Consider the following 57,671-nt stretch of genomic DNA (forward strand, 5'->3'; position numbering starts at 1 on the left):
TTTTTGAAGCTTCTGGTGCGTTTAAGATTTCTGAACGACTCAGGCTCGCCGCCAAAAAAATGAACGAGGTTTTTATATTTTGTCGCTCTCGGCAGTTTACACTTTCTTGGGGTGTTATCTGTATTAAAAACCTGCAGATTAAACTGATAATTATAAAAATTCTGATAAAGCGTTGTGCAGAGTTTATTCGCGTTGATAGAGCCGATAACCTGTGGTGAAAAAATCTCGTCCACATCGGAAATTAAAATCAAATCATCATCTTTAGCACTTTTGAGGCCCTGCATGATGGCATTTCTCTGCGCGGCTTCATTCGCCCATGCATCCACCACCAGACCGTCCTGATGCTGATCGCCGCCGTCAGAGGCTTTCATGAGAGGTGTTTCATCATGCACAACATAAATAATTTTATCTTTAAAAGGACCGTATTTATTTATGTCAAAGTGAAGCTGCCGCTTTTTGCCGGTAAAGGTATGCGTTGACTCAACGATAACGAACCGATCAACAACGTCCGCTAGCGTATTTAGCCTGATATCAAGAAGCATATCTTCATCGTAATACAAGAAGCAGTCGTAAATCATCATTAAAGTCCTTAAATTTGCGTCTACACTGCGCTTTTCCAACGCATTCGCTATTTTCATTTCGCGCAATGCTAACTGAGCACCCCTGGCATATGCAAGAGTGCTCTGCTTTATCATTCCTTTCTCAAACCGAGTGCATTCTCTGTGCTGAGAGCGAAAACGCTTGTCGCGATTAGAAATGGGACTTAACGGACGCCTCAATTTCATCAAGCAGTTCAAAGCGACGACGGTATTCAGCGCGTTTTTTACTGGCTATCTCGTCGAGGGATTTGCGCTCCATCTGCAGCGGCAGCTGCCAGCAGAAGGTGGAAAGTTTTTTTCCACCCAAAGAATCCCAGAATTCGTCATAGCTGGCGTGGAAATGACGGCCTTTGCTGAGGCGATAGCGCAGCGCGCGGAAAACGTGTCCCTCATCGCTGACGGCAAAAATGGCCCGAACAGATGACTGCGCTGCCAGCTGGAAAAGTACCTCCATCAGCACGCGCTTGGGAAACAGGCCATGGCAGGCGCGAGTTGCCAGTTTAATGGCATCTCGTGACACGCAGCGACGGGGGCCCTGAAGTCCGCCAATGACCACAACGGGCTGGCCATTGCTGCGGGCGACGCTAAAGGTCAGGCTGGCAAGAAGCGTATCCTTGTTGTCGCGCAGCCAGAGCGTACTCTCACCTTCACGCTCGGCTTTGCCAGCTGAAGACGCATTAACCGTGTAGGTCACGCCGTCTTTGACGTGGAACTCCGCAATAGGTTGTTCCTGCGCGCCGGTCATAGCCTGGGCAAGACGGCTCTCCTTCAGGCGATCGATCCAGTAGTAATGGTTAACGATAGCGTCGGCGCGATCGTTAGCCGTTAAGCCGCGCATCAGGTACTGCCGATGGGTCTTGCTGGGCAACGTAATTTGCGATGTCAGCAGTTTGTCGAAATCGTCACGGCCAGAGAGGGCTTCCAGCATACGGTGGGTGGAAGACCAAAAGAGCAGGGAACGTAAAAGGAACTTCAGTCGGTAGTCGCGTTTCCGCCAGATTGGCCCCGGGACGCGTTTGCCGTTCACCAGCTCGGAAATAATATTCGTGCGATGCGGATAGAAAACATCGTTATGTAGCTGTGTATTAGACACGTGAAGACCTCTCGTTTTTATCTCCCCTTATTCTAAGGAGCCAGTAAAAAGGGATTAAGAGCGCGCGGATCTTTATTTCTCTTTGGTTTACCGTTTGTTTTACTTTGTAAGGGCTGCGCTGATCTTCTTGCGCTTTTGACGGCGGCTATACTGTTAAAGGGAGGCCTTATGTATCAGCGAATAGAAGGTGGAGAGTGGCGTCACGTATGGGTTGTCAGCGACATACACGGCTGTTACCAGAGGCTCATGGAGGAACTGAAACGCCGTCATTTCAATCCTTATGAGGATTTACTTATTTCCGTTGGCGATCTGATCGATCGTGGTCCGGACAGCGAGAAATCATTGCAGCTCATCAATGAGAAATGGTTTCGAGCAGTGCGGGGCAATCATGAGCAAATGGCAATAGATAGCCTGGATAATAATGATTTTGCGCTCTGGACAATGAATGGCGGAATGTGGTTTTCGCGGCTTAAGCATGAAGAGCAGCAGCGGGCGCGCTCGTTACTTAACGCATGCCGTGCGTTACCGCATATTATCGAAATTACCTGCGCGAACGGGTTGAACGTTATTGCTCATGCTGATTACCCGGCGGAGGAATACCGCTGGGAAAAACCGGTAAGCGCCCAGCGCGTGTTATGGGATCGCGACCGCCTGATGGGGTTTATGGTGGGCAAAGGGCAGGGAATTAGCGGGGCGGATCACTTCTGGTTCGGACATACGCCCGTCGACAGAAGGTATGATTTTGACAATCTGCACTACATTGATACGGGGGCCGTATTTGACGGTTACTTTACGCTGGCGCAGCTGCAGTAATAAATAACCCGCCTTCGGGCGGGTTCTCTTTAGGTCAGGCAAGACGCATGACCCAGGCATCGGTTTTACTATCGTAATGCTCACGGTAAAGGACAGAATGTTCGCCATCAAGTATTGCCGGGACGCTGGTGTCTGCATCCCATGCATCGAGCTGCATGCACAAATCCGGGTCGGATTTGCAGGGAATACTTAACGTTCGATCGCCTTGTGCTTCGCCGCGCAGCTCTGCGTCGTCGATCTCAAAAGCGCCAATACGCACGCTAGTTTTCGTCATAGTGCTCTCCGGGTCGGTTGTCAAAATCTGGTATGACCAGTATGGGCATCCATTTTTGATCGTAGACAAGGAGAGCAAAATCGCCAGTAAAAAAATGCGCTTTTTTCAGGCGGTGCGATCGTTACCGGTAAACAGTCGGCCATCCCGGACCAGTTCGCGTGGATAGCTGTTTTTAAGCCTTGAACCGACCTTTTTGGCCAGCCCCAGCGGGAATCCCTGATAGGTCACTACCACTTCATCTGCGGAGGGCGAGCTGTCAGGATAAACATCGCGGCCACGGTACCACTCTTCGGCTTCCTGGTGCGTCAGGGCAAAGGTATTCTCGCGTCCGGCAAGCGCGATGACGGCCTCATGCTGCCAGCGATAGCCTTTATTATGCACTTCCGCCAGGCGGATCCCGATTCGGGAAAAACGGACCTTTCCGATGAGCGGTGCGATCTCTGCCGGGAACAACCATACCTCTTTATCACGCACCCAGAGTCGCAGGCTCTCATCCCAGACCAGGCCAACCTTTTCGGCGGCGGCGACAAGCTGTGCTGCATCGCGCCCTTTGAGGGGCGCAAACGGGAAATTGCCGACCTTGAATTTGGGGGCGGGCAGGGGAGCAACCGCCTGCGTTTTACGCAGGCGCGCCACAAAGAACCCTTCGCAGTCGTAAATCTGCGGGAACACGTGGAGGAAACCTTCCGGCGTGACCGCCTCCTGTGCCGAGGAAAACAGATCGTTAAGCGGCAGGAGCTCGACCGCATCCGGATATTGCGCTTTCAGCCACAGGCAGACGTCTTCGTTTTCATCGCGGTTTAAGGTGCACGTTGAATAGACCAGCGTGCCGCCGGGGCGCAGGGCGTGGAACGCGCTGTCGATCAGCTCGCGCTGCGTGGCGGCGATCTCAAGATTGCTCTCCACGGACCAGTTCTTTAACGCATCGGGATCTTTACGCACTACCCCTTCACCGGAGCAGGGGGCGTCCAGCAGGATGGCATCAAACATTTCCGGCAGGGCGGCGCCAAAGACGCGACCGTCGAAGTGCGTAAGAGCGACATTGTGAATACCGCAGCGGCTGATATTGGCATGCAACACCTTCACGCGGCTGGCGGAAAATTCGTTGGCGAGGATTGCTCCGCGATTGCCCATGCGCGCGGCAATCTGCGTGGTTTTCGAGCCGGGCGCGGCGGCGACATCCATCACGCGTTCAGGCGCGTTACCGTCGGCGAACAGGGCGGCAACCGGTAACATCGAGCTCGCTTCCTGAATATAAAACAGACCGCTCAGATGTTCTGCGGTACTTCCCAGCGGCACCGCGTCTTCGTCATCGCGGTCGATCCAGAATCCCTCTTCACACCACGGAACCGGCGTAAGCTGCCAGCCGTACGGAGAAACCAGCGTCAGAAAATCCTCGACGCTGATTTTCAGGGTGTTGACGCGAATGCTGCGGCGTAACGGACGCTGACAGGCGGCGATAAAATCGTCCAGCGACAGATGAGAGGGAAGCGCCTCGCGCATCTGCGCCAGGAATTGATCGGGAAGAAATACGGAGTTTTGAGCCACGAGCACACCACAGGGAAAAGTTCAGGTGCGCAGTGTAACATAAAGGCTCCGGTGCGTTGACACCGGAGCCTGTCAGATTAACGCGGCAGGGCCGTTCCCCATTCGCGCCACTCTTTCGGTTCGCTTTCCAGCAGCAGGAAGTGTTTACCCGGCTGCGCTTTCGGCGCCAGCGGCGTTCCCGGCGGGGTGGCAAAGGCAATACCGCCGCGGATGAACTGGTTGAAGGTACCGGTTTTCACCACGCCACCCGTCAGGCCGAAGTCCAGCGAATAGCCGGATGCCAGCCAGAACACCGAGTTATTACGCACCAGATGCTGGTAACGCTCGCTGATGCGTAGCGCCACCATCACGCGGTCGGAGAGTGTGCCGAGCGTGAGGCCCGTTACCGTACCCACCTCAATGCCGCGGAACAGCACCGGCGTACCGATGCCAAGCGAGCCCGCTTCCGGCACTTCCACCACAATGCTCAGGCCGCCAAGGTAGCGCGAGTCGGTAATGGTAGCTTCCTGCAGCTCGAAATCACGACGGGCTTTGCCCTGACCGGGCTCGACGTTGATGTAAGGCTGCAGAATGGTGTCGAGATGCTCAACGCCCGCGGCCGAAATCTGTGGGGTCACCACCGAGAAGCGGGAACCCGAGCGGGCGAAGGTCTGCACATATTCCGGATAAAGCACGGCGGTGGCCTGCACCTCGTTGCGCGAGGTGATGAGCGTCAGCTTCTGGATCTGCCCGATATCAATGCCCAGGTAGCGAATTGGCATGCCTTCCGCCAGCTTGCCGGCATCGAACGCATGCAGGGTAATCTGCCCACCCACGGCACGCGCGGCGGTTTCGGATGGGAAGAGAATTCGCTTATCGCCTTTACGCAGGTTCGCGCCCGCGCCGCTGAGGTTATCAAAGCTGATCGCCCCGCGCAGCGCGCGCGAGAGCGGGGAGGCCTGCACGGTCAGGCCGTTGCCGTTAAGCTGCACCTTCGCGCCGCCCTCGGCCCAGAAGACGCTGTTTGGGGTCAGCAGCTTGCGGTACTCGGGCTTGATATGCAGTTCGATATCAAACGCGTCCGCACGCGGGCGAACGGCGATCACCTCCCCAACCTCAAATTTGCGGTAGAGCACCACGGAGCCCGCCTGAACGTCAGGCAGCGTCTCGGCGCTTAAGGTCAGGGTCGTGGTTGGCATATCGCTCAGGCTGTTTTCAATCGCTTTGTCCAGGTTGGCGTAGAGCGGGTAGCTGTCGCGAACGGGGCCTTTATTGCCCGGCAAAATGCGAATACCGCCGTTAACCCATTCGCTGGCGCTGGCGCCGAGGAACTCCACGCCGTCCAGACCCACCTTCACGTCGACGCGGCTGTTCACCACGAACTTACTGTCGCCATGGACGAGGTTGCTGTATTGCGGATCGATAGCTACCGAGAAGCTCACGCCATTTTCGGAGAGCGTTCGCTCCAGCACCTGACCCACCTGTACGCCGTGCAGAATCAGCGGCTGACCGGCCTCAATGCCGTAACTTTCAGGCGCATTGAGCGTAACCGTCACGACGCCTGGTTTTTGCAGCAGCGCTTTATCCGCCGGGGCAATGACGAAGCTATTGCTGGGCTGACCTTCACCGGGGATCAGTTCAAAGGTATTTCCGGTCAGCAGCGTGCTGAGGCTGGCATCGTTCAGAGAGAGTTTAGGGCTGCGCATCTCGATGCGCGTTTTCTCGCGCAGGAGATCGACCACGCTCGGATCGACCGTCATTTCGCCCGTGACCGAACCGCCAGGGTTGAGCGTCATTTTGGTGAGCTGGCCGACCTGCAGTCCCTGGTACATCAGCGGCGTTGACCCAGCTTTCAGCCCTTTGGCATCAGGCAGAACGAGCTTAACGATCACGCCACGCTGGCTGTGCGCCAGATCCGGGTATAAACCGAACGTGTCATCGGCCGTGGCAGGGCTTGAGTTTTCCGGGGAGTCAAAGGCAATGGCACCGTTAACCAGGGCGGCCAGACTCTCCAGCTTCACTTTTGCACCGCTCAGGCTGAGGTCGGCATCGACGCCGGACACGTTCCAGAAGCGGCTGCCTTTTTTCACCAGATTGGTGAAGCGACGCTCGATCAGCACATCAATGGTGACGCCCTGTTTATTCGGGTTGATGCTGTAATCATACACGCGGCCAACCGGAATCTTGCGGAAGTAGACCAGCGAGCCGCTGTTCAGCGAGCCCAAATCCGGTGCCTGAAGATGGATCATCAGATCGCCGTTATTGAGGCGGTATTTCGGCTGCGTATCCAGCGCGACAAAGTGATCTTGCGGTTCACCCTTGCCCGGCATCATGCCGATGTAGTTGCCGCCAACCAGCGCATCCAGCCCGGACACGCCGGCCAGGGAGGCTTTCGGCGTCACCAGCCAGAACTGCGTTTCGCTGCGAAGAGCATCCTGCATGTCAGATTTAATACTGACCCGCACCTGAATCTTGTTAAGCCCTTTTCCAAGGGAGATGTCCTGAACCGTACCGACTTCGACCCCCTGAAAACGAACGGGGGTTCGTCCGGCGACGATGCCGTCGGCGGTCTGAAAATCAATGGTGACGGTACTGCCGCGATCTTCATAGCTCGTCCAGATAAGCCAGCCTGCAATCATCAGGGCGATGACGGGCAGCAACCAGAATGGCGAAATGCGGCGTTTAGTTTTAATTCTCGCTTCAGTCGGCGAAGCGGGGGTTTCCTGACTCATGTGCATCCCAAAGTAAGCGGCTATCCAGCCATTCCACAGCAAGAATAGTCAATATCACCGCAGAGCCGAAATAAAAAGCCGCGGGTCCCATAGTAAAAGCAAGAAGCTGGTCGCGATTGATCAGCGACATCATCAGCGAAATCACAAACAGATCCAGCATTGACCAGCGGCCAATCCAGGTGACGAATCGCAGAAGCAGAATACGGGTACGTAAACCTTGTTCACACTTAAAGTGAATGCTGACGAGCAGGGTAAACATCACCACCACTTTGGTAAAGGGAACCAGGATACTGGCAATAAAGACGATGGCCGCCACCCCAACGTTACTGTGTGCAAGGGAGATAATACCGGAGAGGATAGTATCTTCCTGACGGCCACCGTTCACGTAAATAATGGATATCGGCAGCATATTGGCCGGGAACAGAAACACCAGGGAGGCAATCAGCGCCGCCCAGCATTTTTGCAGGCTGTTGTTGCGTCGTAACCTCAACGGTATGTGGCAGCGCGGGCAGCGTCCACGCTTGTCGGGCAACCCGGTGTAATGGCATCCCAGACAGACGCGGAGGTTTTCATCCGGGCGGGTGGCAGGGCGCTGCGGGTAAAAACGCTCCCAAAGCTGCTCAACGTTCAGGTGGATCAGTGTCAGGATGCTGAGCAATACCAGGCAGATAAAGGCAAAAAGCCCGACGCCCGGCTGCAGAAAGGCATAGTCCTGCACCTTGATTGATGCCACGCCCACGCCCACCAGATAGATATCCAGCATGACCCACTCTTTAAGCTTTTCCAGCATCAGCAATACCGGACGCAGGTTCATTCCCAGTATGTTACCAAACCACAGGTAGGCAATGGCTGCAACCAGCACCAGCGGCGCGCCGACCACGCAGAACAGTACCATGGCGGCGGTGAGAGGATCGCCCTGGCTCGTCATCTGCCAGATACCCTGCAGCACGTTGGCGTCAATGCGCACACCAAGCAGGTAAAGCTTCAGAAGCGGCTCGGTCCAGGCGAAGGGCATCAGCAGCAGCATGGTAACGGCCATAGCGGCAAGGCGGGTTAACGACCAGTCGCGGCCGTCACGAATTTTAGCGTCACAGCGGGGACAAAAGGCGCTTTGGTGCGATTTCATCTTCGGCAACATAAAAAGCGTATCGCACTGGGGGCAACGCTGATAATGTGCACGAGGCAAAGCGTCGCTTACCGTATGGACAGTTATCTTTTTTGTCGGCGTAATTTTGGTTGTTTTTAAGGCCATCAGCTGCGCGCAAATAAGTATTGTTGAACGTTATATTAACTCATGAACGGATTCATCTTGAGCATGAGCGCATTTATTGCTTATTTTAATAGGCTATGCGGTAATTTTGTAAGACAACTAAGTGATTGAATAATGAACAAAACAGAATTCTACGCGGATCTGAACCGCGATTTTAAGGCATTGATGGCAGGTGAAACCAGCTTCTTAGCCACTCTGGCAAATACTAGCGCATTGCTGTTCGAACGGCTATCCGATGTGAACTGGGCTGGTTTTTATCTCCTGGAAGGTGAAACGCTGGTGCTGGGTCCGTTTCAGGGCAAACTGGCCTGCGTGCGTATTCCGGTAGGGCGCGGCGTATGCGGTACCGCGGTGGCCGAGAATCAGGTTCAGCGCGTGGAAGATGTTCATGCGTTTGACGGGCATATCGCCTGCGATGCTGCCAGCAATTCAGAGATCGTTCTGCCGCTGGTGGTAAAAAATCAGATTATTGGCGTTCTGGATATCGACAGTACGGTCTTCAGTCGCTTTACAACCGAGGACGAACAGGGGCTGCGCGAGCTGGTGGCGAATCTGGAAAACGTCCTCGCTGCAACCGATTATCAAAAATTCTTTGCGAGCGTCGCAGGATAATCAACGGATAACGTAGCATTTACTGATAGCGTCATTATAATGACGCCTGTTCATGCCTGCGCTTGTTGGCAACGTCCGTTGTAATCAGGAAATTTCATGGAAAATCAACCTAAGTTGAATAGCAGTAAAGAAGTTATCGCATTTCTGGCCGAGCGTTTCCCGCAGTGCTTCAGCGCGGAAGGTGAAGCACGTCCCCTGAAAGTCGGTATTTTTCAGGATCTGGTAGCGCGTGTTGAAGGGGAAATGAACCTCAGCAAAACTCAGCTGCGTTCTGCCTTACGTCTTTATACTTCGAGCTGGCGTTACCTGTACGGTATCAAACCGGGCGCGACCCGCGTGGATCTCGACGGCAACCCTTGCGGCGAGCTGGACGAGCAGCACGTAGAACACGCGCGCAAGCAGCTGGAAGAAGCCAAAGCACGCGTTCAGGCACAACGTGCAGAACAGCAGGCGAAAAAACGCGAAGCCGCAGCGGCAAACGGCCAGGAAGAAGCGCCTCGTCGTGAGCGTAAACCACGTCCTGCGCCGCGTCGTCACGACAATAACGATCGCAAACCGCGTGCAGACAAACCAGCAGCGAAAGCCCCTCGTGCGCCTCGTGAAGAGCAGCGCCATACTCCGGTTTCTGACATTAACGCCCTAAGCGTGGGTCAGGCTCTGAAAGTAAAAGCGGGCAACAACGCAATGGACGCCACCGTACTGGAAATCACCAAAGATGGCGTTCGTGTACAGCTGACTTCTGGTATGTCAATGATTGTACGCGCAGAACACTTGTTGTTCTGAAACGGAGGCCAAGCCTGGCATGAACACTTTTTTTAAGCTCACCGCGCTGGCGGGCCTGTTTGCCATAACAGGTCACGCTTTCGCAGTGGACGATATCACGCGTGTTGATCAAATTCCGGTACTCAAGGAAGAGACGCAGCACGCGACGGTAAGCGAGCGTGTAACCTCTCGCTTTACCCGCTCGCACTATCGTCAGTTCGATCTCGATCAGGCCTTTTCGGCCAAAATCTTTGACCGCTATCTGAACTTGCTGGATTACAGCCATAACGTTTTGCTCGCCAGCGATGTCGAGCAGTTCGCTAAGCGCAAATCCGAGGTGGGTGATGAGCTGCGGTCAGGCAAGCTGGATCTGTTCTACGATCTCTACAACCTGTCGCAGAAGCGCCGCTTTGAACGCTATCAGTACGCGCTGAAAGTGCTGGAACGTCCAATGGACTTCACCGGCAACGACACCTTTAATCTCGATCGCAGCAAAGCGCCCTGGCCGAAAGACGAAGCCGAACTGAACGCGCTGTGGGATGGAAAGGTCAAATACGACGAGCTAAGCCTCAAGCTGACCGGCAAAGATGAAAAAGAGATCCGCGACACGCTGACGCGTCGTTACAAATTTGCCATTCGCCGTCTGGCGCAGACCAACAGTGAAGATGTTTTCTCGCTGGCGATGACCGCCTTTGCGCACGAAATCGATCCGCACACCAACTATCTCTCTCCACGCAATACCGAACAGTTCAATACTGAGATGAGCCTGTCTCTGGAAGGTATTGGCGCGGTACTGCAAATGGATGATGACTACACGGTGATCAACTCCATGGTCGCGGGCGGCCCGGCATCCAAAAGCAAAGCGATAAGCGTAGGCGATCGCATTGTGGGGGTAGGACAAACCGGTCAGAGCATGGTTGATGTCATTGGCTGGCGTCTGGACGATGTGGTTGCGCTGATCAAAGGTCCGAAAGGCAGCAAAGTTCGTCTGGAAATTCTGCCTGCCGGTAAAGGCACCAAAACCCGTATCGTGACCCTGACCCGCGAGCGTATCCGTCTGGAAGACCGCGCGGTGAAAATGTCGGTGAAAACCGTGGGTAAAGAGAAGGTGGGTGTCCTGGATATCCCTGGCTTCTACGTGGGGCTGACCGACGATGTAAAAGTTCAGCTGCAGAAACTTGAGAAGCAGAACGTGAGCAGCGTCATCATCGACCTGCGCACGAACGGTGGCGGTGCGCTGACCGAAGCAGTGTCGCTCTCAGGCCTGTTTATCCCGTCTGGCCCGGTTGTACAGGTGCGTGATAACAACGGTAAAGTTCGTGAAGATGCTGATAACGACGGTGTGGTCTATTACAAAGGCCCGCTGGTGGTTCTGGTTGACCGCTTCAGCGCGTCCGCATCTGAAATCTTTGCCGCTGCAATGCAGGACTATGGCCGCGCGCTAATCGTGGGTGAGCCCACCTTCGGCAAAGGTACTGTTCAGCAGTATCGCTCGCTGAACCGTATTTACGATCAGATGCTGCGTCCGGAATGGCCTGCGCTGGGCTCCGTTCAGTACACCATTCAGAAGTTCTACCGCGTTAACGGCGGCAGTACGCAGCGTAAAGGCGTAACGCCGGATATCATGATGCCGACCGGCACGGAAGAGACCGAAACCGGCGAGAAGTTTGAAGATAACGCGTTGCCGTGGGACAGCATCAATGCTGCGACATTCGTGAAGGCGGGTGATATGACGCAGTTTGGCCCTGAACTGCTGAAAGCGCATAATGAACGCATCGCGAAAGATCCGGAATTCCAGTACATCATGAAGGACATTGCGCGTTTCAATGCCCTGAAAGATAAGCGGAATATTGTTTCTCTGAACTACGCTCAGCGTGAAAAAGAGAACAATGAGGACGACGCAACGCGTCTGGCGCGTATCAACGATCGCTTCAAGCGAGAAGGTAAGCCTCTGCTCAAGAAACTGGACGATCTGCCAAAAGATTACCAGGAGCCGGATCCGTACCTGGACGAGACGGTGCATATCGCGCTCGACCTGGCGAATCTGGAAAAAGAGAAGCCTGCCGTACAGCCCGCTCCGGCAAAATAATCTCCCAACAGGCACAAGAAATTGTGCCTGTTTCTTTTTGTTCTGCATCCTTCCGTCAGGCTGATTTCCAATTGTGTAAAGTTGTGTCTTTCTGGTGACTTACGCCCACCGGATGCTTGAAAATAGCCGTAATACCCATACGATGTGGGTAATCGCATAGTGCGTTTTGTTAAACTGAGGTTAAAAGAAAATTATGATGCGAATCGCGCTCTTCCTGCTCACCAACCTGGCGGTGATGGTGGTTTTCGGGCTAGTGCTAAGCCTGACGGGAATTCAGTCGAGCAGCGTTCAGGGTCTGTTGATTATGGCGCTGCTGTTTGGTTTTGGTGGCTCTTTCATTTCCCTGCTGATGTCAAAGTGGATGGCGCTGAAATCCGTAGGCGGTGAGGTGATTGAACAGCCGCGTAACGACATGGAACAGTGGCTGATGAATACGGTGGCACAGCAGTCTAAGCAGGCAGGCATTGCGATGCCGCAGGTTGCTATTTACCATGCCCCGGATATTAACGCGTTTGCTACGGGTGCCCGTCGTGATGCCTCGCTGGTTGCCGTGAGCACCGGGTTGTTGCAGAACATGAGCCGTGACGAAGCCGAAGCGGTTATCGCGCACGAAATCAGCCATATCGCCAACGGTGACATGGTGACCATGACCCTGATTCAGGGTGTGGTGAACACCTTCGTTATCTTCATCTCCCGTATCCTGGCGCAGATTGCGGCTGGCTTCATGGGCGGCAACCGTGATGAAGGTGAAGAGAGCAACGGTAATCCGCTGATCTACTTCGCCGTATCGATGGTGCTGGAACTGGTGTTCGGTATTCTGGCCAGCATTATCACCATGTGGTTCTCCCGTCACCGTGAGTTCCATGCGGATGCCGGTTCAGCGAAGCTGGTAGGGCGTGAAAAGATGATTGCCGCCCTGCAGCGTCTGAAAACCAGCTACGAGCCGCAGGAAGCGAACAGCATGATGGCCTTCTGCATCAACGGCAAATCAAAGTCGCTGAGCGAGCTGTTTATGTCTCACCCGCCGCTGGATAAACGTATTGAAGCGCTGCGCAGTGGAGAATACCTGAAGTAACGCTAAGCGCTTAAATAAGCCGGGCAGGAGAAGACTCCGTCCGGCTTTTTTTATGCCTGAACGCCGGATTGGGTCACGCGCAACCCGCTGACGATGGCTGCAAGGGTGGCAAGCGCACCTGCGGTGAGAAGCGCAACGTGGTTACCGTTTTGCCCGGCAAGGTTAAACATCAGGGCAACCAGCGCCGCACCGGTGCTTTGCCCCAGCAGACGCGCGGTCCCCAGCATGCCGCTGGCCCCTCCGCTGCGGTGGCGCGGCGCAGAGGTAATAATGGTGTGGTTGTTGGGGGACTGAAACAGGCCAAACCCGGCTCCGCACAGGATCATGCGCCAGATTATGTCCAGATCCCCTGGCGATGATGGAAGCAGCGCCAGCGCGAAAAGACCTGTTGCCATCACGGCCAGCCCCACCGCGCCCAACAAACCGGCATGTACACGTTCTATTAAGTAACCTGCCAGCGGTGCCATCACCATCGTCGCCAGCGGCCAGGGGGTTAACAGCAGCCCGGTCTCCACTTCGGAACGTCCTATCACGCTTTGCAGGAAGAAGGGCAGAGAAACCAGAGCCAGCATCTGGGCGCAGAATGAGCAGACGGAGGTGCAGATGGAAAGCGAAAAGAGGGGAATACGCAGCAGATCGACCGGCAGTAAGGGCACCGGCAGGGAAAGCTGGCGGCGAACAAAGAAGAAGCCCGTCACCAGCAGGGCAACAAGCTCCACGGCGGTTAGCATCAGGGATTGACCCTGCGCAAAACCGCTCAGGGCGGTAATCAGCAGACCAAAGGTGAGCGCATTCATCACCGCGCTTGCTACGTCAAAGCGCGGCATGGTGCTTTTCGGGCCGTTAGCGGGGAGAAATCGCAGGGCAAAGAAGATGGCCACGATACCCAGCGGCACGTTTATGGCGAACAGCCACTGCCACGAGGCGACAGAAAGAATGGCCGCTGCAATCGTTGGCCCGGCGGCAGAAGAGACCGCGACAATAAACGAATTTATCCCCATGCCGCGGCCCAGATGGCGGTGCGGATAGATTAAGCGGATTAGCGCCGTATTGACGCTCATCAGCGCCGCGCCGCCAAAACCTTGCGCGATGCGCGCCAGCGTCAGCGTATGCAGAGAGTCCGAAAGGGCGCACAGCAGTGATGTAAAGGTAAATACCACCAGCCCGCACTGATATATCCGACGGTAGCCGAACATATCGCCCAGAAAAGAAAAGGAGAGCAGGGAAACCACAATCGCAATCTGATAGGCGTTAACAATCCATATCGAACTGGCCGGGGAAGCATGCAGATCGGTTGCAATGGTGGGAAGGGCAACGTTCGCAATCGTGCCGTCAAGAACGGCCATTGAGATACCAATAATAATCGTAGCGATAGCGCCATACCGCTGGGGCAAAGGCAGGCCATCGGAAAGGTTCTTTTCCATCGGGGATAAATAGCTCAGAGTGAAATTATTCTCAGGGTAACTATTTTAGCATCGTTAACACCGTTTTATGTCGCAGATTTGTAACGAAGTAAACGCGGATTGATTGCAGGTAACATGACGGGAATTTATAATAAAAACCGGTTCTGATTTTTATAAAACACTCTCTATGAGGTGGTAAATGGCAATTGCGGATTTGGATAAACAGCCAGATTCAGTTTCTTCCGTGCTGAAGGTGTTTGGCATCTTACAGGCGCTCGGGGAAGAGCGTGAAATTGGTATCACAGAGTTGTCACAGCGCGTGATGATGTCGAAAAGCACCGTTTACCGCTTTTTGCAAACCATGAAATCACTGGGTTACGTTGCACAGGAAGGCGAATCTGAAAAATATTCTCTGACGCTGAAACTGTTTGAACTGGGTGCCCGGGCATTGCAAAACGTGGATCTGATCCGTAGCGCGGATATTCAGATGCGCGAGATCTCCCGCCTGACCAAAGAGACTATCCACCTGGGCGCGCTGGATGAAGACAGTATTGTTTACATCCATAAAATAGACTCCATGTATAACCTGCGTATGTATTCGCGCATTGGTCGCCGCAACCCGCTTTACAGCACGGCAATCGGTAAGGTTCTGCTGGCGTGGCGCGATCGTGAAGAAGTTAAACAGATCCTCGATGGCGTGGAGTACAAACGCAGCACTGAACGCACCATTACTGACACCGATGAGTTATTAACGGTGCTCGACAAGGTGCGTGAGCAAGGGTACGGCGAAGATAACGAAGAGCAGGAAGAAGGGCTGCGCTGTATTGGCGTTCCGGTGTTTGACCGTTTTGGCGTCGTGATCGCGGGGTTGAGCATCTCTTTCCCAACGCTTCGCTTCTCGGAAGAGCGCCTGCACGAGTACGTGGCTATTCTGCATACCGCCGCGCGTAAGATTTCTGAACAGATGGGTTACCACGACTATCCGTTCTAACCCCGGTTAGCATAAAAAAACGCCGCATCTTTGCGGCGTTTTTTATTTGTCGTAAACGCTGTGGCTCAGCCATTATCAATCACGACGGAGGTCTTGCGCAGTACCGGGCAGTTGGTTAACCCAATGATCCCGCTATCCGAATGGAGATACTGCGCCGTGCTAACTCCCTGTGCTGTTAAATACTTACATTGAATGCCTAACCCTGCGGCGTTTTCGGTGCTTCCCACCAGCACGCCATAACCCGTTAAAAGAAGGCCAATCCAGAGTATCGCCAGTGCAACAATTGTACGAATAATTAAGCGCATTATTACCTCTTTATCATTGTTATCATGATGCTAGCCTAACCGGTTTACGTAATGAAACAAGTGCAGGATTCTGAAAAGAGCCTGATGGCGCTACAGTTAGTCCTTGTTTAAGATAACCGTGATAACCTGGTCATATCAGGTCTGTAAACGGAGTGTGGAGTGAAAAAAATACGCTGGGTGATTCTGATTATCGTGCTGATAGCGTGCGTGGTATTGTGGACGCAGACTATCAACGTGATGTGCGATCAGGATGTACAGTTTTTTAGCGGCGTTTGCGCAATCAATAAGTTTATTCCGTGGTAGCACGCATTTTTTCTTCAGGTGATTTCCTTCCTTCGCGCCAGTGGTAAAATAGACGTTTTTATTGAGGTGGTGAAATGGGTGAGTTACTGAATTCAGGGCTGCTAAATATGGCATCCCTGACGATCTCTTTGGTTGTTCTGCTGGTGGGGCTGGTCATTTGGTTTTTCGTAAACCGTGCCAGTTCACGTACCAATGAGCAGATCGAACTGCTGGAAGCGCTGCTTGAGCAGCAAAAACGGCAGAATGCACTGTTGCGTCGTCTGTGCGAGGCTAACGAGCCGGAAGAGAAAGAAGCACAAAAAGAAGCGGTCGTTGACGAGAACAACGATCAAGACGATTTTATCCGCCTGGTGGCTGAGCGTTAATCGTATTATTCCGGGAGGTGGCAGTGGTCTGGAAAAATCCCTGGTATGACCCCTCCCTGAAACATCACACCCCAAACGGTTTTCGTAATACCACTTCTGCAGGACACCAGCCTGGCGACCTTGACCGCTGGCGCAAAGAACGCAAAGCCGCTGGCTTACCGAAGCCGCCCGCGTTCGGCTACGATGACTTTATACGGCGGTGGTGGCAACCGGCCGATCTTCAGCAGCCGCAGCAGGATGGTGCGTGGTGGCTCGGACATGCGAGCATCCTGCTGCAGCTGGACGGCAATTTCCTTCTTACCGATCCCGTTTTTTCAAGGCGCGCTTCTCCACTTCCTTTCTTAGGGCCGCAGCGTAGAACGCCTCCGGCACTCTCTGTCGATCAACTGCACCAGCTTGACGCGGTCGTTATCTCGCATAACCATTACGATCATCTTGATGAACTCACTGTTCGCCACATTCTCAAACGCTTTCCGGACGTTAGCGTGTTTGTTCCTTTAGGCCTGGGCGGCTGGTTTCGCCGCCGGGGCGCAAAACAGGTGGTTGAGCTCGACTGGTGGCAGAGTTATACCTGGCAGGGGATAACATTATCCGCCGTACCGGCGCAGCACTGGAGTATGCGCACGCTCTGGAACCGCAATCGCTCATTGTGGTGCGGCTGGGTCTTTGAAGGGCGGCATCACCGGTTCTGGTTTAGTGGCGATACCGGCTATTCGCCTGAGCTGCTGATGATACCGGAACGTTTGGGGAAAATTGATGCTGCAGCATTGCCCGTTGGCGCCTATGCTCCACGATGGTTTATGGCCGTACACCATATGGATCCCCAGTCTGCCGTTGCGCTGTGGCAACAGTTAGGTTGCCCGCTGGCGTTCCCTGTTCACTGGGGCGTGTTTGAGCTGGCGGATGAAGCGCTGGATGACCCCATAAAAGAATTAACTGATGCGCTGGATAATGTAGCACCAGTTAATAATACTTTCAGGATACTGAAAGTTGGCGAGTATTTACCCTTATAAACGAAGCGATGAATTGTTGCGTATATTGTGTATGTATTCGTCGTCAGGAAAATTTTAATTTTATCGAAACGTTTTGCTTGCCTTGTTTTGATGCAGAGTCATAAAAATTTCATTATTTTGGTGCATAACACTGCTAATTACCTGATGGATTTTAATACAGAAGGGTGCGGATTATTAACATCGTTTTTGGCTGAAACAATACGGTCACGTTACAATGATTTAAGCATAAGTTTTCACAATTTGTTCTAACTCAATCAACGCCAAAGATTTCTTTTCCCGACTGCTGGACGCATTGTAATGATTGAGCTATGTTAAAAAAGTCTTAGATTACAGCGGTTGTGCAAGCAGCGTTGAGTCTGTGTAAGGGAGTATAGCCGTCTGTTTGAGAAGCGCATAATTGTGCAATTCCTTACAGACAGTGTTCGAATTTGTGCGGCGGATCGAGACATGTTTAAAAATGGCTTGCCATATTAAACATAGTGTGTGATAACACGTTTTGGGTCAAACGAGGTACAGTTCTGTTTATGTGTGGCATTTTCAGTAAAGAAGTCCTGAGTAAACACGTTGTCGTTGAATACCGCTTCTCTGCCGAACCTTATATTAGTGCCTCATGCAGTAATGTCTCAGTTTTATCTCAGTTAATGCCTGCGGGCTAAGAAAACACTCTAAGGAATTTTGCAAAATGGCAAAGATTAAAGGTCAAGTTAAGTGGTTCAACGAGTCTAAAGGTTTTGGTTTCATTACTCCTGCTGATGGCAGCAAAGACGTGTTCGTACACTTCTCTGCAATCCAGGGTAACGGCTTCAAAACTCTGGCCGAAGGCCAGAACGTTGAGTTCGAAATTCAGGACGGCCAGAAAGGCCCAGCTGCAGTTAACGTAACTGCTATCTGATCGAACCGCTGCTGACTGGGGCGCATAGCGCTTCACTCTCAGACATAAAGCCTCGCATCATGCGGGGCTTTTTTATTCCCTATCTTTCAAAATATTACTATCTACGGTCTTGTTAGCAACTTGTTGCAAAGCTGCGAGGTTAGTATCACAGTTTCGCCTCCCTAAGCGCATCTTTTCTCGTTAAATCAGAGCGTTGTTTAACAGCTCTGGGGTTCAGGTGAAGAAAAAATTGATATTAACCGCTGGCAATTTCACGCCGGCGCGTTTTGCGCTGCTCTGTTTCGCTATTTTCTGCAGTCTGGCCTTTTTACTTGGCCGCGTTGCCTGGCTACAAATCATCAAACCTGACAATCTGGTGAAGCAGGAAGATATGCGATCCCTCCGTCAGCTGGCGATTGATGCGCCGCGTGGGATGATTATGGATCGTGAAGGGCGACCGCTGGCGGTCAGCGTACCCGTCCGGGCCGTATGGGCCGATCCTAAAACGGTGCTGGCAAAAGGTGGCGTTGGGTTTGATGAACGCTGGCAGGCGCTGGCGAGCGCGCTGCACCTCTCGTTGAGCACCCTTTCATCACGAATTAACGCCAACCCCCAAGGCCGCTTCATCTACCTGGCGCGTCAGGTCGACCCTGCTCAGGCGAAGTGGATTGATAAGCTCAATTTACCCGGCATTAATTTGCGCGATGAATCCCGCCGCTTTTACCCGGCAGGCCACGTGGCGGCGAACCTGATTGGCTTCACCAATATTGACGGGCAGGGCATTGAAGGGGTGGAGAAAAGCTTCAATACTCAGCTGACCGGTAAAGCGGGTGTCCGACAGGTCCGGGAGGATCGCTACGGGCGCGTGGTTGAAAACCTGACGGAAGTGGCGCCCACGCCGGCACATAACATCCAGTTGAGTATTGACGAGCGGCTGCAAACCATTACCGAAGACGCGCTGGACAATGCCGTCGCCTGGAATAAGGCCGAGTCAGGGGCATCGGTGCTCATTAATATCCCCACCGGGGAAATACTCGCCATGGCGAGCTATCCGGATTTCAATCCCAATAACCGGGAAGGCGCGACGATAAACGATTTTCGCAACCGGGCAATCAGCGATACGTTCGAGCCCGGTTCGACCGTCAAGCCGCTGGTGTTGATGACGGCTCTGCAGCAGGGGCTGGTCCAGCCGGACAGCGTCATTGATACCCACCCGTATACCCTTGACGGGCATCGTATCCGCGACGTGGGTTATTATCCTGAGCTGACCATGACCGGGATCCTGCAAAAATCGAGCGACACCGGCGTATCCCGGCTCTCGCTGGCGATGCCTGTCCAGCATCTTATTGATACCTATCGAAACTTTGGGTTTGGCACCAACACGGGGCTGGGCTTAACGGGCGAAAGCGCCGGGCTGTTGCCACAGCGTAAATACTGGAGTCAGCTAGACCGCGCGACTTTTGCCTTTGGCTACGGCCTGATGGTCACACCGCTCCAGCTTGCCCACGTCTACGCGACGATTGGCGGCTTCGGGCTTGAGCGTCCACTCTCCATAACCCGCATCGATCCCCCGGTTATCGGCCACCGCGTCATGCCGGAGGAGATCGCGCATGAAGTGGAGCACATGATGGAAAGCGTCGCGCTGCCCGGCGGCGGGGGCGTTAAGGCCGCCGTTCGCGATTATCGCGTGGCGGTTAAGACCGGGACGGCGAAGAAAATTGATGATAGCGGCAAATATGTCGATAAATACGTCGCCTATACCGCAGGCGTTGCGCCTGCCAGCGACCCGCGTTTCGCCCTGGTGGTGGTGATTAACGATCCACAAAACGGGGCCTACTATGGCGGGGCGGTTTCCGCGCCGGTCTTCAGCGAAATCATGGGCAACGTGCTGCGCCTGGAGAATATCAAACCCGATGGGCTGCCGGCCGGTTCAGACCACCTTATCGTCATGCGGTAATCCAGCCGTTTTATAGCAGGGCGAATAGCGGTACACTTCGCCCTTTGGTTTATCTCCCGGAGTTTCCATGTCCTTCAGCTGTCCCCTTTGCCACGCGTCACTGACGCGCTCAGATAAAAGTTATGCCTGTCCGCAGGGACATCAGTTTGATATGGCGAAAGAAGGGTATGTGAATCTTCTTCCGGTGCAGCACAAGCGCTCCCGCGATCCGGGCGATAGCGCAGAGATGATGCAGGCGCGCAGGGCGTTTCTCGATGCCGGGCACTATCTGCCGCTGCGGGAGACGGTGGCGCAGATGCTGGGTGACTTACTGCCTGATTCGGCGTCCGCCATGCTTGATATCGGCTGCGGGGAAGGGTACTACACCGCACGGTTTGCGGATGTGGTACGGGAGAAGGGGGCCGTGACATTCGGTCTCGACGTGTCGAAAGTGGCGATCCGCGCGGCGGCTAAACGTTACGCTGGCGTGACGTTTTGCGTGGCATCCAGCCACCGGCTGCCGTTTGATAATGCCAGTATGGATGCCATTATCCGCATCTACGCGCCGTGTAAAGCAGACGAGCTGGCGCGCGTCGTGAAGCCCGGAGGCTGGGTGATAACCGTCACACCGGGTCCGCGTCACCTGATGGAGCTGAAGGGACTCATTTACGACGAGGTGCGTCTGCATGCCCCCCACTCTGAACAGCTGACAGGCTTTACGCTGAAGCAGGAGCATTCAGTGGCGTATGAAATGAATTTGAACGGGGAAGAAGCGGTAGCCCTGCTGCAGATGACGCCGTTCGCGTGGCGGGCAAAGCCGGAAGTATGGGATGCGTTAGCGGCTCGGACGACGTTTGGCTGCCAGACAGATTTCAGTATCCACGTCTGGCAGCGCGACGCTTAAGGCGCGAAGTGTGCCCAGAGGATCTGGGCACCAATGCCGATCAGCACGATACCGCCTAAGATCTCGGCGCGTTTACCCAGCAGCGGGCCGATAAACCGCCCGACCATCATGCCCAGCGTGGACATAATCAGCGTTGCACAGCCAATGGCCAGCGCGGTGGCGATAATATTGACCTGCAGGAATGCCAGACCCACCCCGACGGCCATGGCGTCCAGGCTGGTGGCAATTGCCGTGGTGACCAGCAGCCAGAAACCGTGGCGGTGCAGCGGTGCTTCATCTTCATCATCATTCCCGCGAAAACCTTCAATCATCATTCGGCCTCCGAGAAACACCAGCAGGACGAACGCAATCCAGTGGTTCCACTCCAGCACGAACTGGCTGGCGAGCATGCCCAAACCCCAGCCGATGAGCGGCGTCAGCGTTTCGATGGCACCAAAGATCAGACCGGTGCGCAGAGCTTCTGTGAATTTAGGTTTGTGGAGCGTGGCGCCTTTGCCGATGGAGGCGGCAAATGCATCCATGGACATGCCAAAAGCGAGAAGGATCGTAGCGGAGATGTTCATAAGAGCGTCCAGACCGGGGATATCCATATGACACATCACTGCCCCCAGTAAACAGCAGTTGATGTATCTATGGTCTCGCCTGATCTCTTTTGCACTGTAAGCGTGCTGAAAGCGATCCGTACGCGCCACGTTTTTCAACGAGTATGTTGACGCGTACATTTCCTGCGTGCAGGAAATCGGCTACTCCCCAACGACGGGCGCAACCTTAACATATTTTGAGAATATAAAACAACAACGAGCAAGGCTTAATTTATCTGCGTCTTTGATAACGATTTTCATTTAGGTTTATGCGTGAAAATATCGTTAATAAATATAAGTCAAAGACGAGAGAAGATATAGCAACGGCTATATTCTTTGCGAAAGAATATCACAATATATAGCCGAGGTTATAATGTTAACTTATTGAGTTTTAACGAGTAATGTGTAGATTTTCTCAAGGTCATCAATATTTTTGACCCGAATGAGCAGGCGGCGCTGTTCTAATTGCATCACTAACACGCCGTCTTCGGATAAATTCATCTCTTTAATGCGGTTATATTCTATCCATACGTTGGCGAAGAAGAATCCCTGTTTTTTAAAAATGAGTTTCGGCGAGCGGATCCAGAACAGGTAAATCGCCATTAATGCCAGCGCACATAATAACCATGTGGTTAATATTGCACCGTGGCTGGTCACGTTATTGTAAATCAGAATGACCACCAGGCCGGCGAAGATAAATGCATCAATGCGTCCACGGCGTAAGAGGGGAAGGGTCAGCAGCGTCTCGCCGTTACGGCGAGGCATAATGAATTCGTCATAGATCGCGTAAGCCAGAAGGGCAACAATAAACAACACCAGTACGATGTCCGTAACAGTCATTCATCCTCCAGATAAAAAGACCGGGGGCAAGCCCCCGGTCGAAAACGCAATGTTTTACAGGCCCAGCAGGCCGACTGCGTAGCCCGCGATACCGATGACGAAGAAGCCAACGATGATCCACAGCGGGTTCACTTTCTTACGCAGCAGCCACATACAGGCGAAGGTCAACAGCAGCGGCACCAGGCCAGGCATCAACTGGTCCAGAATCGTCTGCACGGTGGTGACGCGGGTTTGACCATCCTGACCGGTGATGGTCGAAACCACCAGCGGGATGTTCACGTGCGTCCACTTGTTAACCAGCGCCCCCATCACAAACAGGCCGAGAATAGAGGCCCCCTCGGTCAGTTTCTGCAGGAAGCCGCCGCCCATATCCTTAACGATGTCCACGCCCTTACGGTAGCCGTAGGCCACGCCGTAGTAACGGGTCAGAAGACGTACCGCGTTGAACAGGATAAAGAACAACAGAGGACCGAGCAGGCTGCCGCTCATCGCGATCCCGGCACCCAGCGCCGCGAAGACCGGACGAACAGTACCCCAGAAGATAGGGTCGCCCACGCCGGCCAGCGGACCCATCAGACCGACTTTGATACCGTTGATGGCACCATCGTCAATCTCCGCGCCGTTCGCACGCTGCTCTTCCATCGCCAGCGTCACGCCCAGAACCGGAGCCGCGACGTAAGGATGGGTGTTGAAGAATTCCAGGTGACGCTTAATCGCCTGACGGCGTGCTTCGTTGTTCTCAGGGTAGAGACGTTTTATCGCCGGCACCATTGAGAAGCAGAAGCCCAGCGCCTGCATACGTTCGAAGTTCCATGAACCCTGAAACAGGTTAGAACGGATGAACACGCCACGAATATCACCCGGAGTGAGTTTTTTCTCGGTGGTAGTTTTTGTCATATCAACCATTTCGCTCACCTGTTAGTCCAGTTCGTTATCGAGATCGTTGTTACCAGCAGCCTGCGCTGGGGCACCCGCAACACGGTTGTATTTGGGGCTGAGCTGGATGTAGAGAATCGCCATCACGGCACCAATCACGCCCAGCGCAACCAGGTTGAAGTTGGTGAATGCTGCGGTGACGAAGCCGAGGTAGAAGAACGGCATCAGGTAGCCCGCGCGCATCATGTTGATGACCATCGCGTAACCTACCACGACGATCATACCGCCCGCGATGTTCAGACCGCTGGTGACCACTTCAGGAATCGCGTTCAGCATGCCCTGAACTTCACTGGTGCCGACAGAGATCGCAACGATAACCGCCGGGATTGCGATACGCATCGCCTGCAGGAACAGGGACGACACGTGGATCCAGGAGAGTGCCGTGAGGTTGCCGTTCTCGGCCGCCTTATCCGCCGCGTGCTGGAAGGCCACGGTGATGGTACGAACGATGATGGTCAGCACCTGGCCTGCTGCGGCCAGAGGAATGGCAAGGGCAATACCAGCACCAATACTCTGATGACCGGCAATAACCAGAACGGTTGAGATGATAGAGGCCAGTGCGGCATCAGGCGCAACGGCGGCACCGATGTTCATCCAGCCCAGGGCGATCATTTCCAGCGTACCACCGATGATGATACCGGTTTTCATATCACCCAGAACGGCACCGATCAGCGTACAGGCCACCAGAGGGCGGTGGAACTGAAATTCATCAAGTACGGATTCCATACCCGCAATACACGCGACGATGAACACCAGCACAATCTGAAGAGTGGTAATCTCCATTGTACTTCTCCTATAACATAAGCTTTATGTGAAAAACCGGCGCGGGCTTATTTCCCAACTTTACCGATCAAATCCATCATTTTCAGTTTCTGGTCAGTGGAAACCTTACGGGCTTCCAGCTCAATACCGCGGGCATTCAGCTTGTTGAACGCCTCGATATCTTTCGCATCAACTGAAATCGCGTTGTTGACCTGCGTTTTGCCCTGACGGAAAGCCATACCGCCGATGTTCACGGAGGTGATTTTCACGCCGCCTTCAACAATGCGCTCGACGTCTGTCGGGTTAGTAAACAGGAGCATCACGCGTTCACCCGCATATTTCGGGTTGTTGTAAACGCGGATCATCTTGGCGACATCCACCACGTGCGCGGTAACGCCCGGTGGTGCAACCTGAGTCAGAAGGGTTTTACGGACAGTGTCGGCGGCCACTTCGTCACTGACCACGATGATACGCTGTACGTTGGTCTCTTTGGTCCAGCGAGTCGCAACCTGTCCGTGAATCAGACGGTCATCAATACGCGCCAGGCCGATGACCATGTAATCGTTCGGTCCCATCGGTTTTGCCGGTGCCGCTGCTTTCGGTGCCGCCGCAGCCGGGGCAGGGGCGGGTTTTTCAACCGGCTGAGCCTTCAGGGCTTTCACCCCTTCGCGGCCGGTTTCAACGGCCAGCGCGACCAGCTCATCGAAGCCTGGGTTGTCGTCGCGCGCCATAAAGGTTTCCACCAGCATGGGAATGTTTACCCCGGCGACGACTTCATAATGCTCTTTATCGACGACAATGCGGCTGGCAGCATTAAACGGACTGCCGCCCCATGTATCGACGAGAAACAGCACGCCTTTGCTGGTATCCAGCTTCGCGAGTTGAGCGTTGTACTTCTCAATCAGCGTCTCGGCATTTTCACCGGGAACGAAATCGATCCAGCCGACGTTTTCTTGCTCGCCCAACAGCATCTCTGCCGTTTTGAGTAGCTGCTCAGCAGCCCAACCATGTGTGCCTATGACAATAGCAATGGTCACTTGCTACCTCCTTTTATTATCATTAATACGCCTGCCGGGCAGACGTACTGAGAATCGTATTGGCGAACCGAATCGATTCAGATAAGGGTTAGAGTTCAAAAAACTAAGACTTCCGCGAATTATTTTAGATAGTGAAAAAATAATTTATGTGATGAAGATCCGTAATTTAGCCACGCGTTACAGAATTATCTGTAACGTATAGCCGCTGTGTTACAGAACTTTGCAAAGGAACGTAAATCTTTGCTAAAAACACAGTCTCTCTGATATGTTTAGCCTCCGTTTACTTGTTCAGGAGTATAGGGCTACAGCCCACTATATGGACCGTCACCGACGTCAGTCATCTACCAGGCCATTCCGCGCCTTTTTCACCGGCGAACCACGCCACGTATCAACTCTGTCTGCCTCTTATTTGCCCACGTTGAGTGGGGCACCGTTTTGTCATTCCTTTAGCAGGAGCTTGTCATGGAATTCTTAATGGACCCGTCAATCTGGGTGGGACTGCTCACGCTGGTGGTGCTGGAGATCGTTCTCGGCATCGATAACCTGGTGTTTATCGCCATCCTTGCGGATAAGCTGCCGCCAAAACAGCGTGATAAAGCGCGTCTGATTGGACTCTCGCTGGCGCTGGTCATGCGACTGGGGCTGCTCTCCGTGATCTCGTGGATGGTCACGCTGACCAAACCGCTGTTCTCCGTCATGGATTACACCTTCTCCGGCCGTGATTTGATCATGCTAATCGGGGGGATATTCCTGCTGTTCAAAGCGACAACAGAGCTGCATGAACGGCTGGAGAACCGGCAACATGATGATGGTCACGGTAAGGGCTACGCCAGCTTCTGGGTCGTGGTGCTGCAAATTGTGGTGCTGGATGCAGTCTTCTCGCTGGATGCGGTGATTACCGCGGTCGGTATGGTGAACCACCTGCCGGTGATGATGGCGGCCGTCGTGATTGCGATGGCGGTGATGCTGCTGGCCTCGAAACCGCTGACGCGCTTCGTCAATCAGCATCCGACGGTGGTCGTGCTCTGTCTGAGCTTCCTGCTGATGATTGGTTTGAGCCTGGTGGCGGAAGGTTTCGGCTTCCATATTCCGAAAGGCTACCTGTACGCCGCGATTGGCTTCTCGATCCTGATCGAACTGTTCAACCAGATTGCGCGCCGTAACTTTATTAAGCAGCAGTCAAATCAGCCGCTGCGTGCCCGTACAGCGGACGCCATTCTGCGCCTGATGGGCGGACGCCGTCAGGTGAACGTCCAGTCTGACCCTGAAAACCGTAACCCGGTGCCGGTTCCGGAAGGGGCGTTTGTGGAAGAAGAACGCTACATGATTAACGGCGTGCTCTCCCTGGCCTCCCGCTCGTTGCGCGGCATCATGACGCCGCGCGGGGAAATTAGCTGGGTCGATGCGAACCTGAGCGTTGATGAAATTCGTCAGCAATTGCTCTCATCTCCGCACAGCCTGTTCCCGGTATGCCGCGGTGAGCTGGATGAGATCATCGGCGTGGTTCGGGCGAAAGAGATGCTGGTGGCGCTGGAAGAGGGTGTCAACGTGGAGGCCATTGCAGCTTCGTCGCCGGCGATTGTCGTACCGGAAACGCTGGATCCGATCAACCTGCTGGGCGTATTGCGTCGCGCGCGCGGTAGCTTTGTTATCGTCACCAACGAGTTTGGTGTGGTACAGGGGCTGGTGACGCCGCTGGACGTGCTTGAAGCGATTGCCGGTGAATTCCCGGATGAAGACGAAACGCCTGAGATTGTGGCCGACGGCGAAGGCTGGCTGGTCAAAGGTGCGACCGACCTGCACGCGCTCTCGCATACGCTGGGGTTGGAAAACGTGGTTAACGATGAAGAAGACATCGCAACCGTGGCGGGGCTGGTTATCGCCGTAAACGGTCAGATCCCGCGTGTCGGGGATGTGATCGAGCTTCCTCCATTGCACATCACTATCGTTGAAGCTAACGACTACCGCGTCGATCTGGTCCGCATTGTTAAAGAACAGTCTGCACACGACGAAGACGAATAAGTCTGCTTAACGGGTACGATGTGCCCGTTACGATCTTCTGGCGGGGAAGATTTTCCCGCCAGCCATTGTGGCGTTACTACCGCGCCTGCTTCTCTCTCAACCCGTTCGCTATTTAGCCGCTGCCTGATGCCAGGCCGAGCGCGAGCAGCCGCGACCGTAAAAGTGTAGTGGGGAAAGAAGAAGGAGACGAGAATGAAGGGAGAAATTCGCCCATCCGTTGCGGATGGGCGAAAGAGAGGATTAGTCGCACTGCACCTTAATGGCCAGACCGCCGCGCGACGTTTCACGGTACTTCGCGTTCATGTCTTTGCCGGTTTCGTACATGGTTTCGATAACCTTATCCAGCGACACGCGTGGTTCGCTGGTACGGCGCATCGCCATGCGTGAGGCGTTAATCGCTTTGACGGAGGCAATCGCGTTACGCTCAATGCACGGTACCTGCACCTGGCCTGCGACCGGGTCACAGGTCAGACCGAGGTTATGCTCCATACCAATTTCCGCCGCCACGCAAACCTGTTCAGGGCTTGCGCCCAGCAGCTCGGCCAGACCGGCCGCCGCCATAGAGCAGGCCACGCCTACTTCACCCTGACAGCCCACTTCAGCGCCTGAAATGGACGCGTTCATCTTATACAGCGCACCGATAGCGCCTGCCGCGAGAAAATAACGGATATAAATATCCGGCGTCACAGGCTCGATAAAGTGATCGTAGTAGGCCAGCACCGCCGGAACGATCCCGCACGCGCCGTTGGTTGGCGCGGTCACCACGCGCCCCCCCGCGGCGTTCTCTTCGTTCACCGCCAGAGCAAACATGTTCACCCAGTCAACTACGTTCATCGGGTCGTTAGAGAATTTGTCCGTGGTCACCAGCATACGGCGCAGGGCAGAGGCACGACGCGGCACGCGCAGTGGCCCTGGCAGTACGCCTTCGGTGTTCATCCCGCGATCGATACAGGCGCGCATGGTTTGCCACACGTTGGCAAAATAGTCTTCGATCTCTTTTTTGCTGTGCAGCGCCAGCTCGTTCTGCATCACCATGCCGGACAGCGACAAACCGGTCTCTTTGCAGTAGCCCAGCATCTCGGTGGCCGATTTGAACGGATAGGGCACGTTCACGTCGCCCGCGCTCTCTTTACCGAAATGCTCTTCGTCAACGATGAAGCCACCGCCGATGGAGTAGTAGGTTTTGCTGTAGATCTCTTTTTCGCCGCTCCAGGCGTGGATAGTCATGCCGTTTTCATGCAGCGGCAGGTTGTCGCTGCGAAAACGCATGCCGTCATCCTGCGGGAAATCCACTTCGTGCTGACCGTTAGCCAGCAGCAGGCGACCGCGCGCTTCCACGTCGCGGATGAATGCCGGGATGGCATCAATATCAACAGTGTCCGGCATATTGCCCGCCAGACCCATAATAATGGCGATATCGGTGTGGTGGCCTTTACCCGTTAATGACAGTGAACCGTAAACGTCTACGGCGACACGGGTAACGCTTTCCAGTAATCCTTTTTCGACCAGATCATCGACGAACTGTTTACCGGCCTTCATCGGCCCTACAGTGTGGGAAGAAGAAGGACCAATCCCCACTTTGAACATGTCGAATATACTAATCACTTTCACACTCCTGACAGGGTTACCGGGGTTCCAGTAACGATGTTATAACTGCGCATAGTGTAAGAGGGAACACCAACCTCGGCTTAACTATTCACATGAATTAAACTAATGGTTAACGATGGGTTTTGCTAATAGCGCGACGCGGATCGCAAACCTGCAAAAAAGGCTGGAATGTAAAGTATAGTCAAGGCTTCAGGCCGATTTGTAGCGCCAGTTCACGAATGATGCCCGCCGTCATGCCCCAGACAAAATAATGCTGATACCAGGACAACCAGACCCGATGGTCATGCCCCCGGCGATGGATATCCAGCGGATGATAGCGGCTTAGCCGGAGCGCCTCTTCAAGCGGCATCTCAAACACCGCAGAAACTTCGTCGACGCTGGCGTGGTACTGAAGATTGGGGGGGATAATGCCGACGACCGGCGTGACCTGAAAGCCGGTCACGCTGTCGACGGGCGGCAGCACGCCGATGACTTCCACCGCGTCAGGCGGGATCGCCACCTCCTCCTGCGCTTCCCGCAGCGCGGCGGCAATCAGCGACGCATCGGTGCTGTCCACCGCGCCTCCCGGGAAGGCCACCTGACCGGCGTGTTTGCGCATATGCGGCGAACGCTGCGTAAGCAGCAGGCCCGGCTGTTCCCGGCGCACCACCGGGATCAGCACCGCCGCCTGACGCTGATTCAGCGTGGCGCGGTTGACCTGCGGCCGTAGCAGCTGAAAGCGCGACAGAAAATCATCCAGCGTCAGGTTCTCTTTCTCCACCGTTAGTTCTCCAGTTGCTTCAGGATGCGGTTCACCTTATCAAAGGTTTCCTGATATTCCGCCTCGACCTGGCTGTCCGCCACAATGCCGCCGCCCGCAGAACAGTACAGATTGCCGCCGCAGGCCGTCAGCGTGCGAATGGTAATGCTGGTATCCATGGTGCCGCACAGGCTGATATAGCCGATGCTGCCGCACCAGGCGTTGCGGCGGTGCGGTTCCAGTTCGTCGATGATTTCCATGGCGCGAATTTTTGGCGCACCGGTGATGGAGCCGCCCGGGAACGCGGCCCGGAGCAGATCGCAGGCGGTGCGAGAGGCGGGCAGACGCGCGGTGATGGTGCTGACCAGATGATGCACTGCCGGGAAAGGCTCGACGACGAACAGCTCCGGCACGCGCACGCTGCCTGGTTCGGCGACCCGGCCAATATCGTTACGCATCAGGTCGACAATCATCAGGTTTTCGGCGCGATCCTTCGGTGACCCGGCGAGTTTCTCCGCCTGCTGGCGATCGGCGTCCGGATCGGCAAGGCGCGGCAGCGTGCCTTTAATCGGGCGGGTCTGAATCGTCCCTTCCGCCAGATGGATAAAACGCTCCGGCGACAGGCTGAGGATGGCCCCCTGTTCCAGACGTACAAACGCGCTGAACGGAGCCCTGTTACTGGCATTGAGACGGGTAAACGCCTGCCACTCGTCCCCCTGGTATGCTGCCTGGAAACGCTGGGCAAGGTTAACCTGATAGCAGTCGCCGCTTTGCAGATAGGCCTGCACGCGGGAGAATTTTTCCGCGTATTCCAGCGCGGTCATGTTCGAGCGCCAGCCGGAGGTCAGGGTGAACGCTTCAGCTGGAGCAGGCTGTTGTGCCTCAAGCCAGGCCAGACGCGCCTGCACGTCATCATGGCTCAGCAGGGAGACCCTTTTTTTCTGGTGGTCCACAATCAACGCCCAGTCATATAGCCCCACGGCCATGTCCGGCAGGGCAATATCCGCCTGCGCATGCTCGGGCAGCATCTCGAAGCGGCGACCCAAATCGTAGCCAAACAGGCCCAGCGCGCCGCCCTGGAAGGGCAGGTCCAGGTTAGGGGTAGCGGATAAGCCCAGCGCGTTGATTTCCTGCTGAAGCTGCATCAGCGGATCGTCCGTCGTCGACAGATCGTCGGTCGTCAGCGTTTTCAGGGGATCGGCTACCATAATATCGAAGCGGCTGTACGGGTGATCCGCATGGCCGGAGTGCAGCAGCATGGCAAAAGGAAGATGGCTCAGACGGGCAAACCAGAACTCAGCGGCGTCAGCGCGCCAGGGTAAGGTAACAACAGTGGGGAAGCGCATGTTCATGTATGGCATACTACCGGGCAGCGTGAAATAATTAGCGCGAATAATTTAGCAGGAGTTGACGATGTTTGCAGGTTTACCTTCTCTGAGCCATGAACAGCAGCAGAAAGCGGTTGAGCGAATTCAGGAACTGATGTCCCAGGGGATGAGCAGCGGACAGGCGATTTCCCAGGTGGCGGAGGAGCTGCGCGCCACCCATACCGGCGAGCGGATCGTGGCGCGTTTTGAGGATGAAGATGAAGAGTAATCGGGCTTAAACAGCCGCGATAATCTTGATCTCAACCTTGTATTCCGGTTTCATCAGCGTGGCCTGTACGGTGCAGCGTACAGGCGCGTGACCCGCCACCACCCACGCATCCCAGGCTTTATTCATCGCCGCGAAATCGTCTTTATTTGCCAGGAAAATGGTCGCATCCAGAATGCGGGATTTATCGCTGCCCTGTTTTTCCAGCACGGCATCAATCTGCGCCAGGGTATTCGCCGTCTGTTCGAACGCATCCGCGTCCAGATTTGACGGTACACCGGTGTAATACAGCGTCTGGTTATGGATCACCACATCAGACCAGCGGGCTTCGGCATCAATGCGCACAATTGTCATAAACGTTTCCTCGTTATTTTTCGTCGTCAGGCGGCAAGACTGCCATATTGTTCTGCCGTCGTCACTATTTGGGGTGGCACAGGAGAAGATGGGCTGACATAATCCCTGTGCAAAAATACAGTGAGAGAGCAACGTGGCAGACGATTTTTCCCCTGAAGGTCAATTAGCGCAGGCGATCCCCGGCTTCAAGCCCCGTGAGCCTCAGCGACAGATGGCGCACGCCGTTGCCCGCGCCATTGATCAGGCCCAGCCGCTGGTGGTTGAAGCCGGAACCGGCACGGGTAAGACCTATGCTTACCTTGCGCCGGCGCTGCGGGCGAAAAAGAAGGTGATAATTTCCACCGGATCGAAAGCGCTGCAGGATCAGCTCTACAGCCGCGACTTGCCCACGGTGGCAAAGGCGCTGAAATATAAAGGCCGTCTGGCCCTGCTGAAGGGGCGCTCCAACTATCTCTGCCTGGAACGTCTTGAACAGCAGGCGCTGGCGGGCGGCGATCTGCCGGTACAAACCCTGAGCGACGTCATTATCCTGCGCGCCTGGGCGAACCAGACCGAAGAGGGCGATATCAGCACCTGCGCGAGCGTGCCGGAAGACTCCCCGGCCTGGCCGCTGGTGACCAGCACCAACGACAACTGCCTCGGCAGCGACTGCCCGCTGTATAAAGACTGTTTTGTGGTGAAAGCGCGCAAAACAGCGATGGACGCAGACGTGGTGGTGGTGAACCACCACCTGTTCCTCGCGGATATGGTGGTTAAGGACAGCGGTTTCGGCGAGCTTATCCCGGAGGCGGACGTGATGATCTTCGATGAAGCCCATCAGTTGCCGGATATCGCCAGCCAGTATTTCGGCCAGTCGCTCTCCAGCCGCCAGCTACAGGATCTGGCGAAAGATTTTACCATTGCCTACCGGACCGAACTCAAAGATACCCAGCAGCTGCAGAAGTGTGCCGACCGTCTGGCGCAAAGCGCGCAGGATTTCCGCTTACAGCTTGGCGAGCCGGGCTATCGCGGCAACCTGCGCGAACTGCTGGCGGACAAAAATATCCAGCGCGCGCTGCTGCTGCTCGATGATGCACTTGAGCTCTGCTACGACGTGGCGAAGCTGTCCCTCGGACGCTCCGCGCTGCTTGACGCCGCCTTCGAGCGCGCCACGCTCTATCGCGGGCGGCTGAAACGGCTAAAAGAGATCAACCAGCCGGGGTACAGCTACTGGTATGAATGCACCTCGCGCCACTTTACCCTGGCGCTCACGCCGCTGACGGTGGCCGATAAATTCAAAGAGGTGATGGCGCAGAAGCCGGGAAGCTGGATCTTCACTTCCGCAACCCTGTCTGTAAATGACGATCTGCACCACTTCACCGAGCGCCTCGGCATTGAGCAGGCGGAATCACTGCTGCTGCCCAGCCCGTTTGATTACGAAAAGCAGGCGCTGCTCTGCGTGCCACGCAATTTCCCACTACCGAACCAGCCGGGGGCGGCGCGGCATCTCGCGGCGATGCTCAAGCCGATGATTGAGGCCAACAACGGGCGCTGCTTTATGCTCTGCACCTCACACGCCATGATGCGCGATCTCGCCGAGCAGTTTCGCGCCACCATGACCCTCCCGGTGCTGCTGCAGGGGGAAACTAGTAAAGGCCAGCTGCTCCAGCAGTTTGTCAGCGCCGGTAACGCCCTGCTGGTGGCAACCAGCAGCTTCTGGGAAGGGGTGGACGTGCGCGGCGACACGCTCTCGCTGGTGATCATCGATAAGCTGCCGTTCACGTCGCCGGACGATCCGCTGCTCAAGGCGCGTATGGAAGACTGCCGCCTGCGCGGCGGCGATCCGTTCGACGACGTTCAACTACCGGACGCGGTCATCACGCTTAAGCAGGGGGTAGGGCGACTGATCCGTGACGTCACCGACCGCGGCGTGCTGGTGATCTGCGATAACCGCCTGGTGATGCGTCCTTACGGCGCAACGTTCCTCGCCAGCCTGCCGCCCGCCCCGCGTACGCGGGACATTAAACGCGCGGTGCGTTTCCTGGCAAACCCAACGGCGGAGTAATTCGCTCCGGAGTGTGCTAAGATGCGCGCCATTTTGTGACTGACCCTTGCGAGAGCGCGACGACTGATGCGAATTCTGGCTATTGATACCGCGACAGAGGCTTGCTCTGTTGCTCTGTTGAACGACGGTGCTGTTTCTGCTCATTTCGAAGAGTGCCCACGGGAACACACCCAGCGTATTCTGCCCCTGGTAAAAGCCATTTTAACCCAGGGCAACACCACCTTAACCGACCTCGACGCGCTGGCCTTTGGCCGCGGCCCCGGCAGCTTTACGGGCGTGCGCATTGGGATTGGCATCGCGCAGGGGCTGGCGCTGGGCGCTGACCTGCCGATGATCGGCGTCTCTACGCTTGCGACGATGGCGGAGGGTGCCTGGCGCATGACGGGCGCGACCCGCGTGCTCGCCGCTATTGACGCTCGCATGGGTGAAGTTTACTGGGCGGAATATACCCGCGATGAAAACGGCGTCTGGCACGGCGAAGAGACGGAAGCAGTGCTTAAGCCTGAAGCCGTTACTGAGCGCCTGAAGCAGCTGTCCGGCGAGTGGGCGACGGTCGGCACGGGCTGGCCGGCGTGGCCAGAGATGGCGAGCGGCACCGGCGTGACGCTGGTGGACGGCAACATGCTCCTGCCTGCGGCAGAAGATATGCTCCCGATTGCCCGTCAACTGCTTGCAGCAGGAAAAACCGTTGCCGTTGAGCATGCGGAGCCGGTTTATTTGCGAAACACCGTCGCGTGGAAGAAACTTCCGGGCCGCGAATGAATCTCAGTAACAGGAACTGAGAAAAAGGAGTCGCATCATGGCGGTTCAGACTAAAGTAGTACGCCTTTTTATGGCAGGCGCGGTTGCCATAGCACTGAGCGGTTGCGTAACCGTACCTGATGCGATCAAGGGCAGCAGCCCGACGCCACAGCAGGATCTGGTTCGGGTAATGAATGCGCCCGAGCTTTACGTCGGCCAGGAAGCCCGCTTCGGTGGGAAAGTGATCGACGTGCAGAACCAGCAGGGGAAAACCCGTCTGGAAATAGCCACGGTACCGCTCGACAGCGGCGCGCGTCCCGTACTCGGTGAAGCCTCTCGCGGGCGTATCTATGCCGACGTTAGTGGTTTCCTTGACCCGGTCGATTTTCGCGGACAGCTGGTAACCGTTGTCGGGCCGATTACCGGTTCGGTGCAGGGCAAAATCGGCAACACGCCGTATAAATTTATGACCATGCAGGTGAACGGCTATAAGCGCTGGCGTATCGCCCAGCAGGTGGTGATGCCGCCTCAGCCAATCGACCCATGGATGTGGGGTCCACATCCTTATCGTTACGGTTATCCGGGATGGGGCTGGTATAACCCGGGCCCTGCACAGGTGCAAACGATCGTAACTGAGTAACTTACTGTTATTGTTAAGAAAGAGACAGCGCCTCAGCCGCTGTCTCTGTTTTTTTACGGATAAAACGAAAAAAAAGAGTGACGCGCTTCGCAACCTGCAATCTGAACAATTAATAAACTGGTACGCTGAGTTAATATAATGTTAACAAACTGTTTATTATCGGGGCTGTGATGACGACGAACACTCATTTCAGAGGTGATGCATTGCAAAAGGTTTGGCTTAACCGTTATCCCGCAGATGTGCCTGCGGAGATCAATCCTGACCGTTATCAATCCCTGGTGGAATTATTTGAGCACTCGGTAAGACGTTACGCAGACCAGCCCGCGTTTGTGAATATGGGCGAGGTGATGACGTTCCGTAAGCTTGAGGAGCGTAGCCGGGCGTTTGCGGCTTATCTGCAGGAAGGACTTGGGCTGCAAAAAGGGGATCGCGTCGCGCTGATGATGCCGAACCTGCTGCAATACCCGGTGGCGCTGTTTGGCATCCTGCGTGCCGGGATGATTGTCGTCAACGTTAACCCGCTTTACACGCCGCGCGAGCTGGAACATCAGCTGAACGACAGCGGGGCGGTGGCGATTGTCATTGTTTCTAACTTTGCCCATACCCTGGAAAAAGTGGTCGACAAAACCCAGGTGAAGCACGTCATCCTGACGCGCATGGGCGATCAGCTTTCCACCGCCAAAGGGACGCTGGTCAACTTTGTCGTTAAATACGTCAAACGTCTGGTACCAAAATACCATCTGCCGGATGCTATCTCCTTCCGGCGCGCGCTGCATGCGGGCTATCGCATGCAGTACGTCAAGCCTGAAGTCGTCTCCGAAGACCTGGCCTTCCTGCAATACACGGGCGGCACCACCGGCGTGGCCAAAGGGGCGATGCTGACCCACCGCAACATGCTGGCGAACCTTGAGCAGGTTAATGCCACCTACGGGCCGCTGCTGCATCCGGGTAAAGAGCTGGTAATCACCGCGCTGCCGCTGTATCACATCTTCGCGCTGACCATGAACTGCCTGCTGTTTATCGAGTTGGGCGGGCAAAACGTATTGATCACCAACCCGCGCGATATACCGGGTCTGGTGAAAGAGCTGGCAAAATACCCGTTTACCGCCATGACCGGGGTGAACACCCTGTTTAACGCGCTGCTCAACAACAAAGAGTTCCAGCAGCTTGATTTCTCCACGCTGCATCTCTCCGCGGGCGGCGGCATGCCGGTTCAGCAGGCGGTGGCCGAGCGCTGGGTGAAGCTAACCGGGCAATATCTGCTGGAAGGCTACGGCCTGACGGAATGTGCCCCGCTGGTGAGCGTCAACCCGCACGATATCGACTACCACAGCGGCAGCATCGGCCTGCCGGTCCCCTCGACGGAAGCAAAGCTGGTGGATGATGAGGATAACGAAGTGCCTCACGGCGAACCGGGCGAGCTGTGCGTCAGAGGGCCGCAGGTAATGCTGGGTTACTGGCAGCGCCCTGATGCGACCGACGAAATCATTAAAGACGGCTGGCTTCACACCGGCGATATTGCGGTGATGGATGACGAAGGCTTCCTGCGCATCGTCGATCGCAAAAAAGATATGATCCTGGTCTCCGGCTTCAACGTCTATCCGAACGAAATCGAAGACGTGGTGATGCAGCACAGCGGCGTGCTGGAAGTGGCGGCGGTGGGCGTTCCTTCCGGCAGCAGCGGTGAAGCGGTGAAGATATTTGTGGTCAAGAAAGATCCTTCTCTTACCGAGGAAGCGCTGATAACGTTTTGTCGCCGTCAGCTGACGGGCTATAAAGTGCCGAAGCTGGTGGAATTCCGCGATGAGCTGCCGAAATCCAACGTCGGGAAGATATTACGACGAGAATTACGTGACGAAGCCCGTGCCAAAGTAGACAATAAGGCCTGAGCTTCACGTTAATCGCCCAGACGCCGGTTAAGCCGGCGTTTTTTATGGGCGCAAACAAAAGAGAATCCGATTTGAATTACCAGATGATCACGACCAACGACGAGCTGGCTTCGCTGTGCGAAGTGACGCGCGACTTTCCTGCCATCGCTCTGGATACCGAGTTTGTCCGTACTCGCACCTATTATCCACAGCTGGGTTTGATACAGATGTACGACGGTAAGCACGTCTCGCTGATCGACCCGCTCGGCATTACCGACTGGGCGCCGATGCGTGACCTGCTGCTGGATACTGCGGTAACGAAATATCTGCACGCGGGCAGTGAAGATCTGGAAGTCTTTCTTAACACCTTTGGTATCATGCCTCAGCCGCTGATTGATACGCAGATCCTCGCGGCGTTCAGCGGTCGTCCGCTGTCGTGGGGCTTTGCCGCCATGGTGGAGGAGTACACGGGCCTGACGCTGGATAAAAGTGAATCCCGTACCGACTGGCTGGCCCGTCCGCTTACCGAGCGTCAGCTGGAATATGCGGCGGCAGACGTGTTTTACCTGCTGCCGATTGCCGGACAGCTGATGAAAGAGGCGGAAGCCTCCGGCTGGCTCTCTGCCGCGCTGGACGAGTGCCGTATGACGCAGCAGCGTCGCCAGGAAGTGGTTGACCCGAAAGAGGCCTGGCGTGATATCACCAACGCCTGGCAGCTTCGCACGCGTCAGCTGGCCTGCCTGCAGCTGTTAGCGGACTGGCGTTTGCGTAAAGCGCGTGAGCGCGATTTGGCCGTGAATTTTGTGGTGCGTGAAGAGCATCTCTGGGCGGTCGCGCGCTATATGCCGGGCAGCCTGGGCGAGCTGGACAGCATTGGCCTTTCCGGCAGCGAGATCCGTTTCCATGGTAAAACCCTGCTGGCGCTGGTCGCCAAAGCGCAGGCGCTGCCGGAGGATGCACTGCCTGAGACGCTGCTGAATCTCATGGATATGCCGGGCTATCGTAAAGCATTTAAGGATATCAAAGCGCTGGTGCAGGATGTCGCAACGGAAAGCAAGCTGAGCGCTGAACTGCTGGCGTCACGCAGACAGATTAACCAGCTGCTGAACTGGCACTGGAAGCTGAAACCGCAGAATGGCGTGCCGGAACTGATGGCTGGCTGGCGCGGGGTATTGATGGCCGATCGCCTGAATACCTTGCTGGAAGGTTATCCGCGATAAAAATATGCCGGGCGATATACCCGGCATATTCTCCCCGGTGGCGCTGCGCTTACCGGGGCTACGACACCAGGAATCTACGGACGCGACTCTTCCGCTTCCGGAAGCGTTACGTTCAGCTCCAGAATCGAAATATCCCCGTCTTTTTGCTCCAGCTGTACGGTGACCATCTCCGGGTCAATCTGCACATACTTACAGATCACTTCCAGGATGTCCTTGCGCAGCTGCGGCAGGTAGTGAGGCTCGGCGTCGCTACGACGACGCTCCGCAACGATAATTTGCAGGCGTTCTTTTGCGATGTTGGCGGTGCTTTTTTTCCGCGAGAGAAAAAAGTCCAGTAATGCCATAACTTATCCTCCGAACAGGCGTTTGAGGAAACCTTTCTTCTCTTCTTCAATGAAGCGGAAAGGACGTTCTTCTCCCAGCAGACGGTCAACGGTATCGGCGTAAGCTTTACCTGCATCTGCCGTTGTATCAAGGATCACGGGCTCGCCCTGGTTAGAGGCGCGTAATACGGACTGGTCTTCCGGGATAACGCCAACCAGTTTAATGCGCAGGATCTCCAGCACGTCTTCCATGCTCAGCATGTCACCTTTGTTTACGCGACCCGGGTTATAGCGGGTCAGCAGCAGGTGCTCTTTAATCGGATCCTGGCCATTTTCCGCACGGCGGGATTTGGAGGCCAGAATACCGAGAATACGGTCGGAGTCACGCACGGAGGAGACTTCCGGGTTGGTGGTGATGATCGCTTCATCAGCAAAGTAGAGCGCCATCAGGGCACCGGTTTCAATGCCGGCAGGGGAGTCACAGACGATGAAGTCGAACTCCATTTTTTTCAGCTCGTCGAGCACCTTTTCCACGCCTTCACGGGTCAGGGCATCTTTATCACGCGTCTGAGAAGCCGGAAGAATGAAGAGGTTCTCGGTGCGCTTGTCTTTAATTAGCGCCTGGTTCAGCGTGGCATCGCCCTGAATGACGTTCACGAAGTCATATACGACGCGACGCTCACATCCCATGATGAGGTCGAGGTTACGCAGACCGATATCGAAGTCGATAACGACGGTTTTCTTTCCCTTCTGGGCCAAACCAGTAGCGATGGCCGCGCTGGAGGTGGTCTTGCCAACGCCTCCTTTACCCGAAGTAACAACAATAATGCGTGCCATAGAAATTCCTTGTTAAAAAGGGATTAATTCAACGGTTGAACGGTCAACGCGTCGTCTGCCAGAAGCAGGCGAGCCGCTTTGCCATAAAATTCGGCTGGGATCTTGTCGCTCAGCCAATATTCACCTGCGATGGACACCAGTTCCGCCGTCAGGTGAGTACAAAATATTTGCGCGTCCCGATCGCCACTTGCGCCCGCGAGCGCACGTCCACGCATCATACCGTAAACGTGAATATTGCCATCTGCAATAAGCTCTGCGCCAGCACTGACGTGGCTTGTAACAATTAGATCACAGTTTGGCGCATAAATGCGCTGACCGGAACGAACCGGCACATCAATCATTCGCGTTTTTGTGAGAGCGGTAACGTTTTGCGCCGCAGGAGGGGGCGTTTGTACGGCAGCGGGTGCTGCACGTGGGGTTTTTTCTTTGCCTTCATTAAGAAGAGGCAGCCCCGCACGGTCGATTTCCGCTTTCAGCTCGGGATCTTTGCAGCCGCTGATGCCGACAATACGCAGCCCGGTAGAGGAGACCGCCTGCTGGAGACGTGTCCAGTTAACCGGCGCCTCAAGACCGCTGACGTTGATGACGACGGGGGCGTGCTTCAGAAAGGCGGGAGCCTGGGCGATTTTGTCTTCTAACGCCTGACGAATAACCTCGGGTTTTGCATCATGCAAATGAACCACTGATAAGGTGAAGCTACTGCCTTTAAGCTCGATGGGCGTGTTTGACATCCTGGCCTTACTCAATTTGCTATTAACCGCAACCATTCGCTGCGATATTCCGAAGAGTATCAGGCATGTTATAGTCAGGAGTATATTGAGGCAAGCAACCACCCATTAATTCAGAGTAAAAACATGTTTTGTGTGATCTACAGAAGTACAAGCCGTGACCAGACCTATCTTTATGTCGAAAAGAAAGACGATTTTTCACGCGTGCCGGAAGAATTAATGAAGAACTTTGGCCGACCACAGCTGGCGATGCTGCTGCCGCTGGACGGCCGTAAGAAACTGGTGAATGCCGATCTGGAAAAAGTGAAAACGGCATTAGCCGAGCAGGGCTATTATTTACAGCTTCCACCGCCGCCTGAGAATTTATTAAAACAGCACCTCGAGGCGTCCGGGAAAAAATAGCCTCAGCTGTTTTCGGGCATAACACATCAACCGATTAGGGGTCGAGCATGTATCAACATCATAACTGGCAAGGTGCATTACTGGATTATCCCGTCAGCAAAGTGGTCTGCGTGGGCAGCAACTATGCGAAGCATATTCAGGAGATGGGCAGCGCAACCCCAGAAGAGCCGGTCCTGTTTATTAAGCCCGAGACGGCGCTATGCGACATCCGCCAGCCGCTGGCGCTGCCGCAGGGGCTGGGGTCGGTACATCACGAAGTAGAGCTTGCCGTGCTGATCGGCGCCACGCTGCGCCAGGCTTCCGAAGAGCATGTCGAGAAAGCGATTGCTGGCTACGGCGTGGCGCTGGATCTGACCCTGCGCGACGTGCAGGGCAAAATGAAGAAGGCAGGGCAGCCGTGGGAAAAAGCCAAAGGCTTTGATAACGCATGTCCGATTTCAGGGTTTGTTCCGGTGAATGAATTTACCAACGATCCGCAGGATACTCCGCTCAGCCTGAAGGTTAACGGCGAGATCCGCCAGCAGGGCACCACGGCAGATATGATCCACAAGATTGTGCCGCTGATCGCCTACATGAGCCGTTTCTTCACCCTGAAGCCGGGCGATGTGATCCTCACCGGCACGCCAGAAGGCGTGGGCCCGCTCGCCAGCGGCGATGAGCTTGAGGTCGGTTTTAACGGCCTGTCGCTAAAAACCCGCGTGCTGTAACCGCATCTTGCCGCCTGCAAAGGGCGGCAAAACTTGCAACCACGTGCCAGACTCGTTATAAGGTGCGCTTTCTTTTGACGTGTGGACATCCTGATGAACGACATTCCTTTCTGGCAAAGCAAAACTCTTGACCAAATGACCGACGCGGAGTGGGAATCGTTGTGCGACGGCTGCGGGCAGTGCTGCCTGCACAAGCTGATGGATGAAGACTCCGATGAGATCTATTTCACCAACGTCGCCTGCAGGCAGCTGAACATTAAAACCTGCCAGTGCCGCAACTACGAACGCCGCTTCGAGTTCGAGCCGGACTGCATCAAGCTCACCCGTGAAAATCTGCCGACTTTTGAGTGGCTGCCGCACACCTGCGCGTATCGCCTGCTGGCGGAAGGGAAAGATCTACCGGCCTGGCATCCTCTGCTGACCGGTTCAAAAGCGGCGATGCACGGCAAGCGTATCTCGGTACGCCACATTGCGGTGAAGGAGTCCGAGGTACGGGACTGGGAAGATCACATCATGAATCACCCTAATCGGTGATAATAAAAAACCCGCCGTGGCGGGTTTTTGCTTTTACCTTCCAAACAAATCGCGTTTCTTCGGTTTGAACGGCTGAGCAATCAGCACCAGCAGCGCCACGACGAAGTAGGCCACAAAAATGCCCACCAGCCACTGCGGCATCTCCAGCGTCAGGAATTCCCACTGACGTACGGAGCAGTCACCGGATGCGACAAACACCTGCGGAAGCCACTTATCCAGCGGCAGCCAGCTCGGGAAGCGGGCGGCGAAATCACAGGTCATAAACGGTGACGGATGCAGCTGCATCATGGTGTGCTGCCAGGAAAGCTCAATCCCTTTCCAGGCGCTGTACAGCCAGATGGCAATACCGACGTAGCGCAACGGCGTTTTTGGGGCAATTGCGCCCACCAGGCCTGCACCCATAATGCCGAACAGCGCGCAGCGCTCGTAGATGCACAGCACGCAGGGCTTGAGTCCCATCACGTGCTGGAACCACAGCGCAACCATTTCCAGCGCAAAGGCGGTCAGGGCCATCAACAACCACGCTCCGCGACCGCGGGAGCACTGGTTTAAAAATCTCAACATAATCATTTCCCTGGAACATGCTTAGAAAGCGCAGTGTAAACGAATTTTAATGCGCCGCAAGTATACCCGCTTGTAGCAGCCATTGCGTACAGGGAACGAGAGTAATTTTGATGCACAGCAAACCAACAACGGTGAGCACCAGCGTGTACGGCAGCGCCATCCAGACCATTCTCCCATAAGAAAGTCGTATGAGCGGCGCCAGCGCCGAGGTCAGCAGGAAGAGAAATGCCGCCTGGCCGTTCGGTGTTGCAACGGAGGGCAGGTTTGTTCCGGTGTTGATGGCTACCGCCAGCAGGTCGAACTGCCCGGTGCTGACGATCCCTTGCTCCATTGCCGCTTTGGCCTCATTGATATACACCGTCCCGACAAAGACGTTATCGGAAATAGAGGACAACAGACCGTTAAATAGATAGAACAGCGTAAGCTGCGAGTCCGGCGAGGCCTGAAGCACAAACGCGATAATCGGTGCGAAAAGGTGTTGGTCAATAATCACCGCCACGACCGCAAAAAAGACCGCCAGCAGCGCGGTAAACGGCAGGGCTTCGGTAAAGGCTTTACCAATAGCATGTTCGTCCGTTACCCCGCTAAAGGTGGTGGCAAGAATAATGACGGAGAGGCCAATCAACCCGACTTCGGCAAGATGCAACGCCAGCGCGGCGATAAGCCAGATGCCGATGATCCCCTGCGCAATCAGACGCAGCGTCTCCTGGCGCGTACGCTGTTTGCGGCTCTGCTCGTCAAATTTATGCAGTTCTTTGCGGACCGGTTCAGGCAGCTGTGCGCCGTAGCCGAACAGCCTGAATTTTTCGACCAGAATGCAGGTCGCTAACCCGCAGACCAGCACAGGCACGCTGACGGGGGCCATGCGCAGGAAAAACTCGCCAAAATGCCATTCAGCCGCTTTCGCGATGATCAGGTTTTGCGGCTCGCCCACCATGGTCATCACGCCGCCCAGCGCCGTACCGACCCCTGCGTGCATCATCAGGCTGCGCAGAAACGCGCGGAACTGTTCCAGCACGTCGCGGTTATGCGCCTCGACGTGGCTATCGTCCTGTAAATCCTCACTTGGGCGAGAGGAGGCCACGCGGTGATAAATGCCGTAAAATCCGACGGCGACGCTTATCACCACCGCGACAACGGTGAGCGCATCCAGGAAGGCCGACAGAAAGGCGGCGGCAAGGCAAAACGCCAGCGAGAGGATCGTTTTCGACGTAATGCTCAGCAGCAGGCGGGTAAAGATAAACAGCAGCAGCTGTTTCATAAAGTAGATACCGGCCACCATAAAAATGAGCAGCAGGAGCACTTCCAGATTGGAGGCCAGCTCTGCTTTTACATGTTCTGCGGACGTCATGCCGATGACAACGGCTTCAAACGCCAGCAAACCGCCGGGCAGCAGGGGATAACACTTAAGCGCCATGGCCAGGGTGAAGATAAATTCCGCCACCAGCAGCCACCCGGCGATAAACGGATCCACGCTAAAAATGATGGGATTAACGACCAGGAAAACCAGCAGTATCAGTTTGTACCAGTCAGGAGAATGACCTAAAAAATTGCGCCACAGCGCGCGCCCAAAAGAAATTTCCACAACAGACGTCCTTCCCGTTAAGTAATACAAAACATCAGTATACGCAAAAATCGCGGCCCGGAGGCGGATAAGACCGCATTGTAAATTTCACAAAAATGAAACGGCGATCCCTCTTTTCTCACTTTGCCGCGCTACCTGCCGTTGCACGCCTCTGGTATGATGAGTCCAATTTGCAAAAAGCTGTGTAATGGAAATCTCACTATGGTCATTAAGGCGCAGAGCCCGGCGGGTTTCGCGGAAGAGTACATCATTGAAAGCATCTGGAATAATCGTTTCCCTGCGGGGTCCATTCTTCCGGCTGAACGCGAACTCTCTGAACTGATTGGCGTCACTCGCACCACGCTGCGTGAAGTGCTTCAGCGACTGGCGCGTGATGGATGGTTGACGATCCAGCACGGCAAGCCAACAAAGGTAAACAACTTCTGGGAAACCTCGGGGCTAAACATTCTTGAAACGCTGGCGCGCCTCGACCATGAAAGCGTGCCGCAGCTGATAGATAATCTGCTCTCCGTGCGCACCAACATCGCGACTATTTTTATTCGTACCGCTTTCCGTCAGCATCCTGAAGATGCGCTTGCGGTGCTGGCCAGCGCGAATGAAGTTGAAGATCACGCCGACGCCTTTGCCACCCTCGATTACAACGTGTTTCGCGGCCTGGCGTTTGCCTCCGGCAACCCGGTTTACGGCCTGATCCTCAACGGTATGAAAGGGCTCTATACCCGCATTGGTCGTCACTACTTCGCTAACCCTGAAGCCCGCAGTCTGGCGCTGGGCTTCTACCATAAGCTGAGCAAGCTGTGCACCGAAGGCCTGCACGATCAGGTTTATGAAACCGTACGCCGCTACGGCCACGACTCCGGTGAAATCTGGCACCGTATGCAGAAAACGCTGCCGGGCGATTTGGCGATTCAGAGCCGCTGAAATAAAAAACCTCTCAATCGAGAGGTTTTTTTTCGCCCGGTGGCGCTACAGCGTATTCAACCGCGCCGGGCAGCGTTCCAGCAGCTCCACGCTGCCGTCCTCATTCTGCTGCTCCAGCTGTACGTCAAAGCCCCACAGGCGGTGCACGTGCTTCAGCACCTCTTTACGCCCTTTGTCCAGCGGCGCGCGGTTATGCGGGATATAGCGCAGCGTCAGGGAGCGGTCGCCGCGCAGGTCCACGTTCCACACCTGAATATTGGGTTCAAGGTTGCTCAGGTTGTACTGAGAGGAGAGGCGGGAGCGGATCTCCCGGTATCCTTCCTCGTTGTGGATCGCGGAGATCTCCAGATAGTTGTTGCGGTCATCGTCCAGCACGGTGAAGAAGCGGAAATCGCGCATGATCTTCGGCGACATGAACTGGCTGATAAAGCTCTCATCCTTAAAGTCGCGCATCGCAAAATGCAGCGTTTCCAGCCAGTCAGAACCGGCGATATCCGGGAACCAGTACTTGTCCTCTTCCGTTGGCGACTGGCAGATGCGCTTAATATCCTGGAACATCGCAAAGCCCAGCGCATACGGGTTAATCCCGCTGTACCACGGGCTGTTGTAGGGCGGCTGGAACACCACGTTAGTATGGCTGTGGAGAAATTCCATCATGAACCGCTCGGTGACTTTCCCCTCGTCATACAGATGGTTAAGAATGGTGTAGTGCCAGAATGTTGCCCAGCCTTCGTTCATCACCTGAGTCTGTTTCTGCGGATAGAAATACTGGCTCACCTTACGCACGATACGCAAAATCTCGCGCTGCCACGGCTCCAGCAGCGGGGCGTTCTTCTCCATAAAATAGAGCAGGTTTTCCTGCGGCTCGGACGGGTAACGACGCGCTTCGGCAATCGTTTTTTCCTCCTCACGCTTCGGCAGGGTGCGCCACAGCATGTTCACCTGGCTCTGCAGATACTCCTCGCGACTTTTCTGCCGGGCTTTCTCCTCCTGCAGAGAGATTTTCTGCGGGCGTTTATAGCGGTCCACGCCGTAGTTCATCAGCGCGTGGCAGGAGTCGAGCAGCTTCTCTACCTCGTCCACGCCGTAGCGCTCTTCGCAGTCGGTAATGTATTTACGCGCGAAGATCAGGTAATCGACGATGGAGCTGGCGTCCGTCCAGCTACGGAACAGATAGTTATTTTTAAAGAAGGAGTTATGGCCGTAGCAGGCGTGCGCCATCACCAGCGCCTGCATGGTAATGGTGTTCTCTTCCATCAGATAGGCGATACACGGGTTGGAGTTAATGACGATCTCATACGCCAGCCCCTGCTGGCCGTGCTTGTACAGCCGCTCCGTTTCAATGAATTTTTTACCAAACGACCAGTGCGGATAGTTGATCGGCATCCCGACGCTGGAGTAAGCGTCCATCATCTGTTCGGAGGTAATCACCTCAATCTGATGGGGATAGGTATCCAGGCGATACAGTTTTGCCACCCGGTCGATTTCGGCGAGGTAGACATCCAGCAGCTCGAAGGTCCAGTCGGGTCCATCGCTCAGACGTGTGTTGTCCTTGTTCAGGGAATCAATAGTAGCCATTAGCGCGCCCTCGTTGTGGGTGCTCTCTCTGTCTGGAGAGCCTCCTTTCAAGCATAGATCAACGTGTTAAAAAGCGTGCTGGCGCAGAAATTTTTTCTTTGCGATTTCCCGTTTTTGATACGGCAAAAAAAGCGAACTCATCAGAATTTTATGCTGGTTAAAAATAAAGCTCAGCAGGAGATCCCAAATTATCCCTGTCCCCTGATGTTGGGGGATGTGTGAGGTAAGTCACCATAAAAAAGTCGTATGTTGAATAATATTTTCAACTAGGTTATCAATCTGTAATTAGATGATTGTTCTTTTGCTCATAATGGAGTGGCTATGCGTGTTGTCATACTGGGAAGTGGTGTCGTTGGCGTAACCAGCGCCTGGTATTTAAGTCAGGCGGGACATGAGGTTACCGTTATCGATCGTGAATCCGGCCCGGCGCTTGAAACCAGTGCGGCAAATGCCGGTCAAATCTCTCCTGGCTATGCGGCCCCGTGGGCGGCGCCCGGCGTGCCGCTGAAGGCAATCAAATGGATGTTCCAGCGCCACGCGCCGCTGGCCATCAGCCTTGACGGCACGCAGTTCCAGCTGAAGTGGATGTGGCAGATGCTGCGCAACTGCGACACCCGGCACTACATGGAAAATAAAGGCCGCATGGTGCGTCTGGCGGAATACAGCCGTGACTGCCTCAAAGCCCTGCGCGCGTCGACGGGGATTGAGTACGAAGGCCGTCAGGGCGGCACGCTGCAGCTGTTCCGCACCGAGCAACAGTATGAAAACGCCACCCGCGATATCGCCGTGCTGGAAGATGCCGGTGTACCGTATCAGTTGCTGGAAGCCAGCCAGCTGGGGCAGGTGGAACCCGCGCTGGCCGAAGTGGCCCACAAGCTGACCGGCGGTCTGCGTCTGCCGAATGACGAAACCGGCGACTGTCAGCTCTTTACCCAGCGTCTGGCACAGATGTGCGAGCAGGCAGGGGTAAAATTCCGCTTTAATACCTCCGTCGACAAGCTGCTGTCGGAAGGCGAAAAAATTTACGGCGTGAAGTGCGGCGACGAGGTGATAAAGGCGGATGCCTACGTGATGGCGTTTGGTTCCTACTCCACCGCCATGCTGAAAGGCATCCTCGATATTCCGGTCTACCCGCTCAAGGGCTACTCATTGACTATCCCGGTGAAAGAGGAGAGCGGGGCGCCCGTATCAACCATCCTGGATGAAACCTACAAAATCGCCATTACCCGCTTCGATAACCGTATTCGCGTCGGCGGCATGGCGGAGATTGTCGGCTTCAACACCGAGCTGCTGCAGCCGCGTCGTGAAACGCTGGAGATGGTGGTGGGCGATCTCTTCCCGCGCGGCGGGTTTGTGGAACAGGCGACGTTCTGGACCGGTCTGCGTCCGATGACCCCGGACGGCACGCCAATCGTGGGCCGCACGCCATACAAAAACCTGTGGACCAATACCGGACACGGCACGCTCGGCTGGACGATGGCCTGCGGCTCGGGCCAGCTGCTGAGCGACCTGATTTCCGGGCGCACGCCGGCAATTCCGTTTGACGATTTAAGTGCTGCGCGCTATCAATCAGGATTTACGCCATCGCGTCCTCAGCACCTGCACGGCGCGCATAATTAAGGAGTTGTCATGTCCCGTCCTGTTCTGGCTCAGCTGGATCTGCAGGCCCTGAAGGAAAACCTGCAAATTGTTCGCCGGGCAGCACCTGGTTCGCGCGTCTGGTCAGTCGTCAAGGCAAACGCCTACGGCCACGGTATTGACCGTATATGGAGCGCGCTCGGCGCGACCGACGGTTTTGCGTTACTCAATCTCGAAGAGGCCATCCTGCTGCGCGAGCGCGGCTGGAAAGGGCCTATTCTGCTGCTGGAGGGGTTCTTCCACGCGGACGATCTGCCGCTGCTGGATAAGTATCGCCTGACCACCAGCGTTCACAGCAACTGGCAGATTAAAGCCATTCAGGATGCGAAGCTCCACGCTCCGCTGGATATTTATCTCAAGGTGAACAGCGGCATGAACCGCCTGGGCTTCCAGCCCGAGCGGGTGCATACGGTCTGGCAGCAGCTGCGTGGCCTGAAAAACGTCGGCGAAATGACGCTGATGGCGCACTTTGCCGATGCGGAAAAACCGGACGGCATTGCTGATGCTATGGTCCGCATTGAGCAGGCGGCTGAAGGGCTCGATTGTCCGCGCTCCCTGTCGAACTCGGCGGCGACGCTGTGGCATCCTGAAGCCCACTATGACTGGGTGCGTCCGGGGATCGTTCTGTACGGTGCATCACCCTCAGGCCAGTGGCAGGATATTGCCAACAGCGGCCTGAGGCCGGTCATGACCCTGCGCAGCGAGATCATCGGCGTGCAGACGCTGAAGGCGGGCGACACGGTAGGCTACGGCAGCCGCTTCCGGGCGAAGGGCGAGCAGCGGATTGGCATCGTCGCGGGCGGTTATGCCGACGGCTATCCGCGTATCGCGCCGACCGGCACGCCGGTCTGGGTGGATGGGGTGCGCACGGGCACGGTGGGGACCGTCTCAATGGATATGCTGGCCGTTGACCTGACGCCATGCCCGCAGGCGGGCATCGGTTCACCGGTCGAGCTGTGGGGCAACGAAATCAAAATTGATGACGTGGCGGCCGCGGCGGGAACGGTAGGGTATGAACTGATGTGTGCCCTGGCACCAAGAGTGCCAGTTGTGACGGTGTAACTTGTATCTTTGCCGGGTGACGCGAAGCCGCCACCCGGCAAAAAACTACTCCGCGTCCTCTTCCATCGGCCTCAAACCGACCTTCCGCACCGCGTTATCTTCTTTTTCGGCCACCGTCCAGATCATCCCGGCAAACTCCACCTGGTCACCCACAACCGGCGCAGCGCCAAGCCGCTGCTGAATGATTTCGCCCAGCGTTTGCGGGTTATCACCGTCTTCTGCACCTTCATCCAGGCCATAAATGAGCGCCACATCCGCAAACTTGGCGCTGGCTTCCAGAATAAAATCGCCGAAGAAACGCTGGTCCAGCGCCACGGGAGGCGACTGGCTGAACAGCTTGCCCAGCGCGGGCAGGTCGCGCTCGCGGCCAATGACGCACAGAATATCTCCTTCGCGCAGGCGGGTGCTGCCAGTCGGGTGCAGCAGGACATTATCGCGGAACAGGGCGGCAATGCGCGTTTCAGTCGGCATGTGCAAATCGCGCAGCGAGGCCCCCACGCACCATTTGTCGGCGCTCAGCTGATAGACGAACTGCTCCCACGGGTTTTCCGGGTGAATGTCCAGCCCCACGCGGGAGACCGGCCAGCCTACGGGCGGCACCACCACTTTGGCCTTTTTAGCCGCCCACCCGAGCGACGTGCCCTGGAACAGCAGGGAAATCAGCACCACGAAGAACGCCACGTTGAAGAACAGCCGCGCGTTGTCGAGACCGGCCATCATCGGGAACACCGCAAGGATAATCGGCACCGCGCCGCGCAGGCCGACCCAGCTGATAAAGACGCGCTCGCGCAGGTTAAAGCCGCGAAACGGCAGCAGGCCTGCAAATACGGAGAGCGGACGGGCGAAGAAGATCATCCACGCCGACAGCAGCAGCGCCGGAACGGCGATCGGCAGCAGGTCCGACGGGGTCACCAGCAGGCCCAGCACCAGGAACATGCCGATTTGCGCCAGCCACGCCAGGCCGTCAAAGTTCTGCAAAATAGCATGACGGTTGCGAATAGGGCGGTTGCCCATCAGGAACCCGCAGAGGTAGACGGCGAGAATACCGCTGCCGTCCAGCGCGGTGGTAACGGCAAAAATGAGAATGCCGCCGCTCAGCGCCAGCAGAGGGTAAAGCCCCGAGGGCAGAGAAATGCGGTTGATCGTCTGCTGTAACAGGTATCCCCCCGCCAGGCCGATGACAATCCCCAGCCCGAACTGCTGCAGAATATGCAGGGCAAACATCCAGCTCAGGCCCGTCTCGTGCTGCTGGATCATCTCTATCAGCGTGATGGTCAGGAACACCGCCATCGGATCGTTACTGCCGGATTCAATCTCAAGCGTTGAGCCAACGCGTTCGTTAAGCCCTTTACCCCCAAGCAGGGAAAAGACCGCCGCCGCATCGGTAGAGCCAACGATTGCGCCAATCAGCAAGCCTTCCATGAGATTGAGATTGAAAAGCCAGGCGGCCATCATCCCGGTGAGGCCGGAGGTGATCAACACGCCGACGGTCGCCAGCGACAGCGCAGGCCCTAAGGCCACGCGGAAGGAGCTCGCCTGAGTGCGCATCCCGCCGTCGAGCAGGATCACCGCCAGCGCGAGGTTACTCACCATGTAGGCGAAGGGATAGTTATCGAAGGGGATACCGCCGATGCCGTCAACGCCGGCCAGCATGCCGATGGCAAGGAAAATAACAAGAATGGGTATGCCAAGACGCGATGAAAATGAACTTAATAAAATACTGCTGGTTACAAGTACAGAACCCAAAATGAAAAGGCTGATTATCGCTGCGGCATCCAATGTTCTCTTTCTCCCACCTCAATGTTAACGCTGTTACTAAAACCCTAACATATTAACAACGGCAACAGCGTTTTATTAAGGGGGTTTTTTATGCTTTTATGACCGGATGACCACCGATCGTTAACCGACTGCCCGAAACATCATGTGTAAGCGTCGCCTGCGCGCCCAGCGCAAGGGTAACGGTCTGCTGCTCATGGCCGAAATCCAGACCGGTGATAACCGGAATATCCAGCCGCGAGCGGATGAAATCGACCATGGTTTCCAGGGAGTAGCCCGCATCATAGTCATTCGGGGCAGAGCCGCTGAAGCTGCCCAGCACGATCGCGGACTGGCTATCGAGAATACCTGCATGATAAAGCTGCAATAACATGCGCTCGACGCGGAACGGATGTTCGTTAATATCCTCCAGCACCAGAATGCCGTCCTTGATTTGCGGCATCCACGGCGTGCCGATGAGCGAGACCAGCATCGCCAGGTTACCTCCCCAGAGCTGGCCCTCACATTCCCAGTGCGGTCCATTGCCTTGCCATTCCACGCTGTAGGTGGGATTGCGCAGCGCGCGCCAGAAATGCTCCACGGTGAACGCGTCCAGTTCCGGCGCGCCGAAGTTACCGGCCAGCATCGGGCCGCTAAACGTGATGACGTTATGCAGCGCCAGAAGACCAAGCTGGATGGCGGTGAAATCGCTGTGGCCGCATATCAGCAGCGGATCCTGCTGCTGGCGCTGCGCCAGGCCCTGCCAGTCAATGCTCTCAAGCAGCCTGCTCGCACCATAGCCGCCGCGCACCGCAAGGACTATTCGGTTTTCGCCCTTCAGGTTCACCAGGCTATTGATATCATTTAGCCTCTGCGCTTCTGTTCCGGCAAAACGCTGCTGGCGGCGGGGGATAATTGTCTGATTTTCTACCTGATGGCCGGATTCCAGTAAGCGCTGAACGCCCCGCTGCGCCGCGTCCTGGTTAATACAGTAGCCCGACGGCGCGATGAGATGAAACTGAGACATGGCAATTCCTTGCTGAATGAGAAACTAATTGTCTATATCATGCCGCGTATACGCCGCCTGCTTCAAGGGCGGCGCACCGCGATGACCGGCTATAAGGATAGATGACGTGAAATTGAGATGGTTTGCTTTTTTGATTGTTTTGCTGGCTGGCTGTAGTTCAAAACATGATTATCAAAACCCGCCCTGGAATCCGGAAGTACCGGTGAAACGGGCCATGCAGTGGATGCCGATCAGTGAAAAAGCCGGGAAGGCATGGGGCGTCAGCCCGCGGCTGATCACCGCCATTATTGCGGTGGAGTCCGGCGGCAATCCTACGCTTGTCAGCAAATCCAACGCGGTGGGGCTGATGCAGCTGAAAGCCTCTACGGCGGGGAGAGAGGTCTACCGCTATATGGGCTGGAGCGGCCAGCCGTCGACCAGCGAGCTGAAGAACCCGGAACGCAATATTTCTATGGGGACCGCTTACCTGAGCATTCTGGAACACGGCGTGCTGAAGGGCATTGAGGATCCGGAAGTGATGCAATACGCGCTGGTGGTCTCGTACGTGAACGGCGCCGGGGCGCTGCTCAGAACTTTCTCCTCTGACCGCAAAGAGGCGATTGAGGAGATCAACGACATGGACAAAGATGAGTTCGTCGAGCATGTGGCGAAAAATCATCCGGCACCGCAGGCGCCTCGCTATATCTGGAAAGTACAGAAAGCGATGGATGCCATGTAATGCCGCAAACGGGCGGCGCTCGCTGCCCGACTTTTCCTACAGAACCTTATTCGCACGTTCCCGTGCTTCCCGTTCCAGCGAATAGATAATGCGCTGCAGCTCGCGCTCCGCGCCGGGCCCGACGTTCAGAAAACGGAAGCTCAGACGCGGCGTGGTAATCGTTTCATTTTTGCTGTCCACCACCGTGCGCTCGCTGATGGCAATCAGCTGTGCATCGAAATAAAAACGGCCCCAGCCCGCCATATCCAGTTCTATTTGCGTGAACCGCATGCCTTCTACCAGACCCTCCGGCTTCGGGGTATCCATCAGTGCGCCCATTCCGCCCAGCGACAGGTCAAAGAGACGGAAGCGGATCTCTTTTTTGTCCGGCATTTTGGCCTTACAAAAATAGGCAGGATGAAGGGGGGCGCTGATGCGGAAATATTCACGGCGCTGGACAAACCAGAGATTGCCAGGAAGGAGGGTAACAAAAGCCGGAAGTCCCTGGTATTCGCTCAGTTCCAGTCGCGGCAGGACAAATTCCACTTTGGCCCCATGGGTTTCGGCCATGACCACGATATTCTCTGCTTTCAGCGCCGCGCGGTTTTCATACTCCAGGCTGCCCAGGTCAATAACCAGCCTCTCCTGCGAGACGTCAAGGATCTTGCTGATAAACTGATTATTCGACCAACTGATGCGCAGCGGCACTTCGCCTTTTTGCAGGTCGCGTAATACCCCTAATACAGCCAGCGGATTTTGCTTGAGGAACTGCTCACTGTAATGACTCACGCCGGATGGCTCCTTGATTGATGACAGACTGTCTTAGTGTTATCGGCAATCCACCCTCAAACTTAATACAAACCGGTGAGATTTTTTTACCGTTGTCCGCAGGATAAGTCGGTGAGACGAAACTGGTTTTCCGGTGATGACCTATACTTAAGTTAGCTGTGCAGAAGGTTTTCTGTACATGCGTTTAATCTGCAAGAGGGCATTGCTATGGGTATCATCGCCTGGATTATCTTTGGCCTTATTGCCGGCGCTATCGCAAAACTGATCATGCCGGGAAACGATGGCGGCGGCTTTATTTTGACCTGCGTACTCGGGGTCGTTGGTGCGGTTGTAGGCGGCTGGCTGGCGACGATGTTTGGTTTTGGTGGTGACATCAGTGGTTTCGACATGCACAGTTTCCTGGTCGCTGTCGTGGGAGCCATTGTCGTGCTGGGCATATTCAGATTACTGCGACGAGCATAAAATGACAGAACGGCTCTCTGCGGAGGGCCGTTTTTTTTGTCGCTATATTGATTTGCTAATCTAAATGATAATAATTGTCGTTCCGTATTGCATGTAATAACAAGACGACATTATGAACTCCTCACGTTTTACGTTATGCACCCTGGCGGGTGCCGTCACGCTGGCATTGCAGGTCCAGGCTTTCGCCGAAGAATCAACCATTGTCGTCACCGGCTCAGAGCAGGGCAGCGCGCTGCCGGCCTGGACCAACAGCGCCACCAAATCGGCCGTTGCCGAAAGTAAAACGCCGCAGGTTATCAACACGCTCTCTGCGCCGGAGATCGAAAAGCGTCACGCGAACTCCGTGAATGAAATCCTGCGCTATGCCCCAGGCGTCTCAACCGAGGTGCGGGGGAATACCTCCTACATGAGCGAATACAAAATTCGTGGCTTTACCGTTGATCAGGAGTTTTACAACGGACTGCAGCTACCCTATAACGTCACCGGCAACACCAAGGCGCGCATCGATCCGCTGTTAATAGAGAGCGTCGATATCCTGAAAGGGCCTTCATCGGTGCTTTACGGCGGCGGTTCGCCGGGCGGGCTGGTAAATATTCAAAGCAAAAAGCCGCAGCGGGAAGCCCGAACCGAGGTCGGTTTTAACACCGGGAACCGTAATCTGAAAGAAGGCTACCTCGATTCGACCGGACAAATTGCCGACAGCGACTGGAATTACCGCCTGCTGGGTAAGGCGACGGAGAATGACGATCAGCCGCACACCAGCCGCTATGAAAATTATCTGGTCGCCCCGTCCGTTACATGGCAACCCGACGGTAAAACCCGCCTCACCCTGGATGCGCTGGCGCAAAACTCCCCGAGCCTGACGCCGTCTAACCCGCTGCCGCTCGCTTATCTGCGGTCCAAATATGCCGATCGCCGGGATTACGCCGGAGATGAGTGGAGCGGGTTTAAGCAGCGGCAGTGGATGCTGGGCTACAGTTTCGAACACGAGTTTGACAGCGGCTGGGGCTTTAATCAGAAAGCGCGCTATTTCGACGTCGATACCCACCAGAACAGCGTCTACGCGACGGGAACGGGAAGTGAGGTCTATCAGCTTAACCGCTTTGCCTATACCACCGATGAAGATCTTAAGAGCTTCAACATCGACAACCAGGTGACTAAAACCGTTGCGCTGGGCGACTGGAAACACCATCTGCTGGCCGGGTTTGACTATCAGAGGCTGAACTCCCATTTCCACTACCGCTACGCGTCGACTACGACGGGCATGGATATGCATAATCCGGACTATTCGCAAATCCACGAAAGCGCGCTGGGGCTCTACACCGCCCAGAAAAACCGCCTCAGCTACCAGCAGAACGGGTACTACCTGCAGGATCAGGTGGAATTTGGCGGCTTAAGTCTGTTGGGCAGCCTGCGCTACGACGATTACCGCTCCGTCACCACCGATTACCTGCAAAACGGCGATAAGGCCTGGGTATCGCAGGATCGCGTTACCAAACGCCTGGGGGCGCTTTACGCCTTCGATAACGGTATTTCGCCGTTTATCAGCTATTCAGAAGGTTTTGCACCGGTCTCGCCGCAGGGGACGCTCACGGCGAAAGACGTCAAGCCAACCACCAGCAAGCAGGTGGAAGGAGGGGTTAAATATCTGCTGGCCGAGTACGCCACGACGTTTACCGCCTCGGTGTTTAACATCCGGCAGAAAAACGTCGTCACCTCCGACCCGGGCTTCCTGAACTACCGTCAGACTGGTGAAGTGGAATCCAAAGGCGCGGAGCTCTCCGCCATCAGCCGCCCGACGGACAACCTGACGCTGATTGCCAACTATGCCTACACCCACGTAATTAATACCGAAGATGATAAATACCAGGGCAAGCGTCCTACTCAGGTGCCGGAAAATGCGTTCAACCTGTGGGGGGATTACACCTTCGAGAGCACGCCGTTGAAGGGGCTGATGCTGGGCGCCGGGGCGCGCTATACCGGGCCGATGGAGATTTCACCGTCTAACGATGCGGGTAAGCTGGGGGGCACCACGCAGTACGATCTGGCGGCGTCGTACCGGATGGGCGAAATTCTGCCTTCGCTGGCGGGGCTGACGCTTAAGGCAAGTATGCAGAACATCACCAATAAAGAGACGCTGACCTGCTACGATGCGACTAACTGCTGGATTGGGCGTGACAGGACGTATCAGCTAGGGGCGAGTTACAGCTTCTAAATCCCTGTGAGTTCAAAATGTAGGCCGGGTAAGGCGTAGCCATCACCCGGCAATACTCCCTTACTGCGCCGCAGCTTTCACCGGCGCAGCCTCATCGTTCGCCGCAGGCTGATTTTCCGGCACGCTGTCGCACGGTTTCTCTTTCGGACAAACCAGATCCAGCATTTTCAGCGTCACGCCGTTGCTCCAGCCGAACCCATCCTGGAGCGGATATTCACCGCCGCCACCGCCGGTACCGGTAGAAGAGACATCATATTTCTCCACCAGCTTCTTCTCGCGGTCATAAGTGTGCTGAACGTTCTTCAGGAAGCGCCAGGTCACGTCCATTGCAACCTTATCCTGCCCATAGTTCTGCAACCCTTCCGTTGCCACCCACTGCAGCGGTGCCCAGCCGTTTGGCGCATCCCACTGCTGGCCGCTGTTGATGGTGGTGGTGGTAATACCGCCCGGCTTCAACAGGCGTGCGGAGGTGGCCGCGGCCACTTTATCGGCGCGATCCTGTGCCGCCGCCTTCACGTAGAGCGGGAAGAGGGCCGCCGCCGTGAGCTGGTTGCGCACCTTCTTACTCTTGAGATCGTAATCGGCGTACCAGCCCTCTTTATCGTTCCACAGGTGGCGCTCAATGGCTTTTTGACGCGCGGTTGCTAATGCCTCGTATTTACTCGCCGCCGCGCTGTCGCCCGCCTCCTGGCCTGCTCGCGCGAGCAGTTTTTCCATTTTAAACATCAGGGCGTTCAGATCGACGGGCACAATGCTGGTGGTGCGGATGGTGCCGAGCTTTTGCGGGTCGTCCATCCAGCGGGAGCTAAAGTCCCAGCCCGAGGCCGCTGCGGAGCGCAAATCGCGGTAGATTTCCGTCGCAGGCCGGTTAGGGTTGCTCTTCGCCGTGGTGATATCGTCAAGCCAGGACTCCGGGCGCGGGGTATCGCGATCGTCCCAGTAGCGGTTGAGTACGGAACCGTCATCGAGCTTCACCACGCGCTGGTTAGCCTGCCCTGGCTGAAGGCTTTCTACACCCTCCATCCAGTAGGTGTACTCTTTTTCCATTTGTGGACGGTATTTTTTCAGCGCGTCTTTGTCATGCGTCGCCAGCAACTCAACCATCAGTGAGAAGAACGGCGGCTGGGAGCGGCTCAGGTAGTAGCTGCGGTTGCCGTTGGGGATATGGCCGAAGGTATCAATCTCATACGCAAAGTTATCCACCATATCGCTGATTTTGTCCCAGTGGCCGCTCTCCGCCAGGCCCAGCATGGTGAAATAGCTATCCCAGTAGTAGACCTCGCGGAAGCGCCCGCCGGGCACAACGTAAGGTTTCGGTAACGGCAGCAGGGAATCCCATTTGTTACTGGCTTTATCCGTGGTGCGCGTCAGCACAGGCCAGAGGTCGTCAATGTGCTCACGTAAGCTTTGTCCCGCAGGCGGCACATATTTTTCACCTTCCGCAGGCAGCGTGAAGTTCATCTCCACAAAGTGGCGCAGGTCAAAGCTTGTCTGGGTGTGCTGCATCCGGTAATCCGCCAGAATCATCAGCGGGTCGCTTTTGGGAACGGCATCGGCAAAGGTTTTCTGATCGGGAAACAGTTTGGCACTCTGCACGTCGTTAAACAGAGGGCCAAGCAAAATATCGGGTGAATTTTTCTGGTAGGCTGGTTGTTCTTCAGCATAACCCATCGTTGCCACACCGAGCAGCGCGCCTCCCAGCGCGAGGTGCAAAAGAGCAGGGCGTAAAGTACGAGGTCTTATCATCGGTTCGTCTCCTGTATTCCTGAGCAGCGTGACCGCTGTTTTCAATCACCTGAAAACCTTAGACGAATATTGCCCGCTTCGCGTGTTGAATATCCCATTTTGCGCAGAACCAGACAATTTACCGCTTCGCACGCCCTGTCCGGAAGGATTTGTTGTGCAACAAAAAAAATAATAGAACC

54 protein-coding genes, 2 pseudogenes and 1 riboswitch are annotated in these 57,671 nt (G+C 55.5%); of the genes and pseudogenes, 29 read left to right on the forward strand and 27 right to left on the reverse strand.

Features of this window, described 5'->3' with window-relative positions:
* Positions 1-578: pseudogene (locus IM284_RS15180) on the reverse strand (benzoate transporter); the annotation flags it as partial.
* Between the two features lie 172 nt (positions 579-750).
* The gene (locus IM284_RS15185; protein ID WP_047367809.1) at positions 751-1,692 is read right to left on the reverse strand and encodes a VirK/YbjX family protein; all 942 of its coding nucleotides are present in this window, start codon (positions 1,690-1,692) and stop codon (positions 751-753) included.
* A gap of 168 nt (positions 1,693-1,860) precedes the next feature.
* On the opposite strand from IM284_RS15185, the gene pphA reads away from it, so the two are divergent.
* A complete protein-coding gene (pphA, locus tag IM284_RS15190) occupies positions 1,861-2,505 on the forward strand; it encodes a protein-serine/threonine phosphatase (RefSeq protein WP_047367808.1) in 645 nt (214 codons plus the stop codon).
* A 34-nt stretch (positions 2,506-2,539) separates the two neighbouring features.
* On the opposite strand, the gene IM284_RS15195 is transcribed toward pphA, so the two are convergent.
* The 4 genes from IM284_RS15195 to yebS all read right to left on the reverse strand — a co-directional run bounded on the left by IM284_RS15195 (position 2,540) and on the right by yebS (position 8,290).
* Complete coding sequence (locus IM284_RS15195; protein ID WP_008500472.1) at positions 2,540-2,779, reverse strand: YebV family protein; 240 nt, start codon at positions 2,777-2,779, stop codon at positions 2,540-2,542.
* Between the two features lie 105 nt (positions 2,780-2,884).
* Positions 2,885-4,333, reverse strand: a complete 1,449-nt coding sequence (rsmF, locus tag IM284_RS15200) for a 16S rRNA (cytosine(1407)-C(5))-methyltransferase RsmF (protein ID WP_205626244.1) — start codon at positions 4,331-4,333, stop codon at positions 2,885-2,887.
* A 71-nt stretch (positions 4,334-4,404) separates the two neighbouring features.
* The gene (locus IM284_RS15205) at positions 4,405-7,038 is read right to left on the reverse strand and encodes a PqiB family protein (RefSeq protein ID WP_045630782.1); all 2,634 of its coding nucleotides are present in this window, start codon (positions 7,036-7,038) and stop codon (positions 4,405-4,407) included.
* Positions 7,007-8,290, reverse strand: coding sequence for a membrane integrity lipid transport subunit YebS (gene yebS, locus IM284_RS15210; protein WP_041909475.1), 1,284 nt, complete (start codon positions 8,288-8,290; stop codon positions 7,007-7,009). Before yebS ends, IM284_RS15205 begins: the two co-directional genes overlap by 32 nt.
* Before the next feature lie 132 nt (positions 8,291-8,422).
* Between yebS and IM284_RS15215 the strand changes: the two genes are divergently transcribed.
* From IM284_RS15215 to htpX, 4 genes are all read left to right on the forward strand, one after another.
* The gene (locus IM284_RS15215) at positions 8,423-8,920 is read left to right on the forward strand and encodes a GAF domain-containing protein (RefSeq protein WP_008500476.1); all 498 of its coding nucleotides are present in this window, start codon (positions 8,423-8,425) and stop codon (positions 8,918-8,920) included.
* Positions 8,921-9,016: 96 nt separating this feature from the next.
* Positions 9,017-9,703 (forward strand): RNA chaperone ProQ, encoded by a 687-nt coding sequence (gene proQ / locus IM284_RS15220; RefSeq protein WP_028013543.1) that lies wholly within the window; start codon positions 9,017-9,019, stop codon positions 9,701-9,703.
* 19 nt (positions 9,704-9,722) lie between these two features.
* The gene (gene prc, locus IM284_RS15225) at positions 9,723-11,771 is read left to right on the forward strand and encodes a carboxy terminal-processing peptidase (protein WP_028013542.1); all 2,049 of its coding nucleotides are present in this window, start codon (positions 9,723-9,725) and stop codon (positions 11,769-11,771) included.
* Between the two features lie 193 nt (positions 11,772-11,964).
* Positions 11,965-12,846, forward strand: coding sequence for a protease HtpX (htpX, locus tag IM284_RS15230; RefSeq protein WP_010432647.1), 882 nt, complete (start codon positions 11,965-11,967; stop codon positions 12,844-12,846).
* A gap of 50 nt (positions 12,847-12,896) precedes the next feature.
* Here the strand turns inward: htpX and IM284_RS15235 are convergent, their stop codons facing one another.
* On the reverse strand, positions 12,897-14,270 hold the full coding sequence (locus IM284_RS15235; protein ID WP_047367806.1) for an MFS transporter: 1,374 nt from the start codon (positions 14,268-14,270) through the stop codon (positions 12,897-12,899).
* Between the two features lie 178 nt (positions 14,271-14,448).
* On the opposite strand from IM284_RS15235, the gene kdgR reads away from it, so the two are divergent.
* Positions 14,449-15,240: a DNA-binding transcriptional regulator KdgR gene (gene kdgR / locus IM284_RS15240; protein ID WP_047367805.1), complete on the forward strand. Its 792-nt coding sequence runs from the start codon at positions 14,449-14,451 to the stop codon at positions 15,238-15,240.
* Positions 15,241-15,305: 65 nt separating this feature from the next.
* On the opposite strand, the gene IM284_RS15245 is transcribed toward kdgR, so the two are convergent.
* Positions 15,306-15,545: a YobH family protein gene (locus tag IM284_RS15245; protein ID WP_041909477.1), complete on the reverse strand. Its 240-nt coding sequence runs from the start codon at positions 15,543-15,545 to the stop codon at positions 15,306-15,308.
* A 159-nt stretch (positions 15,546-15,704) separates the two neighbouring features.
* On the opposite strand from IM284_RS15245, the gene mgrB reads away from it, so the two are divergent.
* The 7 genes and pseudogenes from mgrB to rlmA all read left to right on the forward strand — a co-directional run bounded on the left by mgrB (position 15,705) and on the right by rlmA (position 20,937).
* Entirely contained in the window at positions 15,705-15,848 is a 144-nt protein-coding gene (mgrB, locus tag IM284_RS15250; protein ID WP_006175995.1) for a PhoP/PhoQ regulator MgrB, read from the forward strand.
* Between the two features lie 74 nt (positions 15,849-15,922).
* Positions 15,923-16,213, forward strand: a complete 291-nt coding sequence (locus tag IM284_RS15255) for a YebO family protein (RefSeq protein ID WP_047367804.1) — start codon at positions 15,923-15,925, stop codon at positions 16,211-16,213.
* Positions 16,214-16,236: 23 nt separating this feature from the next.
* Complete coding sequence (locus IM284_RS15260) at positions 16,237-17,226, forward strand: MBL fold metallo-hydrolase (RefSeq protein WP_082131803.1); 990 nt, start codon at positions 16,237-16,239, stop codon at positions 17,224-17,226.
* 524 nt (positions 17,227-17,750) lie between these two features.
* Positions 17,751-17,895, forward strand: a pseudogene (locus tag IM284_RS15265) (DUF2627 domain-containing protein).
* Between the two features lie 13 nt (positions 17,896-17,908).
* Complete coding sequence (gene cspE / locus IM284_RS15270) at positions 17,909-18,118, forward strand: transcription antiterminator/RNA stability regulator CspE (RefSeq protein WP_001062678.1); 210 nt, start codon at positions 17,909-17,911, stop codon at positions 18,116-18,118.
* Positions 18,119-18,335: 217 nt separating this feature from the next.
* On the forward strand, positions 18,336-20,054 hold the full coding sequence (gene ftsI / locus IM284_RS15275; protein ID WP_028013537.1) for a peptidoglycan glycosyltransferase FtsI: 1,719 nt from the start codon (positions 18,336-18,338) through the stop codon (positions 20,052-20,054).
* Between the two features lie 67 nt (positions 20,055-20,121).
* The gene (rlmA, locus tag IM284_RS15280) at positions 20,122-20,937 is read left to right on the forward strand and encodes a 23S rRNA (guanine(745)-N(1))-methyltransferase (RefSeq protein ID WP_049138827.1); all 816 of its coding nucleotides are present in this window, start codon (positions 20,122-20,124) and stop codon (positions 20,935-20,937) included.
* Here the strand turns inward: rlmA and mntP are convergent.
* From mntP to manX, 5 genes are all read right to left on the reverse strand, one after another.
* Positions 20,934-21,500 carry a manganese efflux pump MntP gene (mntP, locus tag IM284_RS15285; RefSeq protein ID WP_041911997.1) on the reverse strand — a complete coding sequence of 189 codons (567 nt, stop codon included), beginning with the start codon at positions 21,498-21,500 and terminating at the stop codon, positions 20,934-20,936. The genes rlmA and mntP overlap by 4 nt on opposite strands.
* 10 nt (positions 21,501-21,510) lie before the next feature.
* A riboswitch (yybP-ykoY riboswitch) is annotated at positions 21,511-21,701 on the reverse strand.
* Between the two features lie 198 nt (positions 21,702-21,899).
* Positions 21,900-22,358: a DUF986 family protein gene (locus tag IM284_RS15290; protein ID WP_047367801.1), complete on the reverse strand. Its 459-nt coding sequence runs from the start codon at positions 22,356-22,358 to the stop codon at positions 21,900-21,902.
* Positions 22,359-22,412: 54 nt separating this feature from the next.
* Positions 22,413-23,264, reverse strand: coding sequence for a PTS mannose transporter subunit IID (locus tag IM284_RS15295; RefSeq protein WP_006810994.1), 852 nt, complete (start codon positions 23,262-23,264; stop codon positions 22,413-22,415).
* 12 nt (positions 23,265-23,276) lie between these two features.
* Positions 23,277-24,077, reverse strand: coding sequence for a PTS mannose transporter subunit IIC (manY, locus tag IM284_RS15300; protein ID WP_003859914.1), 801 nt, complete (start codon positions 24,075-24,077; stop codon positions 23,277-23,279).
* 47 nt (positions 24,078-24,124) lie between these two features.
* Positions 24,125-25,093 carry a PTS mannose transporter subunit IIAB gene (gene manX / locus IM284_RS15305; protein WP_028013533.1) on the reverse strand — a complete coding sequence of 323 codons (969 nt, stop codon included), beginning with the start codon at positions 25,091-25,093 and terminating at the stop codon, positions 24,125-24,127.
* Positions 25,094-25,555: 462 nt separating this feature from the next.
* Between manX and yoaE the strand changes: the two genes are divergently transcribed.
* Positions 25,556-27,115, forward strand: coding sequence for a CNNM family cation transport protein YoaE (gene yoaE, locus IM284_RS15310; protein WP_028013532.1), 1,560 nt, complete (start codon positions 25,556-25,558; stop codon positions 27,113-27,115).
* A gap of 240 nt (positions 27,116-27,355) precedes the next feature.
* Here yoaE and sdaA read toward each other — a convergent pair whose 3' ends face one another.
* The 3 genes from sdaA to pabB form a co-directional block, all read right to left on the reverse strand.
* Positions 27,356-28,720, reverse strand: a complete 1,365-nt coding sequence (gene sdaA / locus IM284_RS15315; RefSeq protein WP_028013531.1) for an L-serine ammonia-lyase — start codon at positions 28,718-28,720, stop codon at positions 27,356-27,358.
* Positions 28,721-28,904: 184 nt separating this feature from the next.
* Positions 28,905-29,483, reverse strand: coding sequence for a CoA pyrophosphatase (locus tag IM284_RS15320; protein ID WP_028013530.1), 579 nt, complete (start codon positions 29,481-29,483; stop codon positions 28,905-28,907).
* A gap of 2 nt (positions 29,484-29,485) precedes the next feature.
* The gene (gene pabB, locus IM284_RS15325) at positions 29,486-30,814 is read right to left on the reverse strand and encodes an aminodeoxychorismate synthase component 1 (protein ID WP_047367800.1); all 1,329 of its coding nucleotides are present in this window, start codon (positions 30,812-30,814) and stop codon (positions 29,486-29,488) included.
* Positions 30,815-30,875: 61 nt separating this feature from the next.
* Between pabB and IM284_RS15330 the strand changes: the two genes are divergently transcribed.
* On the forward strand, positions 30,876-31,058 hold the full coding sequence (locus IM284_RS15330) for a YoaH family protein (protein ID WP_008500497.1): 183 nt from the start codon (positions 30,876-30,878) through the stop codon (positions 31,056-31,058).
* A gap of 6 nt (positions 31,059-31,064) precedes the next feature.
* Here IM284_RS15330 and IM284_RS15335 read toward each other — a convergent pair whose 3' ends face one another.
* Positions 31,065-31,409, reverse strand: coding sequence for a RidA family protein (locus IM284_RS15335; protein ID WP_028013528.1), 345 nt, complete (start codon positions 31,407-31,409; stop codon positions 31,065-31,067).
* 133 nt (positions 31,410-31,542) lie between these two features.
* Here IM284_RS15335 and IM284_RS15340 point away from each other — a divergent pair, with 133 nt between their 5' ends.
* From IM284_RS15340 to rnd, 5 genes are all read left to right on the forward strand, one after another.
* Positions 31,543-33,453, forward strand: a complete 1,911-nt coding sequence (locus IM284_RS15340; protein ID WP_193055839.1) for an ATP-dependent DNA helicase — start codon at positions 31,543-31,545, stop codon at positions 33,451-33,453.
* Between the two features lie 66 nt (positions 33,454-33,519).
* Positions 33,520-34,215: a tRNA (adenosine(37)-N6)-threonylcarbamoyltransferase complex dimerization subunit type 1 TsaB gene (gene tsaB, locus IM284_RS15345; RefSeq protein ID WP_047367799.1), complete on the forward strand. Its 696-nt coding sequence runs from the start codon at positions 33,520-33,522 to the stop codon at positions 34,213-34,215.
* Between the two features lie 37 nt (positions 34,216-34,252).
* Entirely contained in the window at positions 34,253-34,834 is a 582-nt protein-coding gene (locus tag IM284_RS15350) for a Slp family lipoprotein (protein WP_041909497.1), read from the forward strand.
* A 203-nt stretch (positions 34,835-35,037) separates the two neighbouring features.
* Positions 35,038-36,723: a long-chain-fatty-acid--CoA ligase FadD gene (gene fadD / locus IM284_RS15355; RefSeq protein ID WP_072252102.1), complete on the forward strand. Its 1,686-nt coding sequence runs from the start codon at positions 35,038-35,040 to the stop codon at positions 36,721-36,723.
* 71 nt (positions 36,724-36,794) lie between these two features.
* On the forward strand, positions 36,795-37,922 hold the full coding sequence (gene rnd / locus IM284_RS15360) for a ribonuclease D (protein ID WP_028013523.1): 1,128 nt from the start codon (positions 36,795-36,797) through the stop codon (positions 37,920-37,922).
* A 74-nt stretch (positions 37,923-37,996) separates the two neighbouring features.
* On the opposite strand, the gene minE is transcribed toward rnd, so the two are convergent.
* Genes minE through minC form a run of 3 tightly spaced genes read right to left on the reverse strand, consistent with a single transcriptional unit; the run spans position 37,997 to position 39,813 of the window.
* A complete protein-coding gene (minE, locus tag IM284_RS15365) occupies positions 37,997-38,266 on the reverse strand; it encodes a cell division topological specificity factor MinE (RefSeq protein WP_010432714.1) in 270 nt (89 codons plus the stop codon).
* A 3-nt stretch (positions 38,267-38,269) separates the two neighbouring features.
* Positions 38,270-39,082, reverse strand: a complete 813-nt coding sequence (minD, locus tag IM284_RS15370) for a septum site-determining protein MinD (protein WP_028013522.1) — start codon at positions 39,080-39,082, stop codon at positions 38,270-38,272.
* 23 nt (positions 39,083-39,105) lie between these two features.
* Positions 39,106-39,813 (reverse strand): septum site-determining protein MinC, encoded by a 708-nt coding sequence (gene minC / locus IM284_RS15375; RefSeq protein ID WP_028013521.1) that lies wholly within the window; start codon positions 39,811-39,813, stop codon positions 39,106-39,108.
* 123 nt (positions 39,814-39,936) lie between these two features.
* Here minC and IM284_RS15380 point away from each other — a divergent pair, with 123 nt between their 5' ends.
* The 3 genes from IM284_RS15380 to IM284_RS15390 all read left to right on the forward strand — a co-directional run bounded on the left by IM284_RS15380 (position 39,937) and on the right by IM284_RS15390 (position 41,453).
* Positions 39,937-40,212 (forward strand): YcgL domain-containing protein, encoded by a 276-nt coding sequence (locus tag IM284_RS15380; protein ID WP_041909499.1) that lies wholly within the window; start codon positions 39,937-39,939, stop codon positions 40,210-40,212.
* A 47-nt stretch (positions 40,213-40,259) separates the two neighbouring features.
* Positions 40,260-40,919: a fumarylacetoacetate hydrolase family protein gene (locus tag IM284_RS15385; protein WP_028013519.1), complete on the forward strand. Its 660-nt coding sequence runs from the start codon at positions 40,260-40,262 to the stop codon at positions 40,917-40,919.
* Positions 40,920-41,012: 93 nt separating this feature from the next.
* Positions 41,013-41,453: a YcgN family cysteine cluster protein gene (locus IM284_RS15390; protein WP_047368117.1), complete on the forward strand. Its 441-nt coding sequence runs from the start codon at positions 41,013-41,015 to the stop codon at positions 41,451-41,453.
* Positions 41,454-41,486: 33 nt separating this feature from the next.
* On the opposite strand, the gene dsbB is transcribed toward IM284_RS15390, so the two are convergent.
* Positions 41,487-42,017, reverse strand: a complete 531-nt coding sequence (gene dsbB, locus IM284_RS15395) for a disulfide bond formation protein DsbB (protein WP_028013517.1) — start codon at positions 42,015-42,017, stop codon at positions 41,487-41,489.
* 46 nt (positions 42,018-42,063) lie between these two features.
* On the reverse strand, positions 42,064-43,602 hold the full coding sequence (nhaB, locus tag IM284_RS15400; RefSeq protein WP_028013516.1) for a sodium/proton antiporter NhaB: 1,539 nt from the start codon (positions 43,600-43,602) through the stop codon (positions 42,064-42,066).
* A 201-nt stretch (positions 43,603-43,803) separates the two neighbouring features.
* Here nhaB and fadR point away from each other — a divergent pair, with 201 nt between their 5' ends.
* Complete coding sequence (gene fadR / locus IM284_RS15405) at positions 43,804-44,523, forward strand: fatty acid metabolism transcriptional regulator FadR (protein WP_028013515.1); 720 nt, start codon at positions 43,804-43,806, stop codon at positions 44,521-44,523.
* A 45-nt stretch (positions 44,524-44,568) separates the two neighbouring features.
* On the opposite strand, the gene IM284_RS15410 is transcribed toward fadR, so the two are convergent.
* Entirely contained in the window at positions 44,569-46,101 is a 1,533-nt protein-coding gene (locus tag IM284_RS15410; protein ID WP_023293929.1) for a SpoVR family protein, read from the reverse strand.
* Positions 46,102-46,422: 321 nt separating this feature from the next.
* On the opposite strand from IM284_RS15410, the gene IM284_RS15415 reads away from it, so the two are divergent.
* A complete protein-coding gene (locus tag IM284_RS15415; protein ID WP_041909503.1) occupies positions 46,423-47,721 on the forward strand; it encodes a D-amino acid dehydrogenase in 1,299 nt (432 codons plus the stop codon).
* Between the two features lie 9 nt (positions 47,722-47,730).
* A complete protein-coding gene (dadX, locus tag IM284_RS15420) occupies positions 47,731-48,801 on the forward strand; it encodes a catabolic alanine racemase DadX (protein ID WP_047367798.1) in 1,071 nt (356 codons plus the stop codon).
* Positions 48,802-48,846: 45 nt separating this feature from the next.
* Here the strand turns inward: dadX and IM284_RS15425 are convergent, their stop codons facing one another.
* Together IM284_RS15425 and ldcA are read right to left on the reverse strand one after the other, a co-directional pair.
* On the reverse strand, positions 48,847-50,580 hold the full coding sequence (locus tag IM284_RS15425) for a potassium/proton antiporter (protein ID WP_041909504.1): 1,734 nt from the start codon (positions 50,578-50,580) through the stop codon (positions 48,847-48,849).
* A gap of 88 nt (positions 50,581-50,668) precedes the next feature.
* Positions 50,669-51,583, reverse strand: coding sequence for a muramoyltetrapeptide carboxypeptidase (gene ldcA / locus IM284_RS15430; protein WP_047367797.1), 915 nt, complete (start codon positions 51,581-51,583; stop codon positions 50,669-50,671).
* Between the two features lie 106 nt (positions 51,584-51,689).
* Here ldcA and emtA point away from each other — a divergent pair, with 106 nt between their 5' ends.
* Entirely contained in the window at positions 51,690-52,301 is a 612-nt protein-coding gene (gene emtA, locus IM284_RS15435) for a membrane-bound lytic murein transglycosylase EmtA (RefSeq protein WP_028013510.1), read from the forward strand.
* A gap of 36 nt (positions 52,302-52,337) precedes the next feature.
* On the opposite strand, the gene IM284_RS15440 is transcribed toward emtA, so the two are convergent.
* Positions 52,338-53,069, reverse strand: a complete 732-nt coding sequence (locus IM284_RS15440; RefSeq protein WP_028013509.1) for a flagellar brake protein — start codon at positions 53,067-53,069, stop codon at positions 52,338-52,340.
* A 207-nt stretch (positions 53,070-53,276) separates the two neighbouring features.
* Here IM284_RS15440 and IM284_RS15445 point away from each other — a divergent pair, with 207 nt between their 5' ends.
* Both IM284_RS15445 and IM284_RS15450 read left to right on the forward strand, forming a co-directional pair.
* Entirely contained in the window at positions 53,277-53,531 is a 255-nt protein-coding gene (locus IM284_RS15445) for a GlsB/YeaQ/YmgE family stress response membrane protein (protein WP_028013508.1), read from the forward strand.
* 112 nt (positions 53,532-53,643) lie between these two features.
* Positions 53,644-55,746, forward strand: coding sequence for a TonB-dependent siderophore receptor (locus IM284_RS15450; RefSeq protein ID WP_047367796.1), 2,103 nt, complete (start codon positions 53,644-53,646; stop codon positions 55,744-55,746).
* A gap of 60 nt (positions 55,747-55,806) precedes the next feature.
* Here IM284_RS15450 and IM284_RS15455 read toward each other — a convergent pair whose 3' ends face one another.
* A complete protein-coding gene (locus IM284_RS15455) occupies positions 55,807-57,492 on the reverse strand; it encodes an alpha,alpha-trehalase (RefSeq protein WP_047367795.1) in 1,686 nt (561 codons plus the stop codon).
* Positions 57,493-57,671: the final 179 nt, after the last annotated feature.

This window comes from Enterobacter cloacae complex sp. P12RS (assembly GCF_014895875.1).
In the GTDB taxonomy this organism is placed as follows: Bacteria; Pseudomonadota; Gammaproteobacteria; order Enterobacterales; family Enterobacteriaceae; genus Enterobacter; species Enterobacter bugandensis.

What these genes read in the sequence shown, in the direction of transcription:
- htpX (WP_010432647.1), top strand. Translation starts at nt 11,965, where the DNA reads ATGATGCGAATCGCGCTCTTCCTGCTCACCAACCTGGCGGTGATGGTG.
- IM284_RS15295 (WP_006810994.1), bottom strand. Translation starts at nt 23,264, where the DNA reads ATGGTTGATATGACAAAAACTACCACCGAGAAAAAACTCACTCCGGGT.
- dadX (WP_047367798.1), top strand. Translation starts at nt 47,731, where the DNA reads ATGTCCCGTCCTGTTCTGGCTCAGCTGGATCTGCAGGCCCTGAAGGAA.
- dsbB (WP_028013517.1), bottom strand. Translation starts at nt 42,017, where the DNA reads ATGTTGAGATTTTTAAACCAGTGCTCCCGCGGTCGCGGAGCGTGGTTG.
- IM284_RS15245 (WP_041909477.1), bottom strand. Translation starts at nt 15,545, where the DNA reads ATGCGCTTAATTATTCGTACAATTGTTGCACTGGCGATACTCTGGATT.
- proQ (WP_028013543.1), top strand. Translation starts at nt 9,017, where the DNA reads ATGGAAAATCAACCTAAGTTGAATAGCAGTAAAGAAGTTATCGCATTT.
- yebS (WP_041909475.1), bottom strand. Translation starts at nt 8,290, where the DNA reads ATGGCCTTAAAAACAACCAAAATTACGCCGACAAAAAAGATAACTGTC.
- rlmA (WP_049138827.1), top strand. Translation starts at nt 20,122, where the DNA reads ATGTCCTTCAGCTGTCCCCTTTGCCACGCGTCACTGACGCGCTCAGAT.
- IM284_RS15290 (WP_047367801.1), bottom strand. Translation starts at nt 22,358, where the DNA reads ATGACTGTTACGGACATCGTACTGGTGTTGTTTATTGTTGCCCTTCTG.
- IM284_RS15335 (WP_028013528.1), bottom strand. Translation starts at nt 31,409, where the DNA reads ATGACAATTGTGCGCATTGATGCCGAAGCCCGCTGGTCTGATGTGGTG.
- IM284_RS15215 (WP_008500476.1), top strand. Translation starts at nt 8,423, where the DNA reads ATGAACAAAACAGAATTCTACGCGGATCTGAACCGCGATTTTAAGGCA.
- fadR (WP_028013515.1), top strand. Translation starts at nt 43,804, where the DNA reads ATGGTCATTAAGGCGCAGAGCCCGGCGGGTTTCGCGGAAGAGTACATC.
- yoaE (WP_028013532.1), top strand. Translation starts at nt 25,556, where the DNA reads ATGGAATTCTTAATGGACCCGTCAATCTGGGTGGGACTGCTCACGCTG.
- IM284_RS15330 (WP_008500497.1), top strand. Translation starts at nt 30,876, where the DNA reads ATGTTTGCAGGTTTACCTTCTCTGAGCCATGAACAGCAGCAGAAAGCG.
- IM284_RS15410 (WP_023293929.1), bottom strand. Translation starts at nt 46,101, where the DNA reads ATGGCTACTATTGATTCCCTGAACAAGGACAACACACGTCTGAGCGAT.
- ldcA (WP_047367797.1), bottom strand. Translation starts at nt 51,583, where the DNA reads ATGTCTCAGTTTCATCTCATCGCGCCGTCGGGCTACTGTATTAACCAG.
- IM284_RS15195 (WP_008500472.1), bottom strand. Translation starts at nt 2,779, where the DNA reads ATGACGAAAACTAGCGTGCGTATTGGCGCTTTTGAGATCGACGACGCA.
- kdgR (WP_047367805.1), top strand. Translation starts at nt 14,449, where the DNA reads ATGGCAATTGCGGATTTGGATAAACAGCCAGATTCAGTTTCTTCCGTG.
- IM284_RS15415 (WP_041909503.1), top strand. Translation starts at nt 46,423, where the DNA reads ATGCGTGTTGTCATACTGGGAAGTGGTGTCGTTGGCGTAACCAGCGCC.
- IM284_RS15235 (WP_047367806.1), bottom strand. Translation starts at nt 14,270, where the DNA reads ATGGAAAAGAACCTTTCCGATGGCCTGCCTTTGCCCCAGCGGTATGGC.
- IM284_RS15455 (WP_047367795.1), bottom strand. Translation starts at nt 57,492, where the DNA reads ATGATAAGACCTCGTACTTTACGCCCTGCTCTTTTGCACCTCGCGCTG.
- pabB (WP_047367800.1), bottom strand. Translation starts at nt 30,814, where the DNA reads ATGAACATGCGCTTCCCCACTGTTGTTACCTTACCCTGGCGCGCTGAC.
- cspE (WP_001062678.1), top strand. Translation starts at nt 17,909, where the DNA reads ATGGCAAAGATTAAAGGTCAAGTTAAGTGGTTCAACGAGTCTAAAGGT.
- minD (WP_028013522.1), bottom strand. Translation starts at nt 39,082, where the DNA reads ATGGCACGCATTATTGTTGTTACTTCGGGTAAAGGAGGCGTTGGCAAG.
- IM284_RS15205 (WP_045630782.1), bottom strand. Translation starts at nt 7,038, where the DNA reads ATGAGTCAGGAAACCCCCGCTTCGCCGACTGAAGCGAGAATTAAAACT.
- IM284_RS15450 (WP_047367796.1), top strand. Translation starts at nt 53,644, where the DNA reads ATGAACTCCTCACGTTTTACGTTATGCACCCTGGCGGGTGCCGTCACG.
- pphA (WP_047367808.1), top strand. Translation starts at nt 1,861, where the DNA reads ATGTATCAGCGAATAGAAGGTGGAGAGTGGCGTCACGTATGGGTTGTC.
- IM284_RS15380 (WP_041909499.1), top strand. Translation starts at nt 39,937, where the DNA reads ATGTTTTGTGTGATCTACAGAAGTACAAGCCGTGACCAGACCTATCTT.
- prc (WP_028013542.1), top strand. Translation starts at nt 9,723, where the DNA reads ATGAACACTTTTTTTAAGCTCACCGCGCTGGCGGGCCTGTTTGCCATA.
- IM284_RS15390 (WP_047368117.1), top strand. Translation starts at nt 41,013, where the DNA reads ATGAACGACATTCCTTTCTGGCAAAGCAAAACTCTTGACCAAATGACC.
- minC (WP_028013521.1), bottom strand. Translation starts at nt 39,813, where the DNA reads ATGTCAAACACGCCCATCGAGCTTAAAGGCAGTAGCTTCACCTTATCA.
- IM284_RS15445 (WP_028013508.1), top strand. Translation starts at nt 53,277, where the DNA reads ATGGGTATCATCGCCTGGATTATCTTTGGCCTTATTGCCGGCGCTATC.
- IM284_RS15385 (WP_028013519.1), top strand. Translation starts at nt 40,260, where the DNA reads ATGTATCAACATCATAACTGGCAAGGTGCATTACTGGATTATCCCGTC.
- IM284_RS15255 (WP_047367804.1), top strand. Translation starts at nt 15,923, where the DNA reads ATGGGTGAGTTACTGAATTCAGGGCTGCTAAATATGGCATCCCTGACG.
- minE (WP_010432714.1), bottom strand. Translation starts at nt 38,266, where the DNA reads ATGGCATTACTGGACTTTTTTCTCTCGCGGAAAAAAAGCACCGCCAAC.
- tsaB (WP_047367799.1), top strand. Translation starts at nt 33,520, where the DNA reads ATGCGAATTCTGGCTATTGATACCGCGACAGAGGCTTGCTCTGTTGCT.
- IM284_RS15350 (WP_041909497.1), top strand. Translation starts at nt 34,253, where the DNA reads ATGGCGGTTCAGACTAAAGTAGTACGCCTTTTTATGGCAGGCGCGGTT.
- manY (WP_003859914.1), bottom strand. Translation starts at nt 24,077, where the DNA reads ATGGAGATTACCACTCTTCAGATTGTGCTGGTGTTCATCGTCGCGTGT.
- mntP (WP_041911997.1), bottom strand. Translation starts at nt 21,500, where the DNA reads ATGAACATCTCCGCTACGATCCTTCTCGCTTTTGGCATGTCCATGGAT.